The following is a 57,671-nucleotide window of genomic DNA, read 5'->3' as shown; positions in this document are numbered from 1 at the left end:
TTTAGACAATTAAAAAATGCTCATTAAGGTTAACTATAACCTTAATGAGCTTTCTTTTAATGATATGTTCTTTCTTTTGCTCCAGAATAAATAATAATTCCTAAAATCGCTGTGATAGCTACAGAACCTGCCATAAGCATTAACATAGCATAACCCTCCTAAACATTCATACTTCTATATTACTTTGATTTTTTCTCTTCGGTCAAGTTAGTTTTTTGAACAAAGGATGACGATTACAATTTTTCAATTGTTTTAAGTACAATTTCAGTGGAATGCTTTGCAGCAATAGGCAAGAATTCTTCAAAGCTAATGTTTGATTCTTTACCGGCAATATCCGATAATGCGCGAATCACAACAAATGGCGTTTTAAATTGGTAACATACTTGAGCAACAGCAGCGGCTTCCATCTCGACGGCTTTCATTTGCGGGAAATATTCTCTCACTTTTGCTACACGCTCTGGATCATTCATAAAAGAATCTCCAGAACAAATTAACCCTACACCATATTGATGCTCACCAATCTCTGAAACAGCTTTTTCAGCTAAGCTCAGCAAACGCTCATCAGCTTTGAAAGCAGCTGGTAATTGCGGCACTTGACCCATTTCATAATTAAAGATTGTAACATCCACATCGTGATGGCGGACTTCGTCGGAAATAACGACAGCACCCACCTCTAATGACGAATCATATCCACCAGCGGAACCTGTATTGATCACTACGTCCGGTTTGAACTCATAAAGTAATGCTGTAGTAGACATTGCAGCATTTACCTTTCCAATACCACTTTTCAGTAAGACAATCTCTTTGTCTTCGTATCTTCCTGTTGTATATTCACTATTTGCAATAGTAGTTACTTCAGTATCTGATAGAGCATTTCGTAGTAATTCTACTTCTTCTTCCATTGCTCCAATTACTGCAATTCTCATTCATATTCCTCCAATTCTTGACACACATATATTAAAGAATATATCCTTTACCGTCAAGGAGTGGGTTATCTTGTACCCACAGACTGATTTAGTTTCTCAACTTTCACAGGTTTCCAGCCTTCATTTTGTAACCATTCGATATATACACGATAATTTTCGGTTTTGTCGCTTGTTGAAACAACCGCTACCGAACTATCGGCACTTCCATTATTTTTAACAGACCAAAAAATAATATTATTTTCGTCTAATTGAACAGCTTGACGAAACGTTTCTAATTTTTCTTCATAATCTGGATGCCCTTTTTCGTATGCAGATACATGTTCGCCAACTTGTTTAGTTGGCGTTACTTTCCATTCCGGGTTAATCAAGACTTCTTCAACCATCGGATCGTTCGAAGCTTGAACAATAATTTCCGTATCCGAATTTGTTCCCTCTTGAGATTCTGACTCACCTGGCTCTAATTCTTCAGCTGATACCACATTTTTTTCAGCTTGCGTTTCTTCACTTTTAGTATCTTCTTTTACAGCGTTTTTATTTACATTTTGTTTTTCAACCGCTTCATTTGTGTTTTCTTTCTCACTCTCTTCATCATTGAAAATTGTGACTACATTTAAAACAATAAGTATTGAAACGATTGCAATAAGAATATTTAAGATTTTGTCCACTTTGTTTTTTTGTTTTCGCTGATCAAATCGTTTGTTTTCTGAACGCGTTAAAGATTCTTGTCCTTTAGACATAAATTGAATCCTCCTTTACCTCATTACCTTTATTGTATCAAGATTCCAAATGAAAGCCATTAATAAAGCACTTTTTAATAATCTTGTTATAATTTTAAAGTAAATGAAAAAGTCGACAAAATCTTTATATGATTTTGCCGACTTTGTTATTCAAGTATTATTAAAATTAGCACTTTCGATGTATGAATAAAGGAACCTTTTCATCATTGGAAGGAAATCAAATTCCTAACTTACAGGCTATGTATAAAGCCAAATGTAAAGGATACTAAGTAAGTTGTATTATTAATTAGCTGTTTTAATTGTGACAATACGTACTTCCATATCTCCACCTGGAGTTGTTAGTTTTACGATGTCATCTACTTTACGACCTAATAATGCTCTTGCAATTGGAGAATCATTTGAAATACGTCCTTCAAACGGATCTGCTTCAGCAGAACCCACGATTGTATATTCTTCTTCATCACCATCTGGAAGTTCAACAAAAGAAACTGTTTTACCTAGAGTAACAACGTCACTTGCACCAGATTCTTCTATAATTAATGCATTACGCAGCATTGACTCAATAGTCGTAATACGCCCTTCAACAAACCCTTGCTCTTCTTTCGCTGAATCATATTCAGAATTCTCCGATAAGTCTCCGAAGCTGCGAGCAATTTTAATGCGCTCTACTACTTCTTTGCGTTTCACTGTTTTTAAGTTTTCTAATTCTTCTTCTAATTTTTGTTTCCCCGCTAAGGTCATTGGGTATTGTTTTTCATTTGCCAAATTAGTTCACTCCTTAAATCTTCACGAAATTATACTTGAAACAATACTATACACACCTTGATAGAGAAAATGCAATCGTTTTCTCTGCAAGATGTAATAATAAAACCCGGTTAATAGTTAAGCATATGAGGTTTTGGGAATGATTAGAAGTCCCTATACCCACTTAACTAATAACCGAATTTGACTAGTAAACGTAATATTTGTATATACTAATTAATTCCAATACTCACTCATCATATTACACAATTGTTGTAGTTTCAAGAATTGTTTTAATTTTTGTTACCATTAAGTCAATCGCTACTTCATTTTCTCCACCTTCTGGGATAATGACATCTGCGTATCTTTTTGTTGGTTCAATAAATAAGTTATGCATTGGTCGAACGGCAGTTAGATATTGTTCGATTACAGAATCAATTGTTCTGCCTCGTTCTTTAATATCTCTTTCAATACGACGAATTATACGTAGATCTGAGTCGGTATCGACAAATAATTTAATATCCATTAAATCTCTTAACCGTTTGTCTTCCAAAACAAGGATACCTTCCAGGATAATTACATCCTTTGGATCCACGTGGATTACTTCATCGGCACGTGTATGATTTACATAATCATAGACTGGTTTATCGATAGCCTGTCTTTGTAATAATGTATTGATATGCTCCAATAATAAATCATTATCAAAAGCTAATGGATGGTCATAATTTGTTTTCAAACGTTCTTCAAATGTTAAATGACTTTGATTTTTATAATAGTAATCTTGTTCAATTACAACAACGGAATGCTCACGAAAGACATCATAGATGGCATGAGTCACGCTCGTTTTCCCTGAGCATGAACCGCCTGCAATCCCTATTACTAAAGGGCGCTTTTTGGACATTAAATATTCTCCTTTCGCATCATGTTGTAGCTGAACAACGGACGCGTACACTTAAATTTAATAATTTGCAATGGATGGTTGGCAACTTCCAGTTCATTCCCTTTTTCATCCCAAATTTGGCCAACTTCTAATTTAAAGGATTCTATATCAGGACCAAAAAATTCGACTGTATCACCTGGTTTAAAATAATTTCGCTGCTGTAAAGTAACCATCTGTGTTTCTTGGTCGTAATCAAGAACTAGACCTGCAAAATCCCATTTCAATTTAGAGGCATGCGTTCCGAACATTTGCTGTTCATAGCTTGGCTCTCCTTCAAAGAAACTTGATGCAGTGGCACGGTTTGCACAGCGATCTAATTCTTCAAGCCATTCTTTTTTAATCTGGAAATTCTCCGGGTCTGCACAATAAGCATCGATTACTTTACGGTAAACAGAAATAACAGTTGCTACATAATGAATTGATTTCATACGACCTTCAACTTTTAATGAATCGATACCAAGCTCAATCATATGGGGAATAGATTCGATCAGTTTCAAGTCTTTTGGACTCATGGCAAACGGTGCATCACCTTCGTTAAACATTGCTTTTTCCTCACCATCTACTTCTTCATACAAATCGTAATCCCAACGGCAAGACTGACAGCAACCACCACGGTTTGAATCACGAGCTGTCATGTGATTTGATAAAACACATCGACCTGAATAGGCAATACACATTGCTCCATGAACGAAGGCTTCAATTTCAATATCAACCTCTTGTTTCATTTTAAGCATTTCTTCTGCACCAACTTCACGGGCTAAAACGACACGATGAAGCCCTTCTTGCTTCCAATACTTCACAGCTTTCCAATTCGATAGTGACTGCTGTGTCGAAAGATGGATTTCAAGTTTCGGTGCCACGCGACGACAGGTCTCAATAATTAAAGGGTCCGCGACTATAATGCCTCTCACACCGACACCTTCAATTGCTTGTAGATATTCTTCTAATCCGGCCATATTTTCATTATGTGCAAAAATATTCGTTGTTACATAAATAACTGCACCATATTTCTTCGCAAACTCGACACCTTCGCGCATTTCTTCAATGGTAAAGTTACCCGCATTCGAACGCAGTCCAAATTCTTGACCACCAATAAATACAGCATCTGCACCATAGTGAACCGCTACCTTTAACTTCTCCAAGCTTCCAGCTGGTGCCAGCAACTCAGGTTTTTTAGTAATAACACGTTTACCATTTACAGTTTCGCGAATTTTTTCGTTTTCTATTAGTTGTAACAAGGCAAAGTACTCCTTTCTAATAAACTGTTTCTTTAAAGATAAATCCTGTATCTAATGGACGTAATTCTGGTTGGATTTCTTCAATTCTTCCTAATAGCTCATCCTTAATCTCTTCATACCCATTTTCGCCATTGTCGAAATATGCATCAATTGCTTGGCGATAGCACTCAGTTACCGTATTGATGTAATTTTCCGTATGTAGTACACCGTCAAATTTTAGTGAATCAATTCCCGCTTCAAAAAGCTCGGTTAATTCATCAATAAGACACATATCATTTGGAGAGAAAATATGTGTACCGTTTACATCTTCATAAATCGGGTATTTATTTTTACGTTCTTTGTCGTGTAAGAACATATTTTTATTAGCTTTACGATTTTCAATTTCCATTACTTTGTCACGATATAAGAAATAGTTCCCTAAAAGCGAGCGTTTGGACTGGAACATACATGTCATACCATGAATTTGTACTTCGATTTCAGGCTTAGCATTCTCTTTAATTTCAATAACTTCGTCTAATGAAAGTTCACGGGCAAGAACTGCTCGATTTGCTCCTCGTTCATTCCAATAATTTGCTTGGAACCAGTTCGTTGCAATTGTTTCCGGGCTCCAATGCAGCGGAATCGTTATTTCTAATTCACGAACTGCCACGACCACAGCTGGGTCACCAAAAATTAAAGCATCGACACCAATTCGTTGCATTTCTTTTAAATAGTTGTCTAGAGCATCTAAACGGTCATTATGGAAAATTGCATTTACTGCTACATACACTTTTTTCCCTGCTCCGTGGATTAGCTGTGTTGCTTCCTCCACATCTCCTACAGAAAATTCACCTGCTAGACGCAAACCAAATTGTTGTTCTCCAATAACAAAAGCATCTGCTCCCACTTTGATTAATGCCTTAATATGATCTACTGACTTTGGTGTCACTAATAATTCAGGTTTTTTCATTATTCGTCACCTCTTTAAACAAATTAATAAGCCATCACCGACCGGGAAAAATGTACTATCATAATCCGGGTGTGCCATTATCCAGTCAGCAAAAGTTTTCAAGTTGCGAATCATTGTTCTTTTACGCCTTGGCACTTCTTTTATATCTAAATCAGATAATCCATGCATGTACATATTATCGATATATAAAATACCGCCTGAAGGAACCAATGGTGAGTATTTTTCAAAAAAGCGCATATATTGGCCTTTCGCCGCATCAATAAAAACAGCATCAAAAGTAGATTGTATACTTTCCACATCCACTTCTAACGCATCGCCTTCAATCACTGTAATTCGATTACCTGCTTCAGAACGTGCAATAAATTGCTTTGCAAGATTTACTCGTTCTGTATCCCTTTCAACAGTAACAATTGTACACTCTGGTAAAGTACTAGCCATTCGTAGAGCGGAATAACCAATAGCTGTCCCTATTTCTAATATTCTAGATGGATTTTGAATTCGAAGCAGCTGATTTAGCACATCTATCGCTGACAATTGCATAATCGGGACATGATGTTCTTTTGCATACTTCTCCATTTCCAATAATAACCCGTTTCTTGGCTGTATAAAGGATTCTATGTAAGAGTTAGAAATTTCCATTATGTGAACCCCTTTAAAATTGATTTTATACTTTTTTAAAGAAAAAATTTGATTAAATAGTAGGAAAGTATTAGAATTTCTATCTTCTCTGTCAAAAAAATCACAACTTATAATATCATGAAAAGAGAAGGAAAGCGAATAAATCTTCATTATTCTAAGAGTGAAAAGTCTCGTTTCGAAACTATTTCGTAAAATAATAAATCTACTCGTTTCCTTCTGGAATATTCCGGTTATTGTTCTAAAAATTCGTCGATATTTAGTAAATGCTCTTCATAGGTTTTAGCAAAGTGATTATTGCCCTCAGGATCAGCTAAGAAATATAAATATTCTGTATCTGTAGGATTAAGGGCTGCTTCAATTGAAATTTTACCGGCATTTGCTATCGGCCCTGGAGGTAACCCTTGAATGACATAAGTATTATACGGATTTTCCACCTCTAAATCTTCATATAAGACCCGGTCTTTATGCGAGCCTAACGCATACAAAACAGTAGGATCGGTTTGCAACGGCATGTCAATTTCCAAACGATTATAAAATACGCTAGCTATCGTTTCTCGATCTGTCTGAGCAGTTGCTTCCTCTTCAAGCAAAGAGGCAAAAGTCAGAAGTTGATGTGGTGTCATTTGTTTCTCTTCAAGCAAGCTATCATATTGCGTGACAACATCATTTGTTAACGAAATCATCATAGAAACGATTTCTTGTAATGACGGACTCTCTTCATAGAAAGCATATGTTGAAGGATATAAATAACCTTCTAATGCATATCGAATATTAGCATTTGAAACTTCCTCAGTGATTAAATCCGGATAAGTAGCCATCATATTTTGAATAAACTCTTTGCTCGTAACTAATTCCATGAATTGTTCAGCTGTGTATTCCGTATGCTTAGCTACAATTTCCGAAATTTGCTCCAAGGTTAACCCTTCAGGAACAGTAACAGAAAATACTGGTTCATGATAAACTTTACCTGTTTTTAAGCTTTCGATAATTTCATCAAGTGTCATGGACTGTGTCATAATGTAATCACCAGCTTGGAAGTTCGATTCATTTTTAAACTTTGTGTAATATTTAAAAATACGTGCATTTTTAATAATACCGTTTTCTTCTAAAATCGACGAAATTGTCGAGATACCAGAACCCATTGGTATTTCTACTGGTATTTCAGCTGTAGCTTCCGGATTGATGGGTTGAAGAGCGGATTTTACATAGAAATAACCACTCACTCCTACAATTCCGATGATTAATAAAATAACTAACGTCACGATTGTCACAATGCGACGTACAACTCGTCCTTCTTTTTTACGTATTTTCATTTTTTCTATCATCTCTTGTTTTTTAGATTCATTATTATCCATCAGGTACCCCCTTACATCTCCTAATATGATACAAGAAAATACAAATGGTGACAACAAAACCCGTCACATCCCACGGATGTGACGGGTTTTGTCTGCACCGAAAGCGTTAGCGACAGGTGCAATATTCTTAAACGAAAACTTTGCAGAGTATGGACACTCTTCATCTGCGCCGGAAGCGACAGCGACAGGCGCAATATTCTTAAACGAAAACTTTGCAGAGTATGGACACTCTTCATCTGCGCCGGAAGCGACAGCGACAGGCGCAATATTCTTAAACGAAAACTTTGCAGAGTATGGACACTCTTCATCTGTGACGAAAGCGCAGCGACAGAAGCAATGACTTTGATAAGCATAGGCACTTATTACAGAAACAACTCTGTTTCGATATGTGACGGGTTTTGTCTGCACCGAAAGCGCAGCGACAGGAGCAATGATGTCTCAGTGCCCCGTACTGCCATAAATAGTAGGATTAGGCTTCGAGAGGCTGCCTCAGTTCCCGATGTTGCTATATACTAGCGGAATCGGGGTTCGAGACACAGTCTCAGTTCCCGATGCTACTATAAACTAGCGGAATTGGGCTTCGACACACAGTCTCAGTGACCGATGCTACTATAATCTAGCGGAATCGGGGTTCTAGACACAGTCTCAGTTCCCGATGCTACTATAAACTAGCGGAATCGGGGTTCTAGACATAGTCTCAGTGACCGATGTTGCCATAAACAAGTGGAATCGGGCAGCGAAGTCCAATCTCGGTTCCCAGTACAACAAAAAAGTCATGACAATGGACTTGGAGAAAACATCCTCAGTCCTCTAAGTTATCTGAAATCCGATAGAGCAACCATTTTACATTTCGTAACAAAACCATAAAAAAGGATAATCCAATGTGTTAAGCAACACATTGGATTATTCCTAACTCGTAATTATTTTATTTTTGATTCAATGACTGAAGCTCTTGTTCAACTTTTTCCCATTCTTCATCAGTTTCTATTGGCAGCAGGTCTTGTACTTCCCCTTTTTCACCAGCAATATAGCATGCTGCGAAAATTTCGCCAACTTCTTCTTGATCCGCAAATGTATAGAGAATGTAGGATTTATTAAACTCTTCTAATTCAAAACGATGGATTACTTCACATACCACGTCTTCATCATTTTCATCTGAAATTGTAAAAAAATCTTCTTCTCCGTCACCGAATTCAGCTATTAGCGTATTAAGAACCTCATCAACCATTTCCCACTCTGCTTCTGTTTCTAGAGAAGTAAAATCGGTCATTTCCCCGTTCTCATCGAGTTCAAAACGAAGTGCAGAAACTTCCTCGCTGTCATTTCCATTTTCATCAACTATTGAATATAACACATAAGAATGTTCTTCACTGTCAAACGTCATAATTGCTCTACATTGCTGTTCAGTACCATCCTCTAATTGAATTTTAAAATATTGCTCGTCCATTTTAGGCACCTCCAAATAGTGTTGTAAATCCCACTTACGCAAAATAAAGTAGTAAGTTGAAATTATAATTTCCTTAGATTACTTCTTTATCAGTAGAAAAAAGGTAGGCAAATTTACGCCTACCTTTTCATTTTAAATCTTATTCTTCTTCTTCATCCAACTGATCTTCAAGTTGATTTAAAACTTCTTCGATTAAATCCCACTCTGCTTCAGTTTCAATCGGTTCTAACTCACCGTCTTCACCGTTTTCAGATGGTGTGAATGCAGATGCGAAAATTTCAATTTGACCTTCATCATCTTCTTCTGCGCCTACTAAAGAATAAAGAACATACGATTTACCAAATTCCTCAGAATCGAAAGTATGGATTACTTCGCATAATTGTTCATTTCCGTTTTCGTCGACAATCGTAATATTACGTTGTTCGTGATCGTGTTCTTGTACCATTATTGGTCACCTCTTCATTAAATTTCAAACCTGCTACACTTGAAGTGCGAAGGTTTCTATTTTTCGCCTCTTTTACAGTTTCTCGAGGCAAAGAGTTTCTATACCCTTTTTGCTACTATATCAAATCAGAAAGCTTTTTGCCTTCTTCGAAGCTTTTGAGGCAGAACGTTTCAATTTCACAAACGCCCTCTTTTACCCCTGTCACTTTGCATTCGGGGGAGAGAATTAACATTCGCCTTGGCGAATGTTAATTCTTACTATCTAAATACCCCTGTAGAATCATTACAGCCGCCATTTTATCAATTACTTGTTTGCGTTTTTTTCGGCTAACATCGGCATCGATCAGCATTCGCTCTGCGGCCATTGTTGTTAGGCGTTCGTCCCACAGTTTGACAGGTAAATGGAAGGTTTCTTCTAATAAAGTTTTATAATCTTTAGAAGCTTCGCCACGCGGACCGACTGTATTATTCATATTTTTAGGAAAGCCTACCACAAATTCGGTAACAGCATATTCCTTTACAAGCTCTTTTATACGTTCAATTCCAAAATCGCCTGCTTCTTCGTTAATTTTTACAGTCTCAATACCTTGCGCTGTCCATCCTAACGCATCGCTGATAGCAACGCCGACTGTTTTTGAACCTACATCTAAACCCATAATTCTCATATTTACTATTATGCCTCATTATTCTTCTTAATATAAAACTTTACCAGCTCTTCAAGTATTTCATCACGCTCAAGCTTACGTATTAAATTTCTTGCATCCTGATGGCGAGGGATGTATGCCGGATCACCAGATAAAAGATACCCTACAATTTGGTTTGTAGGATTATACCCCTTCTCCTCTAGTGAAGAGTACACCTTCAGCATCACTTGCTTTACTTCTTGTTCCATTGATTCTTCCGGGAAACTAAATTTCATTGTTTTATCAAACGAACTCAAGACCAGCACCTCGCTTTCAGAAATTAGGAGATGTAAAGACGGTCTACATCCCCATTTTCTTTATTATAACTTATTCTTGCTATCAATCAAATATTGGAATGGTATTCTCACCATATTTTGTTACCTATTGTAAATTTGTAATACGAGAATTTCTCTCTACTAGCATAAATATTAAATTGATTTAACGTAATCATACACAGAAACTAATGCTTCTTCAAGTTTCGAAGCATCTTTTGCACCAGCCATCGCCATATCTGGACGACCGCCGCCTTTACCTCCGCATGCTTCTGCTACAGTTTTCACGATATTCCCTGCATGGTAATTCCCACCAACTAGCTCCTTCGATACACCAGCACATAACATAACTTTCTCACCATCAACAGCGCCAAGTACGATGACTGCTTTTTCTAACTTACCTTTTAGATCGTCCATCATTTGTCGCAGTTGATTGTTATCTTTTGCATCAACTTTGGTTGCTAATACTGTTACATCCCCAATTTTTTGAGCGGCATCCAATACTGCACTTGCTTGGGAATTGGCCATTTTTTGTGATAATGCATCATTTTCGCGTTGTTGCTCTTTTAATTCTTGTTGCAGGTTTTCAACACGTGCAACTAAATCTTTTGGATTTGCTTTTAATAGGTTAGCTGATTCTTCCAGGATACGTTGTTCTTCTTTTACAGCTTCATAAGCTGCTTTACCGGTAACAGCTTCAATACGGCGAGTACCTGCCCCAATACCAGCTTCAGAAACAATTTTAAATAAACCAATTTCGGATGAACGTTTTACATGAATGCCGCCGCAAAGTTCAACTGAATAGTCACTTACTTGAACAACACGAACAAGATCGCCATATTTTTCACCAAATAATGCCATTGCTCCCATTTCTTTTGCTTCTGCAATTGGCATTTCTTCAATAACTACTTCAATATCATCCCAAATTTTTTCATTAACAATACGTTCAATTTTTTCAATTTCTTCTTTTGTGGCTGGACCAAAGTGAGAGAAGTCAAAGCGTAATCGATCTGGCCCAACATAAGAACCCGCTTGGTTAACGTGGTCACCTAAGACATCTTTTAAAGCACGTTGCATAATATGTGTTGCTGTATGGTTCTTGACAACTAGATTACGTTCATCACGATCAACTTTTGCTTCAACATTATCATTTAAGCTCATTTCACCAGATTCAACCACAACAGTATGAAGTGTTTGACCATTTGGAGCTTTTTGTACATCTTTTACAAAAGCTTTGAATGTTTCATTTTCAATTGTCCCATGGTCTGCAACCTGGCCACCCATTTCAGCGTAGAAAGGAGTTTCAGCTAGAATTACGAGAACCTCTTCTCCTTCTGAAGCCACCTCGACAATGTTACCATTTGCTACCATGGCCACAATTTTTGTTTCCGTGTATAGAGTATCATAGCCAACAAAATTAGATTCTTGCTTCAAGTTCGCTAAAACTTCTGATTGAACTTGCATTGAATCCACATCGGCACGCGCTGCACGAGCACGTTCACGCTGTTCTTCCATCGCCGATTCAAAGCCTTCGTGGTCGACAGTCATTCCAGCTTCTTCAGCATATTCTTCTGTTAGTTCTACTGGGAAGCCATACGTATCATAAAGACGGAATGCATCGTTACCAGGAATGACATTTAATCCTGCAGCTTTCTCTTTTTTAATAACCTCTGAAAGAATTGCTAATCCACCATCAAGTGTTTCGTGGAAGCGGTTTTCTTCGTTTTTGATCACTCGTTGAATGAATTCCGTTTTTTCTTTCACTTCAGGGTAGAAGTCTTGCATAATTTCACCAACTGTTGGAACTAGTTCAAACATGAATGGTTTTTCGATTCCGATTTGTTTTGCATAACGAACAGCACGGCGTAATAGTCGGCGTAATACATAGCCCCGTCCCTCATTTGAAGGAAGTGCACCATCCCCAATAGCAAATGCGACAGTACGAATATGGTCAGCAATCACTTTGAATGGTGTATTAATATCTTCTTCACTACCGAAAATTTCTTTTAAATCGATTTCACCCGGACGTTTGTATGGACGATTTGCAAAGTATTCAATTTTCTCGATAATTGGCATGAATAAGTCCGTGTCGAAGTTCGTTGGTACATTTTGAACAACAGATGCCATCCGTTCAAGACCCATACCCGTATCAATATTTTGTTTTGGAAGCGGCGTATAAGTACCATCTGGGTTATGGTTGAATTGTGAGAATACTAAATTCCAAATTTCAAGGTAACGTTCGTTTTCTCCCCCTGGATATAATTCAGGATCATTTTCATCGTTCCCATATTCAGGTCCACGGTCATAGAAAATCTCAGAGTTTGGACCAGATGGACCTTCCCCGATATCCCAGAAATTCCCTTCAATTCGAATTAATCGTTCTTCTGGAATTCCGATTTCATTTTTCCAAATATCATATGCTTCTTTATCTTCCGGATGAATCGTAATTGATAATAACTCTGGATTGAATCCCATCCATTTTGAATCCGTCAAGAACTCCCACGCAAAGTGAATCGCTTCTTTTTTAAAGTAATCTCCTATCGAGAAGTTTCCTAACATTTCAAAAAATGTATGATGGCGAGCTGTTTTCCCTACGTTTTCAATATCGTTTGTACGAATTGATTTTTGTGCATTTGTGATACGAGGATTGTCAGGAATAACACGTCCATCAAAATATTTCTTTAATGTTGCAACACCTGAGTTAATCCAAAGTAATGAAGCGTCATTAATTGGTACTAGTGGTGCTGATGGTTCTTGAGCATGTCCTTTTTCAATAAAAAAGTCTAAATATTTGCGACGAATATCTGATGTTTTCATCTTAATACTACCTCCAAAATTAAGTTAAGTTTGTTTATACATGATGGTGTTAAGTTTTAGATTTTAAGAATTTTTCCCCCACTTTGGAATTAAAATCCTCCTGTACAATGGAAATATCCGAGACTATCACAGTTTCCCCAACAAAAATGCTAGCTAATTCCGCCAATTCATATTTTCAGCAAAATAAAAAGCCTTCATCCCCGGTAAAGGGACGAAGACTATAGTTTCGCGGTACCACCCTAATTTATAAGGTCGGCTAAAGTCAATCGCTTTCATTCTTCGTTGTTCCTCGTTAAATAATCCTCATGACCCTTTATGGTCACTCCGGTTATTTAAGTCGTCACGCCTTGACTGGCAAGCGATTTCTTTTTAGCCTCCATCTCTAAAGGCTAAAGTAATCAACCAAACTTATATCTCAAGCACTGTAACGTAAGTGAACGGCAGGGATTAGCTGCACTCAGGAGTAGCTTTCGGTTAATGCTTTACGTAAGATCCTTTCAGCCTGAGGAATCTCTTTCTGTACGAACTGCATAAACTTACTTTTTCCATCATTGTTTTAATTATTTTACACTACTGATTTAAATACTGCCTTCTTTAAAAATCAGTATACGAAAATCCATATATAGAATAAATTCGTATTTTCTAATAAATTATATGAAATGGATTAGATTGTGTCAATTATAACTATTTTACATGATCCATTACTCATAGCGATACATATTCCAAAATCCGATATCAACAAATCCCAAACGCTTATAAATTTTTCCAGCTTCTGGATTATCATAGAATAAACAAAGCTCTTTTCCTTCAGCTAAAAGGTCCTTACATAGTTTAATCATACAATCTGTAGCAAGTCCTTGCCGTTTGAATTTCTCTTTTGTAGCAACAGCAATAATCATCGCAGAAGAGCTATTTTCGGCTGTTGTAGAGGCAGTTGTCGCCATTTCACCATCCGCACGAATAAAGTATGTACGTCCTGTTTTATTTTCGATCATACGTTTCTTTGATTCCACAGTAATATTGCTGGTCTGAAATTCAGGTACTTCCTTTAGAAGTTCAACATTCTCTTCGATTTCATCTAAAGTTAGCTTTTCAACTCTCACTAACTCCTCGTCCCTCTTATTTTCTAACAACCTTTGACATTTCGCATAGTAAAATGAATTGCTGCTTCGTTTTTTCTTTGGAATGAGAGGCTCAAGCTTTTCTACTACTTCTTTTAATCCCGATAATTCGCGCATATTCGAATCACTATTGATGATTTTTGCGAAGCCTTCTATATCATATTCCCCTGGAGCATATGGTATATAGTTACTTTCATATTTTAAAAGTACAGCAATAAGCTCCCCTGCTTCTCCAAAATGGCCCCAGAGCGTTTGAAACTCATGATCAAAACCAAATGCCTCAACATCACCGATAATGAATAAGTTCTCGGCTGGCTTTTGGCAAACAAACTCCATCAATTGCTTTCGATTTGCTTCAGTAAGCTTTTTTATCATATCCATCCCCCATAACTACAATAAAATTATTAAAGAAATTACCACAAATTTCATAAAATATCAATAGCAGGAGAAAACACCCTTTTTACGTCTTAAAAAGGGACAAGGTTCATATATTGATTGATAAGTGGACGAACATTGCTAAAAAAGATTGGAGCGAAAATGTAGTGGAAATATTGTCTGGTGAATTTCTATCTGCCTTAATCACTATAATTTTTATCGATTTAATTCTTGCTGGTGATAATGCTTTACTGATCGGTCTAGTTGCAAAAAATTTGCCGAAGAGTCAGCAAAAGTCCGTTATTTTTTGGGGAACTTTTTGTGCCATTTTAGTTCGTATTCTACTAACACTAGTTGCTGTTAAACTACTTCAGTATGACGGTCTCCTATTAGTAGGCGGTATTTTACTATTGTATATTTCGTACAAACTTCTACTGACAGAAGAAGACCTTAATGTGAAACCTAGCAAAAAGAACTTTTGGGGTGCAATCGGCACAATTCTATTAGCAGATGTATTAATGGGTGTTGATAATATTATCGCTGTAGCTGGTGCGGCACATGGCAGTATCCTGCTCGTCATCATCGGTCTCATCGTCTCCATTCCAATTGTTGTTTGGGGCAGTGCATTTGTAACAAAATTAATGGAAAAATTCCCGTTCATTATCGTATTAGGGTCCGCACTATTAACATGGACAGCATCGAAAATGATTGTAAAGGACAGCTATATCTCCCCTTTTTTCACAACCCAAGAAGCTATATATCGATTTGAGTTAATTGTCGTAAGTGTCGTTATGATCATTGGTTTATCAGTAAAATACTTAGTAAAACGTAGAGAAGTCGCCCCGAACTAGGGACGACTTCTTCTAGTATTGATAGCTCTTTTTCGTTAAGAGAATAATTATTATGGCCGGAACAGTGACAACAATCATTCCTAAAAAAGCCAGGCCAGGTTCTATTTTATATAGGAATCCTCCAAACAAGGTCAGAACAGCCGCACTTAAACTTGTTGCTAAGGCAGAATATAATCCTTGTGCATTGGATAATTGCTGTTTTGGCAAATTACGTGTTATGTATTGAACAAATGCATAATGGGACATCGCAAATGCAAGTGCATGCAAGACTTGCGATAATATAAACAGCCACACATTTGGAAATGCGAAAATCATCACCCATCTTAAAGTGGAACCAGAACCTGCAAGAAGCAACAATGAAGAAGTTTTCCATTTAGAAAAAAGATGATCGACCTTCAAAAAGAATAAAATTTCAAATAGTACTGCAACGTTCAGAATCATCCCGATATAAAAAGTATTTACTTCCAAATATTTCTGTAAATACAAATAGCTATAATTGTAATATGAGGCAAGCGATCCCTGCAGCAGGATAATAATTACCATCACAACCGGGAAACCTTTTATTTTCCACAAGCTTCCCATCGAAAATTTTTGTGAGCGGTCTTCTACTGACGGTTTCATGCTTAATACTTCTGGAGCTGGCATCGCTTGCAAACCTAACATAATGACTAAATAGCCAATCATACACCATAAGATTACATTCTCGCCTAAGTATCCAATAATAATACTAAGGATAAAAACAGAAATTACAAAACTGATTGATCCATAGGAACGACTTTTTCCGTAGTGGACATTCCCTTTCTGTACAAGCGTGGATGCACTGCTTTCTATAGCAGGTAATAACGAAGGATAAAATAAACTAAATATCATCGTTACAATGAACAACGGGACAAAGTTATTAAAAGGGATATACAGAATTGCAGAAATCAATGCACTTATTACTAAAAATTGCGTTAATTTTTTATCGCTTAAATATTTCGAAGCCAATGGGAAAACAAACATCGTCGAGATGGCTCGTGCTACTAAACCAAAGCCCATAATGAGACTTACTTGTGATACCGATAATCCTTTTGCTTCACTCAGCCAACCTGACCAATACTGCAAATATACGCCCCAGGTAAAGAAGAAGATAAAGAAATTTTGGGACAACCAACGTTGATCGTTCATAATTGCAATTCAACCTCCAATATAATTTGAATCATAGCATATTTCATATTTGAAAAAATAGATAAAAATGTAAAAAGCCGCTATAAGCTTTTGACTTATAGCGACTACTTTAATTTTAAGAATATCTTGATATTACTTGTTTTAACTGTTCTCCCAATGTATGTAAATCTTGTTGAGTTACAGTCATTTTAACGTGTGTTTCATCATTATCTAACGCTTCGGCTAAAAATCCTCCGAAGCCTCTTGCTTTTCGATCGACTTGCATTAGTAATTCTGCTTGGCTTTGAGATTGAGAAAGGAAGACAATTTCCAACTCATCTAGTCGACCCCTAAAAGCACCACTCGTTGGTACAAATTCGAATTCCTGAATAAATGGGTAATTGCTTCTATATTTGTATGATGCTTGTTGGCATTCTACTTGACGCAAATTAAACCCTAATTGTTGTACTTCGTCCAGTACCCTAGATGCAATTTTTGATGGTCGTATATCAATGTAATCCTTATCTCCTGAATCCACGCCACTTTGAATATCTAATTCAGTAGCAACCCACACTTTTGTTTTTCCTATTGTAATCGGAACATCCAGTGGGATGGCAAATGAAAATGGAATGGTTTTTGTTTCGTTCGCATTAATAAGAAATGGATCACTAACTTTAAACTTCTGAATCGGTGCATTAGCAGTATACTTATTGTCATCAACTTCTTTAATGTAAGTTGTATATAAAGTTAAATAGATGGCATTAATCTGTTGTTCAACCTTTCCTCCATAAATCTCAACTTCACCCTTTATTTGTTCACCTGCTTCATAAGAGGAATTTTCTAATTTTGTATCAACCTTCGCAGAACCAATCCCAATACTAGCTCCTAATTTTTTAAAAAAAGCCATTTAAAGCACTCCCATCAAATTGTATTCTCTTCTTTTTACGCTATATTCTTATAAAAGTTTCAATTTTAAGGATACATTTTCTTTAAAAATACGATTGATTTTTTGATTAGCTCTTTTAATACTTCTTCGTCAACGTCTGCTAGTTTATTTATATACACACAAGCCTTTCCGGACGTATGTTTTCCAAAACTTTCGAGTAGTTTTTCCCTTTCTGTATCACCTGTAGCAAAATATAAACTAATTTTAGCTTTTCTTGGAGAAAATCCTACAAGTGGTGCATCCCCTTCATGTCCTGTCTCATACTTATAATGATAAGAACCAAATCCGATAATACTTGGTCCCCACAATTTTGCTTCAAAACCCGACGTTTCTTCGAAAATTCTCAGTAGTTTATATGCATCTTCTCTTTTTTTCGAGCTTTCCACCGTTTCTATAAATTCAACGACACTTTGATCTGTTTCTTTCGTTTTTTGTTCGTATTTAGCCATAGTGATCTCCTTCTTCGTTTCAATTATTCATCTTCTCTATTATTATCTTGATACATATATTGTGAACTTCATTCAATTTAAAGATTGATCAATAATGCTTTCGATATTTGATGCATTATTCCCTCTCGCAAAAAAGAGAACTTACAAAATAAGTTCTCTCAGACTTTTGACCAACACTTTCATCGGTGTGTTGGTTACCTCGCTCATCCCCTCATGAACATTTGTTCCATCTGGGTCAATGCTTCGGCGGACCGCCTTATCACCTTAAAAATCGTGTAGACAAAGTCGAATAATTGACTTTGTCTACACGTTTTATTTGTTAGTAGATTCTCTATGCTCTAGAATTGATATTTAACCTTTAGAGTTGCTTCCACCGAAATCATACCCTGTTCAATAGGTGTCTCCAAATTGCTTTGAGCAGCGGCAACGGATTTATATAATATCGGGCCGCCTGTAGTTTCTTCAGTAATCTCTATTGGAACTGGCATATAAGTAAGCCTTAGTGACGAGGCGATCGCATTTGCTTTTTCATTGGCATTTTGAAGGGCTAATTGTAATGCCTTTTGATAATAGGCTGCATCGTTCTCTAGTTTAAACTCCAATTGGGTAATGCGGTTTGCACCGTTTTGTATTGCTGTATCAATAACAATACCTACTTCATTTAGTTCATGAACCTCGACATTGATCGCGTTTGTTACCTCGTAACCCCTAAATACTTGTCTTCCCTCTATATAATCATAACCTGGAAAAACATTGAAAAATGCGGTTTGAATATCGTTTCTGTCAATATTCAAGGCTAATAAAGATTGAATGACCTGATTCATTTTAAGCGCATTTTCTCTTTGTGCTTCACTTAAATCTTTCGATTGCGTAATTACTTCTACTTGTAATGTTGCATAATCCGGTTTCACTTCAAATTTACTATTGCCTTCTACAGTGATGACACGAATTTTGTGAGATGGGTGTTGATTTCCACCAATATAATCCACAAATATCACCTTCCCTTTTTCCATAAAACTACTATATGCTAGGAAAGTATGATATTTGCATTCTTTTTTGGCTGGTTAATTCAAGGGAAGCTGCCAAGAAACCCAGTACGCTTCTTGAACCTAGCGAAAACTTGAGTTAGCTTTATTATTTTAGACTCTCCTGCTCATTTTCTAAAAAGTCATAGGGTGATACACCATTCATCCCTACCAACGGGTGGATATACGGTGCAGTTTCTGTATTTAATACCGGGGCCAGCACTTCGCCTTTTACATAAAATCCTTCCTGTTGCTCTTCTACTTCCTGTGGTTCAATACCTGAATTTGATTCTTCTGTTGGTTCCGCCTGGGCCTCTTTTTCTTCATCAATCAACATTGGATTTAATCTAGCTTTTAAGCTCGTTAGGCGCAATAAATCATCTGTTTTGGAAAGTCCAGCAGTAAAAACATCCGGTTCGCCGCAAAGAATTAAAAAGTTTTTCGCTCGTGTGATCCCTGTGTATAGAAGGTTGCGTCGAAGCATCTTTGAATACCCTCGGACAATCGGCATAATAACCGTTGGGAATTCACTTCCCTGCGACTTATGAATTGAACAACAATAGGCAAGTGTAATTTGATTTAAATCTCCCCGCTGGTAGGTAACCTCATTGCCATCATAAGAAACAACAAGTAAATCCTGCTTCTCAATATTTTCCTTCGCTCGAATAATTGCAATAACCTCGCCCATATCACCATTGAAAATATTACTTTCAGGTTGATTGACAAGCTGCAAGACTTTATCCCCAATTCGATAGGTTACATCACCAAAGACAAACTCTTTTCTCTTCCCGTCATCATTAGGGTTTACTAGCTCCTGAATCCTTTTATTCAGCATATCGATTCCAGCTGGACCTTTATACATAGGAGCCAGCACTTGAATATCGCGTATCGATTGCCCCTTTGATACCGCACTTTTGACAACCTGAGTCACTACGCTTGCAATTTGATCGGCTGAAGCTTTAATGAAGGAACGATCACTCGTTTTGTTTTCAACTGAATGAGGAATATTTCCTTTTTTGATTTGGTGGGCTAATTCGATAATTGTTGAACCTTCAGCTTGACGGTAAACATCCGTTAATTCAACAGTCGGTACTTTTTGGGATGCCAACAAATCCTTTAATACTTGGCCTGGTCCAACTGGAGGCAATTGATCTTGGTCTCCTACAAAAACGACTTGTACGCCTTCACTTATACTTTTAAGCAGCTGATGAGCAAGCCATGTATCGACCATCGACATCTCATCAATAATAATGAGCCGCCCTTCGATTTCCCGTTCTGTCTCTTCTTCTTTTTCTTGACCATTAAATCCAAGTAATCGATGGATCGTCATTGCAGGAAGCTCGGTAGATTCAGCTAATCTTTTTGCTGCTCTTCCGGTAGGTGCCGCTAAAACAATTGGGAACGGCTCTTCTTTTTGTGCATATTCCTTTGGATTTAGAGACAACCCATGGAGCTCTGCATACACTTCAACGAAACCACGAATCACTGTCGTTTTTCCTGTACCTGGACCGCCAGTTAGAATCATGAGTGAAGAATTTAGTGCACACTCAATAGCCTTTGCTTGTGTTTCGGCGTATGAAACATCTAATCGCTCTTCAACTTCTCCAATAGCCTTTCGAATTTCATCTTTTGAAAATCGTTGTTTTGCATTTTGATTTAAAAGCTCTAATATTTTTGAGGCAATCCCAACTTCACTATAGTAAAGAGAAGGCAAATAAAGTCGTGTCTCTTCTCCGCAAATTTTACTTTCCTCTCTCATTTCAATGATTGCTTTTGAAATATTCTCATAAGGAATTTCCTGCGGTTGCCGTTGTTCCAGCATCGATTTTACTTCCGGCAAAACATGCTCTGCGTCCAGATAAACATGTCCATCCGAAAGGGACGCATTTGTTAGCACATGCAAAACTGCTGCTTTTATGCGGTCCGGATGTGCTCCAGTTATTCCCAACTTACTGCCAAGTTCATCAGCTCTTCCAAAGCCGACGCCCTCTACATCTTCTATTAGTCGAAATGGATTTTCAGTGAGGAGTGTAATCGTTTCTTCACGATAAGTTTGATAGATTTTCATCCCTAATTGTGGACCAAAACCCCATTCATTTAGCTTGATCATGACTTTTTCAAGACCAAGATTTTGTTCCAGTGTCTGGCGAATATTCGCTTTCTTCTCTTCATTCAACCGCGGAACACTGTCTAGAGCATAGGGATCCTCCATAATTATACGAATCGCATCTACGCCTAATTTCTCAACGATCATTTCTGCCGTTTTCCGACCAATTCCTGAAAACAAATCACTTGATAAATAATGAATGATGCCTTGTTCTGTAGCTGGTACCTCTTTTACGAATGTATCCACTTGAAATTGTTGTCCATACTTTGGATGAGTTTTTAGGGTACCTGTAAATCGATACAATTCTTCTTCGTTTAATTTTGGAAAATAGCCTACTACGATAATCTCCTTGTCGTCATATTGTAAATTTGTTTCTTGTATTTTTACTCGAACAATTGAATACATATTTGTCGCATTATGAAAAATGGACACAATTGGACGGCCAAGAATAAACAATTTATTCACTTCAAATAAATTCAGATTTTCTGCCATCCTTACTACCCCTTCTCTTGCCATAATACTTTTGATTTTACCATATGAACGAATAACTGTCTTATAATGAAAAAAGATAGCGCGCCTCGATTTTTTATATACAGAATGCTATGATAATTATGAAGATATTTGTATTTAAATACACAGTGGAAATCAGAAAGGATTTGTGAAGAAGAGTGGAATTAAGACCTTGTATTGATTTGCATGATGGGAAAGTTAAACAAATTGTCGGCAGCACATTAGGCCATCAAGACAAATTCGTAGTTGAGAACTTTATATCAGATAAAGATGCAGCCTATTATGCAGAAATGTTTAAAAAAGACGGTTTAACCGGCGGACATGTCATTATGCTCGGCGCAGGTAACGAGGATGCAGCATTTCTCGCATTACAAACTTATCCAGACGGTTTACAAATCGGGGGTGGAATAACTTCTGAAAATGCGAAAAAATATATTGATGCCGGTGCAACTCACATAATTGTTACTTCTTTTATTTTTCATGACGGAAAATTAGATATGGAAAGACTAGAAAAGCTTGTGCAAGAAGTAGGAAAAGAACATATCGTCATCGATTTAAGCTGCAGAAAACGAGATGGTAAATGGTTTGTTGTAACAGATAAATGGACAAAGTTTAGTGATTTTGAAGTAAACGAAGCATCTATTTCTGACATTGAACAATATTGTGATGAGTTACTGATTCATGCAGTAGATGTTGAAGGAAAACGAAGTGGTATGCAAGAAGAGCTTGTCCAAGATTTAGCACTTTGGACAACTATTCCAACTACATATGCAGGTGGCGTAAGTTCACTAGAGGACCTAGAAAAATTCAGAGACCTTACGAAAGGTAGACTTCATGTTACAATTGGAAGTTCCCTAGATATTTTCGGAGGAGATTTAAGTTATCGCGAAGTTGTTGAGTTTTGCAAAAAGAAATAACCGTTAATACTTGTTTTAATAAAAAAAGGAGAATAACAATACGTTTTTCTCCTTCTAATACCCAATAAATTATTCATCTGACAACCGCTTTACAAATTTAGAAAACCTATTTTCACTAATAATCAATAGACAAGGGAAATAGTATGAGCAGTTTTTAATTTTATTCCCTCAATAAACCTGAAGAAACTAAATTTCTTCCATTAGTATCCTTTTTCATAGTGAAATCACTCTATAAATTTTGTAAAGTAAAAAACTTGCCGACCCACAATGGGCCGACAAGTTAATTAAATCTCTGACTAATCATATCGTAAATATATTTTGCTTGATCGAAGTTTGAATCAAGTGTGTATGCTTCCTTTAAATGTTGCCTTGCTCGCTCTGTTTCTTCTGTTGAAACTGCATATAGGACACCTAGGTTATAATGTGCATCTGCATTTTTAGGATCATTTTCCAGAACAAATTCAAGCTCGCCTTTGGCCACATCGAACATTTCTAATGTACAAAGCAAAATCCCGAACGATAAACGAATCTGTAGGTCATCCGGTGCAAGTTCAGCGGCTCTTTGCATGTATGGTAGAGCCAACTTTACTTTTTCATCACGTTCGAAGGATTTAGCCAACATATAATAAGCATCTGCCCCTTGAATTCCATGCTCGATTGCTTTTTGATAGAGCTTTGCTGCTTCAATATAACGTTCTGCATTGTAGTATAGATTCGCTAATCCATAGTAAGCAGTGGCTGTAGTTTCATCAATTGTAATAGCTTTTTGAAAAAATCGTTCTGCTCGTTCATTATCGTTCATTGATGCTAACAAATTCCCGAAATTCACATAGCCAATGGCATCATTAGGATTATTTTCAATCGCTTCTGTAAATGCCTTTGCCGCATCTTCATATCTTTTTTCTTGGAATGCACGTATTCCTATTTCATTATAATCCATTTTTTCACCTCTACACTTGGAGCTTATCATAGTTTTTTGAATCGATAAGCCATATGCAAAATTTGGACCGTTCCTTGTTTCCTGTAATTGAAAGCAGTCCTAACTCACTTTTTAATTTTAGCCAACATAGGTTAATTTCTCACTATTTTTGAATACTTCATCTATCGTTCCGCCACCTAAGCATTCCTCTCCATCGTATAGAACAACAGCTTGTCCAGGTGTGATGGCACGAACAGGTGCTTCAAAAGTAATAAGGGCCGTTCCATCTTCTAAAAGCTCTACCTCGACAGGTGTATCCTCTTGTCGATAACGGAATTTAGCAGTACAGCTGAATTTAGAAGGTTTTTCCTCGTTAGATGTAAAAGCCATTTTGACTGCTTTTAAAGAAGTGGAATATAATGCATCATGGTGGAAGCCTTGTTCAACATATAATACATTTCGTTCCAGGTCTTTTCCAACTACAAACCATGGATCTCCGTCTCCACCAATTCCTAAGCCATGGCGTTGACCAATTGTATAATACATTAAACCGTCATGTGTACCCATTACTCGTCCATCAAAAGTCTCCATTTCCCCTGGCTGTGCTGGTAGATATTGACTTAAGAACTCTTTGAAGTTACGCTCTCCGATAAAACAAATTCCAGTTGAGTCTTTTTTCTTTGCCGTCGCAAGACCTGCTTCTTCAGCAATTTTGCGAACCTCTGGCTTTGCAATATCGCCAATTGGGAACAGGACATGCTTTAATTGGTCTTGTGATAACTGATTCAGGAAATAGGTTTGGTCTTTATTATTATCAACACCGCGCAACATTGCCACCTCACCGTCACGTTCTTCCACACGTGCATAGTGACCAGTAGCTAAATAGTCGGCTCCCAGTTTCATGGCATGATCAAGAAATGCTTTAAATTTGATTTCTTTATTACACATAACATCCGGGTTAGGTGTGCGACCTGCTTTATATTCTTCGAGGAAATAAGTAAATACTTTATCCCAATATTGTTTTTCAAAGTTCACTGCATAATAAGGGATGCCGATTTGATTACATACTTTAATTACATCATCATAATCTTCTGTAGCTGTACATACACCAAATTCGTCTGTATCATCCCAGTTTTTCATAAATATTCCGATGACGTCATAGCCTTGTTTTTTTAGTAAGTAGGCTGCAACTGACGAATCGACCCCACCAGACATACCGACAACAACACGGATTTGTGATGGGTCTCTTGTTTCTACCATTGTCGTTCACCTTTTCTCTATTAATTCGCAAGCCTTTTGACAATTTTTGCCGTGCGCAAGGCTGCTTCTTTTATCAAATCTTCCGTGTTTCCTAACCCAAAACTAAAACGAATCGAGTTACGAAGCTCCTCACGATCCGTTCCAAACATTGCTACAAGCACATGGGACGGATCAATTGAACCAGCTGTACAAGCTGAGCCACTTGAAGCATAGACACCTGACATATCCAAGTTTACTAAGAATGATTCTACATCCATTCCTTTAAAGCTAAGATTTAAAACATGTGGTAATGTGTGCTCGGCATTGCCATTTATTTTGTAATCAATCTTTTCGTTATCCAGTACAGTTACGAAAATACTTCGAAACTGTTCATATTGTGCTTGCTTGGTCTCCATTTCGTTTTGCGCTATTTCAACCGCCTTGGCAAAACCAACTGCAGCTGGAACATTTTCAGTGCCTGCTCTTCTTTTCTTCTCTTGAGAACCACCTACAAATGTTGCACTTAAAGATGTTCCTGTTCTTTGATATAAAAAGCCGATACCTTTTGGACCATTTAATTTATGACTAGAGACACTTAATAAATCGACGTGAAGCTCATCTACATTTAACTTTTCTAAACCAAATGCCTGTACTGCATCTGTATGAAAAACCGCTTGATGGTTCTTCAAGATCTCCCCAATTTCAGAAATTGGTTGAACAGTACCTACTTCATTATTCCCATACATAATCGTTACAAGAATTGTGTCTTCTCGTAGTGCTTTTTCGAAGGATTCCAAGGAAATACGCCCACTTTTATCCACTGGTAAATAAGTGACCTCGTATCCTTCTTTTTCAAGCTTTTCACATGTATTTAATACGGCATGATGTTCTATTTGAGTCGTAATAATATGTTTCCCTTTCGATTTCAGGGCATTTATTACGCCAAAAATCGCTGTATTATCTGCTTCTGTTCCACCGCTCGTGATGATAATTTCCGTATCTTTTGCACCAATCGCACGAGCTAACTTAGTGCGGGCATCATCTAAAACCTTTCGCGCCTGTCTACCCGCACTATGAATACTGGAAGGATTGCCGAAAGTGTGCTCAAAAGCTTCAGTCATCACTGCAATCACCTCAGGATGGATCGGTGAAGTTGCGGCATGGTCTAGATAGATTGTTTCCATAGTAAATCAAAAGCTCCTTTAAAAACTGTATGAATAGTTAATAGTATATAAAAAGTTCAGTTACACGTTAACTCTATGATTAAATATAGAACATGTAGCCATCTACATCGGTTTCGTCAGTATAATTAGCTAAATCTTCAATTGATGTTGTATCAAGTACATTTTTAACTGCATCACGAATTCTCATCCATAATTGCTGTTGCGGTACTTCTTCATTTTCAATTCCTTCGACTGGTTGAATTGGTCCTTCCAATACTTTAATAACATCGGCAGCTGAGATTTTGCTAGGAGGCAACGCCAACAGATATCCACCATATGCACCACGGACACTTTTGACTAAGCCAGCAATCCGCAGTGGAGAAACAAGTTGCTCTAAATAGGCTTCGGATAATTCTTTTTCCGCAGCAATCTGACGCAATGGAATCGGCCCGTCTCCATAATGTTTTGCTAATTCAATCATAATCGTTAATCCGTATCTACCCTTTGTAGAAATTTTCATTATAACACCTCTATTTTTCTTGTCCATTCTTTAGCTCAAGTATATCATAAATCCTTTAATTCCACTTGGAAAAGCACTAATATAGAAGGAGAGAACATACGATTGGAGGCTAAAGACATGCACAATGAACCATTAGCATACCGGATGCGCCCGCGAAACTTAAACGAGGTAATCGGGCAACAACATATAATCGGAAAAGATACAGCACTGTATAAAATGATCCATAATGGTCATGTCCCTTCAATGCTTCTATATGGAGAACCTGGAATTGGGAAAACATCCATTGCCTATGCAATTGCGGGTAGCTCCAAACTCCCCTTTTTCGCCTTGAATGCAACACATGCCGGAAAAAAAGACGTGGAACAAATTGTTTCGGAAGCGAGAATTGCAGGGAAAGTCTTATTATTTTTAGATGAAATTCATCGTTTCAATAAATTGCAGCAGGACACTCTATTACCACATGTGGAAAACGGGTCAATTGTATTAATAGGAGCAACGACAGAAAACCCTTTCCATGATGTAAATCCAGCGATTCGTTCGCGTTGTGGAGAAATACTTCAGCTCAAACGGCACACTTTGGAAGATATTGCACAATTAGTGTCCACTGCCCTAACTGAAGCTGAGCGTGGGCTCGGCAAAGAAAGCATCAAGATTAGCGACGAGCAGATTAACAAGATCGCCCTTGCGGCAAATGGAGATGCAAGAAAAGGTTTGACATTATTGGAATCTATCTTTTATGCTTCCGATGAAATTGATGGACAAGCAATCGTTGAAGACCATATAATTGAACACCTGTCTAAAAGAATCGGAGTCTATGGAGACAAGGGTGGTTCACACTTTTATAATCTATTGTCTGCACTCCAAAAATCTGTGCGGGGCAGTGACACTAATGCTGCTATTTATTATTTGGCACATTTGCTTGAAAACGGAGATTTAATTGCGGTTTGTAGAAGATTGCTCGTTATGGCATATGAAGATGTGGGACTGGCTAATCCAGCGGTGGGTGCCCATGTGTATGCAGCTACTGAATCAGCCAAAACTTTAGGTTTGCCGGAAGCACGAATTCCCTTAGCCAATGCAGTAATCGAAATGTGCTTATCTCCTAAATCAAATTCGGCATACTCTGCCCTAGATGCTGCAACTGCTGCAATTCATGAAGGAAAAACCGGGGAAATCCCGCCACACCTTCGCGATGCTCATTATGCAGGAGCACAAGTGTTGGGCCATGTTGGGTATCAATATCCTCATGACTTTCCAATAGGAACCTTTGGAGGCTGGGTCAATCAAGAATACTTACCTGAAAAACTTGCAAATGAAGAATTTTATAAGCCTGTTTTAGCAGGCGAAGAAAAAAGAATGGCTGGCATCTATGATAAATTAAAAACCTTTAAAAGTAAGAACTAAAGAAAGGAGTTGTCCCTAGCCTTAGGACAACTCCTTTAAATAATGATTGAAAAATTCACAGCATCAACTACGAAAAACTTTCAAAAAAGGTTGTGATTTGACTTTACAAACTCCCTTTTAATAATTGTGTATCAAAACAAGTCAGTTCATTTATTGGAGCCTTTTTCCTCGATGTTTTGAGGAAATTCCTTTTCAAGCAATTCAAAAAATGTTGGAATCCTTTGAAATTTTTTAGTCTTTAATCCCTCCAAAATTTTAAGTATAATTTCATTTTCTAAATCGTCACGATTTTTGGGATCAGTTTGATTTAATTCCTTTTTAATTTTTGGCTTCAGAAGCTCTATCAACTCTAAAGGAGAAATATACTCTTTAATGGGGATCACTCCTTGTTTTTTGTTAAATTCATTTCAATTCGTAAAGCTTGAATCGATTGTTCAAGAACTTCAATCTTTTTTTCGAACCTCAGCAATAGGTAAATTGAAATGACAATCGGAAAACCATTGTTACTAATTAGGTTAATGAGTTGTTCATCAAGCATTTATCAATCGCCTCACTTTCGCCAAAGCTTTATTTTTGGATTTTGATATTGCTTGTTGTGTCACATTTAACTTTTTACTGATCTCTGTATCAGATATATTACTAACATAGGACAGATATAATATTTGCTGTTGTCTTTTATTTAATGATTGAATGGCTTTATACAAGATAGGATGTTGAATATATTGCTCTAAATCATGATTCATCCATTCGTGAATTTGTATAGACGCAGACTCATCTACAATCATTTCCTTTAACGTACTAATACAGTCATTTTTATTTCCATTACTACCAGAACTATCAAGAGTTAATACGTACCGTTTTTCATATTTTCGACTTTCCATATCAAAATGACGAGCCGTGAAATATATTATTTTAGAAAAATATGCAATTGCCCGAATTCGAATATAAAATTGTATAAATCGTTCATCAATCAATTTCCTTAACCATTCATTTGGCGTACTGCAATATTGGTGATAAAGCTCCAAATGTTCATGTTCCTCTAAAAACGTTTTTAATAACGGGTTCTTAAATTGAGTATCCACCATTTTCATACCCCCTTAAAAGAACATTTGTTTCATTATAGTAATAATCACAAATCCCCAAAAGAGTAAATATACCAAATTACTGAAAATTTTTTTAATAAAAAATCCTATACTTTCGACTAATTTTTTAAAAAAGTACTCGTATTATACTGTAAAACTAAGGGCTTAGGGAATTAGTTAGTTAAAACATTTGAAAACTGCCTTCTTTTGTCATCATTTAGATTCCATTTGTATCAAGTTAGCATCTATGTATTATATAAAGGACAATCTTACTTTCAAATAACAACCTTTTTGTCACGATATACTTCAAAATGAGGAATATGGATTATGTAAAAAAAAGGCAAAATCGCAGTGATGCGATTCTACCTTTTGATTAATTTATTTTAACAATAGATTCTTAGCTTTCGAAAATGTATCGAAGCAATCAACTATACTGCTATTTCGCTCTAAATTTAACTTCTCGAATTCCTGTTGCTTTCCTTGTATATTCGAGATTTCTTCAAAGCTTGCGGCAATTTCTTGTAAATATGCTATATGATTTTCTTTATTAACATCTGGAATACAATTAGCAGCTAGCGTCAATAACTCCAAAACTCGTTCTTTGACCACTTCTTGATTCGTTTCTTTCAAATGATAAAACGAAATCGTATGAAAATAGATTAACTTGTATGATACATTTAAAAATAAAACGGCTGTTGTATTTTCCTTAGGCTTGTCCCCATTTGCCTCCATGTAGCTATCATAGTAAGCGGTAACATTTTCTAGTAGTGAATCTAATTTAGAATAAGCTACTTCCCATTTTTGAGATGTATCGATGTAATTAAATACAATCTCGTCTAATTGCTCTTTCAGCTGAAGCAAGTCCTTCAAAGGCACTTTTGTCGACATATATAAATCCCTCCCCTTAGCTACCTTAAAAAAAGGTAACATTACTATAACAAGATTGGAGGGAAAACATTTCGGAATTTAAAAAATGACCAAAATAATGCGATATAAATGTAAAAAAGTCTCTTTTTTGAAGATAATTTCACTTCTATATTCAGAATCTTTTAACGCAAGATTTCTCGAATTAAATTATATAAGAAAAACAAAATCATTTATAAGACTCTCATAACATATTTGTTATATAAATGATGTATTTCGTTTAGATCTTCATCTATACACTCTTCTTTCGAAATCTCGATAATGTCCACCCCATAATATTTTATGATGGATTTTTTTGATCCGTAAAACAACCATGTCTTTTCACTTATCCATTGTTCTACTGTTTGACTTGCTGATTCAAAGAATTGCTTTTCATATAATACGTTTGCCATTCTATAAAAACCATCACTCATTACATACTTTTTTAAAGAGAAGCTATATTCAGGCTCAACTACATCATTTGTATCATAGATATGGAATGCATTATGTACAGGATCTAGGGCGACTTCCACAGTACTAATTTCATCTATTATATTCAAACCTCTATATTCAAACTCAAAGACTCCATTCATGTCCTTCCTCCTTTCAAGCAGTTTGTATCCTCTTTTCTTCCTTTAAAATTAGTTTAGCTTTCTATCTATTATTATAGTGACAAAAGCGAGAAATTCATGTATAAATTAATCAAATATACTTATTTTTCTACATATCGAATTAGGACTAAAAGGGGGGGCGAATCATGAATATGGATCAAATAAAAAAAGATGGCCTATTAGAAAAAAATACAATTTTGATGCTTGTATACGGGATTGCTGCATTACTGGGAGGCATCGCTCAATTTGTCATTGGACGTCCGATAGGAGTTGCCTTCTCCGTTTTGCTGCCTGTGATTTTTATTTTCATCTATTTTTTATTCCAACGAAGGTGGGAAATACTCCGTTCAGCTTTTCCCTATCTGACTATAATAGCAGTAGTGCTTACTGTCTACGGAACCATCATTACTAATAAAGTTACATTAGCCACAATTGTATTAAGCTTCTTCGCTTTAATTATTGGTAGTATTCACAATCAATATAAAGTGTTTGTACTTGGTTACATGGGATCACTTTTATGCTTGATCTTAAACTTCGCATTAGATACAGATGGATTTGCCGTTGATCCTGCAAACGTTTTCGTGGTGCATACATTAATGGCTTTAGCTGTATTTCTTCAAGTTCGCCAAAATAAAAAAATGTTCCAAAATATTGAAGGATTAATTATTGAAGCAAATGAAAAAGCTATCTACGAACAAAATTTGCACAACCATTTAGACAAAGCTGTTCAAAAAATCACATCCAAACTAGAAACTATTACAAAAAGTATGGCGAGTGCATCACTTGCACAAAACAATATGATCTCTTCCATCCAGGAAGTTAGTTCAGGCTCTCAACGTCAAGCTAGTCATGTTTTTGAAATTGTTCATAGCACAGAAGCAACTACTGAAGAAATATCAAAGATTCAAGACCAATTGAGTATCATTGTTGGTAATGCAGAAATCGCAAGCAAAAGTGCCATTACAGGAGCAAATGCAATGAACGAGTTATCAAATGAAATCGATTCATTCAAAGCCTTCTTTACCCAATTAAATGAGACGTTCCATATTCTTTCGAAAAAGATAAATGAAACAAATCAATTTGCTTTAGCGATTCAAGGAATTACAAACCAAACAAATTTACTGGCGCTTAATGCATCTATAGAAGCTGCACGTGCCGGTGAACACGGAAAAGGTTTTGCAGTCGTAGCCGATGAAATCCGAAAATTAGCAGGTACGACTGATCAAACACTCATTAAAATTGATCAAAATCTATCTGAGGTAAATGCTTATAACCAGGACGCTTTAATAAAACTTGAAGACGGCTTACAGCATATCACAAATCAAATCGGGAAGGCCGAACGATCAAATAAAACATTTACTGAGTTATTTGAGTCCATGGACTCTCTAAAGATTGACCTAAACCAATTTGTAAACGCTGTGGATATGATTGGAAAGAATAGTAAAGCTATTCAAGAAACGACAACAGATTTTGCAGCAATCATAGAAGAATCAACTGCTGCGGTAGACCAGCTAAGCTCTATACTGACTTCAGTAAATCATGAACAGCAACAGGTTTCTGAACATATAGAAGAAACGTATCAGGAAACATTAACTATTCGCCAATAAAGAAAGGAGGTGTCATTGCAGGCGACACCTCCTTCAACTTATTCATTGACTCTTGTGATTTTTACATCTTTTAAAATTTGGTTGATTACCCAGCTTGCAGCAATTAGCCCTGCAACAGAAGGTACAAATGCATTTGATGAAGGAGGCATTTTGGCTTTTCGAATTTGGGCATTTGGATTTCCTACTTCCTCCACTACATCAGGACGAACTACTATAGGTGATTCATCTGAAAAGACCACCATAACTCCTTTTGTGATTCCCTCTTTACGAAGCTTTGTACGAATTACTTTTGCTAATGGGTCTGTATGTGTTTTAGAAATATCCGCAATTTGGAATTTAGTTGGATCCATTTTGTTCGCAGCACCCATACTGGAAATAATCGGGATCTCTCTTTTTAGACATTCTTTCATTAAATGGATTTTATACATGACCGTATCAGATGCATCAATAACAAAATCGATATCTTGGGCGAAGAAACCTTCATATGTTTCTTCAGTGTAGAACATATGCATATCGATTACTTCACACTCAGGATTTATATCAGCAATGCGTTCTTTCATAACAGCTGATTTTGACTTCCCAACTGTTGAAAGATAAGCTACTAATTGACGATTAACATTTGTAATATCTACATTATCCTTGTCCACTAGAATAATACGTCCGACACCACTGCGAGCACATGCTTCTGCCGCAAAGGACCCAACTCCGCCGACGCCTAAAATAGCTACTGTCGTATTTTTTAATAGCTCAAGTCCTTCGCTTCCAATCGCTAGTTCATTTCTTGAAAACTGATGTAACATAATTGTATGCCTCTCAATCTATATTATACTACTCGGAATTATAACATAAGGAACCCTTACTGTAAATTTGAATCCAAATCGAAGAAAGTATACCTTTGGAAAAATTAAAAACCCTCCTACACTTGCAGGAGAGTTTTGGCATGACGAATCCCAAATATGCCGTTAGCATGGAAAGCATCGTTTTGAACCCGCTTATTCACAGGTGGGTACTCTCTTTACTTCTTTAAACTTCCCTCGTCCATTGCAGGGCTTGTTCGCCAAAGCAAAATATGAATTCCCAACGATTTATTGTTCGGTCAAAACAGTAATATAAGCTTCACAAACACTTTAGGATTCGTGTTAAATCTATAATAACATTAATTATCTGAATTTTCAATATGTATATATAAAAATATTAAATTTTTTTCTTTATAAACAGAATCCAATAGCGAATAGTAGATTTGTCTCATTTTAAAGTTTAAGTATTTGATGATGAGTTCTAGTTAAAGTTGAAATTTCAATATTTTAGTAAAATTATAACGCCCGCCCACTTACCTTAAAAACCAGCAAAAAATAACGCAAACAGCTGGAAACTTTAAACAGCCATTTGCGTTACCCTATATAAATGAAATTAGTCTTCTTTTTTCTTTCTAACAGCTAAGCTTAATTCTTGTAATTGTGCATCCGATACTTCGCTTGGAGCGGAAGTGAGTAAACAGCTTGCTGTGGCTGTTTTCGGGAATGCAATTGTGTCACGCAGGTTTGTGCGGCCTGCAAGCAGCATTACAAAACGATCTAATCCAAATGCAAGTCCTCCGTGTGGCGGAACCCCATAATCAAACGCTTCTAATAAGAATCCGAATTGTTCTTTCGCTTCTTCTTGTGTGAAACCTAATAATTTGAACATCTTTTCTTGTAAATCGCGTTCGTAAATACGTAAAGATCCCCCGCCTAATTCGTAACCATTTAATACGATATCGTAAGCTTGCGCTCGTACTTCTGCTGGATTTGTTTCCATTTTATCGATATCTTCTTCAAACGGGCGCGTAAATGGATGGTGGGCAGCTGTGTAGCGGCCTGCTTCTGCATCGTACTCAAGCAATGGCCAATCCGTAATCCATAGGAAAGCATAAACAGATTCATCTATTAATTGCAGTTCTTTCCCTAATTTATTACGTAAAGCACCTAAGCTCGCTGCAACAACATCTGATGAGTCCGCTACGAACAACAATAAGTCTCCGCTTTCTGCATTTGTTGCTTTGATTAAGTTCTCAGCAACCTCACCTTCAAAGAATTTCGCGATTGGGCCGTTTAATCCTTCCTCGGTTACTTTTAACCAAGCTAAACCTTTTGCACCATAAATCTTAACAAACTCAGTTAATGCATCGATATCTTTACGTGAATATTTGTCTGCATTCCCTTTTACATTGATTGCTTTCACTTCTCCACCAGTCTCAACAGCCTGCGCAAATACTTTAAATGCAGAATCACGGACTATCTCTGAAAGCTGGGCAAGTTCAAGGCCAAAGCGAACGTCAGGTTTATCTGAACCATAGCGATCCATTGCTTCTTTATAAGACATACGCTGGAATGGAAGCTGCACGTCAACACCCTTAGCTTCCTTCATAACCGTTTGGATTAAACGCTCGTTCATGCCAATAATTTCTTCCATCGACATAAATGAAGTTTCGATATCAACTTGCGTAAATTCTGGTTGACGGTCTGCACGTAAATCTTCATCACGGAAGCAACGAGCAATCTGGAAGTACTTCTCAAATCCTGAAACCATTAATAATTGCTTAAATAATTGCGGAGATTGCGGTAGTGCATAAAATTCGCCTTCATGTACACGAGATGGTACTAAATAGTCACGTGCACCTTCTGGCGTTGATTTAGTTAAAATTGGCGTCTCTACTTCCAAGAAACCTTCGTTTTGCAAAAAGTTGCGAATTGAACGTGTAATATCTGAGCGCAATTTGAATGTATCGAACATTACTGGACGACGTAAGTCTAAATAGCGATATTTCAAACGAATATCTTCAGATACTTCAACTTTATCATCAATTGCAAAAGGTGGTGTTTTTGCTTCATTGATAATGTTGATGGAAGTGGCAATCACTTCAATTTTCCCCGATTTGATGTTCGGATTGAATTGACTTTCATCACGAAGAACGACTGTCCCTTCAATTTCCACTACATACTCGTTACGAATTTTCTCTGCAATTGCTAATGCGTCTTTTGCTTCGTCTCCAAATACGACTTGCACGATTCCGCTACGGTCACGTACATCTACGAAGATTAGCCCACCCAAGTCACGGCGTTTTTGTACCCATCCTTTTAAAACTACCTTTTCATCTTGCTGTTCTTCACTTAATTGCGCACATGCATGTGTTCTCTGAGCCATTTTCTTTCCTCCAATTTGCTTACAAATATTTATTTATGTTCTAAAACGTAATTCACCAATTCAGAGAATGGAACTTTTTCTTGATTTCCAGTTGCCAATTCTTTTACGTTGACACTCATTTCTTCAAGCTCTGATTCACCAATAACAAGTACAAATTTTGCACCTAGTCGGTCGGCAGACTTCATTTGCGCTTTCATTTTTCGATCTATATAATCCATATCAGCTGATATTCCCTTTGCACGGAAAGAGCTAATTAATTCAGCAGATTTTAATTTCGCCTCATCACCCATAGCGACAAGATAGATATCTAAACGATCCTGCACATCCAACTCTACACCTTCAGCTTCCAGAGCAAGGAGTAAACGTTCAATCGACATTGCAAAACCGATGCCTGGTACATCCGGTCCGCCAATATCTTCAACTAAACCGTTGTAGCGCCCGCCCCCACAAAGCGTTGTAATAGCTCCAAAACCTTCAGAAGTACTCATAATCTCAAATGCAGTATGATTATAGTAATCCAGACCTCGAACCAGGTTTGGATCGACTACATAACTAATGCCTAATACATCCAAGTATTTTTTAACTTGGTCGAAATAATGAGCTGATGATTCTGTTAGATAGTCCGTTAATGCTGGGGCATTCTTCATTAATGGGTGGTCATGATCCTTTTTACAATCTAGAATACGTAAAGGATTTTTAGCCAGACGATTTTGACAGTCGGAACAAAATTCCCCGATACTAGGTTCAAAATGTTGTATTAAAGCTGTTCTGTGTGCCTCCCTTGTTTCTATATCTCCAAGAGAATTTATGACCAATTTTAAATCTTTTAAACCAACACTTTGATAAATGTCCATCGCAAGTGAAATAACTTCTGCATCAATTGCAGGATCACTGCTCCCTATGGCCTCTACTCCAAATTGTACAAATTGACGATAACGACCTGCTTGCTGGCGTTCATAACGGAACATAGGGCCCATATAAGAAAGCTTCACGGGTTGATCTGGATAACCAAACATTTTATGTTCCACATAGGCACGAACACTGGATGCTGTACCCTCTGGGCGTAGAGTTAATGAACGTCCTCCACGATCCTCAAATGTATACATTTCTTTTTGGACGATATCTGTTGTATCACCCACTCCGCGCTGGAATAATTCTGTTTGCTCAAAAATAGGTGTGCGAATTTCTTTATAACGGTAAACATGAGTTAACTCTCTTAGAATTGATTCAACCTTTTGCCAATTAGGAGTTTGTTCCGGCAAAATATCCTGAGTTCCTCTTGGTACTTTAAAATTCATTAATATGCTCCTCTCATTCTTAATTGATTTGCGGACTTATTTGGAAAAAACAAAAAAGCTCCCGCCCCTTGCGAATCGCAAGGGACGAAAGCTTGTAGTTACTTCCGCGGTTCCACCCTAGTTGATGTACAAACATACATCCTCTCATAAACGGATAACGGCCGTTTTCCGTCTTTCCCTACTAAACAGTTTGTTTTTCGAAAAAGAGCCTCTCAAGTGTTGTTCGTCACTACATGCAGCAGGAAAGATTTCAGCCTAGTCTTCCCCTCTCTTGTCTACAGAGGTAATTTCTACTTGCTTGGTCAATGGCATTCATTGCGCTATATAATATATCCTATCTTAATTGTGCCATGGCAGATTTGTCAACTATTTTCAAAAAAGTGTAGATTTTATTGCATATTTGAATTTAAAATAATAACAGTATATATCGAGTTAACGTCACATAATTAGAATTTCTAAGAGAGGAGATAATGAATGCATCATAAACCGTTAAAATACTTGATCACGCTAATCTTACTTTGTTCACTGCTGTCTCCGTATACATATGAAACAAATTCGGCCTATGCATCTAATGAGAAGTCAGATTTAGTTGTTTCTGCAGATATACTGTATCTACGGGAAGGTCCAGGGTTATCCTATCCGATTATCGAAACCTTGAAAGAGGGACAAGAACTTTCATTTATTGAGAAGCAGGATGACTGGTATCATGTAAAAGTAAAGGATATGGAAGGCTGGGTAGCTTCATGGTTAACATCAGCTGTAAAGCCTAATGAATCTCCAAAAAACCATTCTACCGAGGTAAGTTCCATCATTTCACAAGTGGACCATTTAAATTTGCGTGCAGAACCATCTGTTTCATCGCCTGTTTTGAGTCAATTAAACACTGGTGACGAAGCAGAAGTGCTACAGAGCGAGGCAAATTGGATTCAAATATCATTTAATGGCAGCCAAGGATGGGTTTCTGCAGATTATGTAACCATTAAGAAAAATGAAGAGCAAGAAACAAGCAATACTTCCGAGGAAGAATTGACAGATCCCATTGAAACGGGAGACAGAACCACTAAAATTGACCCGAATTTATTTACTATTTCCGTAGATGCAGTAAATATACGAAAAAAAGCTGATTTATCCTCCAAAAAGCTTGGAACAGCAAATAAAGGTGAACAATACGATGTTCTTGAACGAGATAATAATTGGGTAAAAATCCAATATGGTAAAAAAGAGGGCTGGGTCTATAGTTTTTACGGGACATTTCAAGTAAATGAAAAAATCCCAACTTCTGTTGATTCGGATAAAACAGAAGAAACCGATAGCTCTTATGTGACGATTATCTATAATGGTACAAACCTTCGTGAGGAGCCATCAACTTCTTCCGATGTAGTCATTCATGCAAATGCAGGCGAAAAATATAAGCTCCTTTCAACCGAGGATGAATGGTACAAAATTGAAGTTGATAAAAACACAACTGCTTATGTGGCAGATTGGGTCGTTTCAAAGGATTTTGACAGCGACGACACTAAATTGAATAGTAAAGAAGAACCTCAAAAGAAGGAAGAGCGCAAAAAAGGAACTTTAAAGGGATTAACCCTTGTTATTGACCCAGGTCATGGTGGGAATGACAAAGGAACAACTGGTGTTCGTGGAACGAATGAAAAGGAGATTAACTTAAAAACCGTTGAGTTATTAAAATCTAAATTACGCTCAGCTGGTGCTGAAGTGATATTGACACGTGAATCTGATGTTTATGTCGATCTTCGAAAAAGGGTGTCCATTTCACATCAATATGCTGCCGATGCATTTATAAGTATTCACTATGATGCAACCGAAGATAGTTCCATATCTGGATTTACCACCTACTACACCAATAGTTATCAACAGGAGTTAGCGGAATATGTCCATGCCGGGCTTTCTGAAAAGGTGACAATTCGAGATCGTGGTGTCCAACCAGGCAATTACTTAGTAACCCGTGAAAACAAACAAGCTGCAATATTAATCGAGCTGGGTTATTTAAGCAACCCTGGTGAGGAGAGTGTTGTGACCACTGATTTTTATCGTGAGCAGGCAACTTTAGGGATTTATCAAGGGATATTAAATTACTTTGATGGACAACTAGAATAATATTTGAGATGAAAAGAGGCTAACCCAAACCATGTGTGACTGGGGTTAGCCTCTTTATTAGTTCTTATACTGCCTTTCAATTTTTAAGTCAAAATAAAAAGAGGCTGATGCTAAAGAGTTGTTGTTCAAACGCCACTTTAGTCAACCTCACAAGCATATTATTTAGGTTTAGACTCGACAATGATTGTTACAGGACCATCATTGATTAATGATACATCCATCATTGCTCCAAAAACACCTGTCTCTACTTGTAATCCATGAGAATTTCTTAACTCATCGTTAAATGCCTCCCATAAGGGAAGTGCAGTTTCGGGTCTTGCCGCATCAATAAAATTCGGTCTTCTTCCCTTTATTGTATTGGCATATAAAGTAAATTGCGATACAGAGAGAATTGCACCACCGTGTTCTACAATGGAATGATTCATCTTTCCTGCTTCATCTTCCCAAATCCTGAGTTCTGCAACCTTCTTTGCCACATATTGTACATCGTCAAGTGTGTCGTCATGAGTCAATCCTACTAATAAGACGTATCCTGAATCAATTGCACCTGTTACTAGACCATCAACTGTAACAGATGCTTGTTTACTTCTTTGAATTACTACTCGCATTAGTTTACCTCGGGTTTATTAATATTAATTAATTACACGTTGAACTGAATAAATATCCGGCAGTTGTTTTATTCTTTCCACCACTTTATGCAAAGCGGAAATATTCGAAATGGAGATCGTTAAATGAATAGTGGCAATCTTATCCTGATCAGCACGTCCTGTTACGGCTAGAATATTGGTTTTCGCTTCACTTACTGCATGCATCACATCATTTAAAATACCAGGACGATCAAATGCTGAAACTTCAATATCAACTGGATATTCTTTTCGAATAGGCGTTTCACTATGTTCCCATTCCACTTCAATTAAACGATCTGCATTTTCGCCTTCTTGAATGTTCGGACAATCAGCTCGATGGACAGATACACCACGGCCTTTTGTAATAAATCCGACAATTTCATCTCCAGGTACAGGCGTACAGCAACGCGATAATCGGATAAGCAAATTCTCGATGCCCTTTACGATGACACCAGATTCTGTACGGCTTTTTCTTGCTTGATTATTTTGCATTTCTTTTACAATTTTTTCTAGGGCAACTTCTTGTTCGCGCTCTTTTCTTTTCTTCTCAGCTAAACGGTTTACAATCTGTTGGGCAGTAATGCCGCCTACACCAACTGCAGCATATAAATCTTCTTCGTTCGTATAATTTAGCTTATCTAATACTCGTTTTATATTTTCTGCTGAAAGAACTTCTTTTGCATCGAAGTCTTGAGACTTAATTTCCTTCTCAATTAAATCTTTGCCTTTTACAACATTTTCATCACGCAAATGCTTCTTAAAAAATTGTTTAATTTTATTTTTCGCTTGAGAACTTTGCGCCAATTTCAGCCAATCCCGACTTGGACCAAAGGATTGTTTTGAAGTTAAAATTTCAATGATATCACCAGTCTTTAAAGGCGTATCCAACGGGACCATCTTCCCATTTACTTTCGCACCAATTGTCCGATTTCCCACTTCTGAATGGACACGATAAGCAAAGTCAATTGGAACCGAGCCTGCCGGCAATTCAATCACTTCTCCTTTTGGTGTAAACACATAAACCATATCAGAGAATAAGTCGAATTTTAATGATTCCATAAATTCTTCTGCATTAGAAGATTCATTTTGGAATTCTAAAATTTCCCGGAACCATGTTAATTTTTGATCGATTGTTTCTTTCTCACCGTTAACAGATTTACCTTCTTTATATGCCCAATGTGCCGCAATCCCGTATTCAGCAATCTGATGCATATCTCGCGTACGGATCTGTACCTCCAAAGGATCGCCATATGGTCCGATGACAGTTGTATGAAGCGATTGATATAAGTTTTGTTTCGGCATCGCTATATAATCCTTAAAGCGACCAGGCATTGGCTTCCATAATGTATGTACAATTCCTAGGACAGCGTAACAATCTTTAATGCTATCTACTAGCACACGTACGGCTAATAAATCATAGATCTCGTTGAATTGTTTATTTTGTAAGACCATTTTTCGATAAATGCTATAAATATGCTTTGGTCGTCCTGAAATATCTGCATGAATTTCAACATCTCCCAATTGAGACTTGACTTCATCCATTACATTATCTAAATACGCTTCACGTTCAACACGTTTTCTTTTCATTAAACTAACAATTCGATAATATTGTTGAGGATTTAAATAACGTAATGCCGTATCTTCTAACTCCCATTTAACTTTCGATATTCCAAGGCGATGAGCAAGTGGTGCAAAAATTTCTAAGGTTTCAGTCGAAATACGTCTTTGTTTTTCAGCAGATAGGTGTTTTAACGTACGCATATTATGAAGACGGTCAGCAAGTTTAATCAAAATAACGCGGATATCCTGTGCCATGGCAACAAACATTTTTCGATGGGTTTCTGCTTGTTGTTCCTTTTTAGATAAATACTTAATTTTCTCGAGTTTTGTTACCCCGTCAACTAACATTGCGACTTCTTCACTAAATTCTTTTACTAAATCTTCTCGTGTAACAGTCGTATCCTCCACTACATCATGAAGAAAACCGGCAGCAACGGTATCAGGATCCATTTGTAATTCCGCTAAAATACCGGCAACTTGAATAGGATGTATGATATATGGTTCCCCTGAACTGCGTAACTGTTCTTTATGTGCTTCATTTGCTACTTCGTAAGCTTTCTTTACAAAGGCAACATGTTCATCGTTCATATATGCTTTGACTAGCGCGAATACGTCTTCGGGCGTCAATATTTGCTCTTTCGCCATTTGTTGTCCACCTTGTTAAAAATTTTCCGATTAGGATATATAGCTTTAATTGTATAAAATATTTGTACAAGATGTAAAGGCACGTCGACAAATACTTTATAAAAAATGGCTCATTTTGACCTTATTTGTAGAAATACTGTGAAATTATTATTACTTATGTACAAAAAAAAGGTTGTCTCGCTTCAATTTGAGACAACCTCTTTTCTAATTACTAATTACCATTAGTTTGTTAACAAACAATTTACTGAACTTCATCGATAGACTTAACAACAGTGTGTGGTATTTGCTTCCACTCCACTTCTTTAAATAAGGCTACGATTGAAATGGGAATGTAGGTCATCATAAAGAATGGAAATGTAAAAGAATAGGCAATTTTCTTCCATCCTGTACAATGTATCCTCTTCCATTCTGTTATTGTTGTCATTAAAGCCATAAAAAACATCACGGAATAGTACATTCCGATTGATTGCAATATAAGGAGTGTTGTATTAACCACGCTTACTTCTTCAAATATATTAAATAATACTGCCAGATAAAACAACCCGTTGACTAAAATTGAGACATTTGTAAGAATCATTGCCGGCATTATGGTCATCGTCATATCATAGGACGAAAAACTATTATGATTCCGTTTGAAAATACAACGCACTAAATCTATACCATATTTTGAAAATACTTGGTAGAATCCTTTCGCCCAACGTAATCTCTGTCTCCAAGATTGTCTGAATGTGATTGGTTGCTCATCATAAAAAACAGCATCCTGACAATACCCAATTTTTTCACCCTTTAGAATTTGAGAAATTGAGAATTCAATATCTTCTGTAAGGAGATGATGAATCCATCCACCGTTCTTTTTGATTAAGTCCGAGTGTACTAGAAAACCGGTACCTGAAATGGCACAGCTGGTATTTAAAGTCATTCTTGGCAGGTTCAAATATTCTGCTTCATGTAAAAACCAGATGGCATAGCCAGCAGTGATCCAGTTTTGATCGAAATTTTTAGAATTGCGATAGCTTGTTACAACCCGGTATCCTTGATTGAACGTGCGATTCATTTCAACAATATAGTTCTCGTCAAGCAGATTGTCAGCGTCAAATATAAAATATCCATCATATTTTTTCGAACTGTATTCATTACTAATAACTTTGAACATAAAATCAAGAGCATAGCCTTTGCCTATCTTATTCTTATTGAATCTTTCCCGCACAATTGCCCCTGCCTGTTTAGCTACTTTAGCTGTTTGATCCGTACAATTATCCGCTATAACAAAGATATCAATATTTTCTTGGGAATAGCTTTGTTTTCGAATGCTTTTGATTAATTCCACTATTACTAATTCTTCATTTCTAGCTGCGATAATTACCGCATATTTGTTAAGGCGATTATCATTGGCCACATTCTTTTTATGTCGTTTACTCCTTAAAGCAACGAGCATATAGACAAACTGATATGAGTAAAACAGTAAAAAAACAAGAAACGTGACGAAATTAAAGTGTTGAAGAAACGAAGAAACAAAAGAAACCAAAATGCAACCTCCATGACATCAATAATGGTTAATAGTATTTTTCCTATTGAAAATGTTAATTATATCTAATCTTACTAATTTAAGATAAAGGCCATATTAACTTTACGTTAATATTTTGTAATTGTGGTACAGTTACCCAAGGTTAAAAATGTGAAAATAAAAAACTGTTTAAAAGTTTTTTCACTTTTAAACAGCCTTAACATTTATTTAGATTTAGTACTGGATTAATGTTTTAACAGGGTAATTCCCGATTTTACTGCGTCCATCCAAGTCGTTTAATTCTATAATAAACGCACAACCTGCAACAATACCGCCTAATTTTTCAATTAACTGCACTGTTGCATCTACAGTTCCGCCAGTTGCCAATAAGTCATCAACAATCAATACTTTTTGTCCTGGTTTGATTGCGTCTTGATGCATTGTTAATACGTCTTGTCCATATTCTAAACCGTATTCTACACGAACAACCTCACGAGGCAGTTTCCCCTCTTTACGTACAGGTGCGAAGCCGATTTCCAGGGCATAAGCTACTGGGCATCCAATGATGAACCCACGAGCTTCAGGACCCACGATAATATCAGCCTCTACTTCTTTTGCGAATTCTACGATTTTGTCAACAGCATACTTAAAAGCAGGGCCATTATCCATAATCGTCGTAATATCTTTGAAGCTAATGCCATCTTTTGGCCAGTTTTCTACCGTTGTTACATATTGTGTTAAATCCATTACTAATTTGTCCTCCTTAGGAATAGTTATATTCCCTCATTCGTTCGTTAAACCATTGTTTTAGTTCTATATATGGTGCATACAAAAGCTGTTGTTCCAATTCAATCTGTTCCACTCTTTGTTTATAAACATTAGCTTCCGAGAGCGATCGTTTTGGCACATTACTATTTACTGTTGTCAGACCATTTTCTATTGTAACAAAACCTAGCTCAAAAAACACGTTCGTCATAAATTTTATGACTTCTATATTTAAGCCAATATGTTGAGCTAATTGTTGTATATGCATCTGTAGATTGAAATTTGGGCGTTTTTTCAAAAAGCTATAATACCAACCGAAATGTTCCCTAGTGGGCATTCCATTAAAGTATTTGGACTCTGGTGTATAGAATACGGCATAAACTCGCTGAGGCTTGGCCAGAACAATCAACCTCTCTAAAGTTTGTGCACTTTTTGGCAGATCCAATAATACAATATTAGGCGAAAAATTTTGAACAGAATTCTCATCCGTCATAAGATGTATTCTATTAGTTATTTGACCTTCAAAGAATTGTAGAGTTGTTTGTTGAAAAGCAATAAAATCACACTCTTCTTGAGGTAATGTCTGAATCCATTTTTGAACCTGGTTTTTGCCTCTGTAATCATAAAGCTGCCATTCGTTTGTTTGAACATCCGATATCATTAACTGAGTTTTTTTCTTCCCTTGCCATTCATTAATTTGTAAATCACCGACAAAGGAAAGATTTACACCATAGGTAATATCATCATACAAATATCCTTTACTAAATCCAATTGCATCGATGAAGCCATGTGCGTCCTCTAGCTCGAGTTTCAAATGGTTCTCACCAGCTCCTATTTTTCTCATGGAGCGTACCTGAACGTTTTGTAAAGCGTAAATTGGCTTTGTAAATCCAGTCCCAAATGGTCCAAGTTTTTTGATTTCCTCAATTGCTTCCACTGTTACTTCGCTAATCTCTACCGGTACATCTATTGTAAGCTTCTGTGTCAACATTTCTTCTGTTAGACATTCTGATGCTTGTTGATGAAGACGGCTTCGCAGCTCATCCACATGCTCCGCTGCAAAGGTCATTCCTGCAGCCATTGGGTGTCCGCCAAAATGAGGCAGGATTTCGCGATTTTTTGCGAGTTCATTATATAGATGGAAGCCTTCAATACTACGTCCAGATCCTTTTGCCGTGCCTTTGTCCGGGTCAAGCGAAAGTACTATTGTAGGGCGATAATATTTCTCGACCAAACGTGAAGCAACAATCCCAATAACACCAGGGTTCCACCCTTCCTTCGCAATGACTAAAACAAGTGAATCTGAAATTGCCGGATCACTCTCAATCATTTCGATAGCTTGCTCAGTAATTGAACTTACAATTTCTTTTCGTTCAACATTTTTTTGGTTTAGAAGTTTTGCACCTGTTGCTGCTTCCACATTGTTTTCACTCATTAAAAAGGCTACACCGGGGTCAGCGTCACCTAGTCTTCCAATGGCATTTAATCGAGGAGCAAAATAGAAACCGATTGCCTCTTCATCAATTTCATGTTGTTTCACACTTGTGACTTCACATAGTGCACGGACCCATGGGTTGTCAGAAGATTTCAAGCGCTTAAGTCCTTGTTGTACAATATAGCGATTTTCTCCAACAAGTGGAACTAAATCCGCAATGGTACCAATTGCAGCAAACTCAAATAAATGGTCAGGGACCTCACCATATAATGCATGAGCTAATTTAAAAGCAACCCCGACTCCCGCTAATTCTCCAAATGGATATTGTCCTTCCGGTACTCTGGGGTGGATAATTACATCAGCTGGCGGTAATTCATCACCAGCTTCATGGTGATCAGTTACAATGACATCCATCCCAAGTTCTTTTGCTACTCGGATAGGTACAATTCCACTAATCCCATTATCGACAGTAATAATTAGTTGCACACCCTTTTTGTTTGCTTCACGAAATAATTCTTCATGGGGTCCATAACCGTGTGTAAATCGATTCGGGATACAATAATCAACATCTGCCCCTAAATCGAGGAGTACATTCATCATTACTGTCGTACTAGTAATTCCATCTGCATCATAATCACCATAGATTAAAATTTTCTCGCCATTGTTTAAAGCTTCTTCAATACGCTCAACCGCTTCTTTCATGCCATTTAATAAATACGGGTCATGTAAGTTTGTTTCATCCATAATGAGTATATCTTTAGCTTGGTCGACAGATGTATAGCCTCTCGCAGATAATATTTTGGCTGCTAGGGATGATATATTTAATTCGCTTTGTAGTTGTTTAATCGTGTTTTCAATAGGCTGTTCGACAACCCACTTTTTTGTTGATTGTATCATAGACTCACTTCCTCAAGTTTTCATTATACCGAAAAAACATGCAAACTACTAACCTATAAAAATAGATGAATTGATAAAAACAGGAACAAAAGGGTTAATTCTATTTGATATGTACCCATCTTTTAACTTTGCAAAATGCCCTAAATAAAAAAAGACAAAGTGTAGGTAAGTCTTCACACTTTGTCTTTCTAAATTTAGGCTGGAAGTTTATTAAACAACAGGCTCGTCTGAACCCCATTGTTTTTTCTCTTTGCTCTCTACAGCAGTACCTTTTTTATCCATTTCACGAGATTTTAAAGTATACCAAATTTGAGCAGCAATACAAATTGATGAATACATTCCTGTTAATAAACCAATAAGTAAAGCAATTGAGAAGTTTTGAATTGCTGGAGCACCAAATAGTAATAAGGCAACTACTACAATGATTACTGTTAATACAGTATTCACTGAACGCCCCATTGTTTGGCGAAGTGATTTATTCACAATGTCAGCCAGTTCTTCTTTTGTAGTAATTTTTCCTTTTCGATTAACGTTTTCTCGAATACGGTCAAACGTAACAATTGTATCGTTAATAGAGTAACCAACGATTGTCAAAATAGCTGCTATGAAGGTAATATCCACTTCTAGTCGGAAGAAGCTGAAGATAGCTACCATAAAGAATACATCATGCAATAATGAAGCAATTGCCCCAACACCCATACGCCATTCAAAACGGAATGCCACATAGATTATTATTCCTAAAGCAGCAATCGCTAATGCATAAATGGCATTTTTCACTAACTCTTGTCCTACTGTTGGTGAAACTGTACTTACACTTGGTTCATGACCATAATCTTTAAGTACTGCTGCTTTATAATCAAGAATTTGTTGTTGAGTTAAATCTTCTTTATAAGTAACTACTGCCGAATTTTGATCTTCCCCAGAAATAATCACTTTTTCAGAAGGGAATCCAATTTCGTCAATATACTCCGTTACTTCTTCTTGAGAGATTTGCTCATCTGAAAGAATTTCTACACGTGTACCACTCGAGAAGTCAATTCCTAAATTCAACTTGAAGATACCAATAATTACAGCCCCAACTATGAGGATACCAATTGAAATAGAATAGAATTTTTTACGGTTTTTAACAAAGTCCAGACGATCAAAGTTTGTTGATAGATCCAAGGTTTCGATTCCTTCAGATGCATCATGTATTTTTGATTTACGAACTCCGTATAGTGAAGGGCTGTTAAAATACCCACTGTTTACTAGTAAACCTAATAAAATTCTCGATAACCACAGAGCAGTTACGAAACTTAGTACAATTGTAATCATCAATGTTGTCGCGAACCCTTTTACTGAGCTAGTACCAAAGAAGAATAGTACTGCTGCAGCTAGCAAGGTTGTCAACTGTGCATCAATAATAGCAGACAAGGATTGTTTCGAACCATACTGGTAAGCCTCTTTTGCAGACTTGCCGACACGCAATTCCTCACGTATACGTTCAGCAGTTAAAATGTTGGCATCTACTGCCATCCCAATACCCAGCACTAGTGCCGCAATACCCGGCAATGTTAATACCGCATTTATTGCATTGAATACAATCAGGACTAAATACGTAAATACCGATAGAGTGATAATGGATACAAAGCCCGGTAAACGGTAGTAAAAGAGCATAAAGATGAAAATTAAAATAACCCCGACTACACTGGCAAACACTGTACTGTTCAATGCTTCTGCACCAAATTGTGCACCTACAGAGGTAGAATAAATTTCAGTTAATTTTACAGGTAAAGCCCCTGCATTTAAGACACTGGCAAAGTCCTTTGTCTCTTGAACAGTAAAGTTCCCGCTAATCATGACATCAGTCGTATTTAATACTTGATCGACCCCTGCTGCAGATATAAATTTCGGATCTGCTTTTTGTGCTTCTGCAGCGTACGAATCTACGCCTTCTTCAAAATCCAGCCAAACAACTAAAAGATTCTGGCCAGGTCCCATTTGTGAGACATTCTTAGTAACCTCTGCAAACTTGGCAGCATCTTTTAAAGTAAGTGTTACAATCGGACGATTTTGCTGATCAAATGAAGCGGCTGCTCCACCTTCTTTTAAATCCGTACCATCTAATAAGATATTGTCATTTACATCCCGGAATGTTAAATTCGCCGTACTTGATAATAATTCACGAGCGGAAGACTGATCATCGATTCCTGCTAATTGCACACGAATTCGATCTTCACCTTCGACTTGTATGCTCGGCTCACTTACTCCGAATTGGTTAGTACGGTTTGTGAGTGCCGTCGTCGTGTCAGTCAAAATATCCTGTGTAATTTTTTGACCATCAACTAGTGATTCTACTTTATATAAAACCTCAAAACCACCTTGTAAATCAAGCCCGAGTTTTACGTCCTTCAAAACTCCTTGTACTGTTGCACCCATTGCAGCAAATAGCACTACTGCCACTAGTACAAAAGTAAAAATACGGCTTTTTAGCTTCATCTGTAAATCCTCCTCAAATTTTGTGTATACCTCTTGATGTATACACAATAGAAAAACTCGATTTACCGCTACTGTGCGCTAAATCGATCTTGTAAGTTCTAATATAGAATCTAAAAAGCAATTATTAATATTAGAAACATACATTTAGCGTTTTCTATCAAAATTTCATTTTTCGTTTAGTCTAATCCATCAAACTAAACAAGCCTTGTTTATGTACAAAACTCATTATGAGACACGATTCGCTAGCTGTCAAACCAATGGACATGGATTTATTTAACATTTTCTATAATTTTGGCTTGAATAACACTTGTAAATCACCCTGACTTATGTCTCCAAACCAATCTTCAGTCCGAAATTGCTGAATCTGGAAGTAGCTAACAATTTCCGAGGGCTTTACAGAATAGATTGTCTCCACAATCTCATATAAACGGAGATCTTCCACATTTTTCTTTCTCCATTTTTTTTTAATGCAAAAATTCCAAATATCTTCTAATTTGATTCCATCGTATTCATAATAATTTATTTCATCCATTTTGCTTTGTAATACTGGTAAAACCTCATTGTATAGCTGTTCGAACTGAATCATTACAATCCCCCCAACCAATAGTTTTAACTCACTACATTCAAGCATACAAATATTGTATCTGAAATTTCTTGAAATGAGAAGGGATTGAATGAATGAGTTCATTTGTAAAAGGAACTATTTTTTTAACGTTTGTTATTTTTTTATCTAAACTGTTCGGCTTCATATATAGAATGCAGTTTATGCGGGTCGCTGGCGAAGAAGCTGTAGGTATTTATATGACCGCCTATCCAGCGTTTATCTTCTTTGTATCACTATTACAGTTAGGCATACCCATTGCTGTAGCAAAAGTAATTGCAGAGCTCCATGCTAAACGGAGAGAGGGCCAACTCCCAGCTGTTATGAAAACAGCATCAAGATGGTCAATTGTTACGATTATTATTTTCACACCGTTATTGTTCTTGTTTATACCATACTTAGCTGGGACACTTTTACATAACGATGCCACAAGGTTAACGCTTTATATTGGTTTGGGAGCTGTCCCGATTGTAGTTTTTTCAGGACTCATAAGAGGATATTTACAAGGCATTGCAGTCATTTCCGCAACTGCTTGGTCACAAATGTTGGAGCAAGTTATTCGAATCGCATTAATAACACTGCTCTTGCCATTTTTAGTTACAGCAGATAACCCTGCATTAACAGCTGCGTATGCGATGGCAATAACAGCATTTGGAGAAGTTTTTTCATTTATTTATTTATACATTCACTATCAATATAAGAAAAAGAAAGCGAAGAAAAACGAGGCAACCAAAGCCTATCCAGCAATGCCCCTTTTAAGAATAGCGGTGCCATCTGCAGGTAGTCGATTATTTGGTACTTTTACTTGGTTTTTAGAACCAATTGTTTTCTTAAAGGCATTGACCGTTTCAGGGTTAACAGCCGTAGGAGCTACTACTTTGTACGGGATTATTTCTGGTGTCCACGTACCGCTGCTCTTGTTCCCGTCCTTTATTCCTAACGCACTGGCCATTGTACTGATCCCTGCAGTTAGTGATGCTGTAGCAAGAAGTAATATTCAATTATTAAACGAACGAATCGGCATTTCATTGCGTTTATCTTCTTTGGTTGGTTGTTATGCTGCAACTTACTTCTTCATCCATGGTGATGAACTTGCAATGAAGCTCTTCGATCTAGAAGAGAATCGAGGCTTTATGAAAATTTTGGCACCGATCTTTTATTTTTATTATATCCAAAGTCCGCTCCATTCCATTTTACAGGCAATCGATGAAGCACGCCCTGCTATGATGAATTCAATTTATGGTGGTCTTGGAAAGTTATTTGTGATGTTTGTACTAGCCTCACAACCATTTATACAAGAATATGGTGCAATCATTGCGATTGGCTTTGGCGTTTTAGTCACTTCATTTTTACACATGGCAACACTTCGCAATCATAAAATGATTGCTGCCGGTTTTAGATTCTTTGCTATTCCGTATGGTATTTTCATTATAACTTGTTTCATGCAGTCCTATCTTATTCCTATGGTCTCGTTTAATTTTTGGACAAATAGTGCTCTTACTTTAGCGATCCTAACACTTTTATTAATACTTACAAATCAAATTAAATGGAGCGACTTTAAAGTTTTACGCTCAGTTATTTCCCGTCGTCTTTAATTGAACGTGCAATTCATTGTTTTCATAGCAGCAGTAGAAAATATCATTTACCCTTTCGCTATAACCTATTTTCTGCAATTCATTCATAAGCCATGCTTTATCTTTGTTCATTATTTTTAAATGTTTATCAACGATATACCCATCCACGATAAGCGATAAGATAAGTGGATCGTCACTTTTTAAGAAGATTGATATTTTGCCTGATGGTTCTAAAAAGGCATAGTCTATCTGTTGTACAGATGGGATCCTTTCTTCACGCATTTGTTGAAATAAGTCATCTAAGTTGTAACGCTGTTTTCGCATTTCCTCTTGGTCAATCACACCGTCACGGACGATGAGGGAGGGATCTCCATCTATAATATCCCGTATTTTTTTACTCTTTAAAGTAATCAGGGAATTTATAAATTGGATGACCAGAAGTATGATAATCGGAAAGACATTCTGAAAAACAGGTTTATCTACATCTTCGAGTGCAAATGCTACACATTCAGCTATTAGAACAAAGACAACTAAGTCCATAATACTCAATTCGCCAACTTCTCTTTTACCCATTAGACGAAAAACAATTATTACAAAAATGTACAAAAATACAGTTCTCAAAAATATCTCAACATAAGTTTCCATATACCCACATCCTTCAATAGACATTTTGGGCATACGACTATCTAAGTATTCATTGAAAAGAATTCCTATTAAAAGAACAAAAGCGCGGGGCATCCTGCTTAACCCCGCGTCAACAAAAACGCTACATCGTTTGTGCAAGTCCCAAGCTGTTTATGGGACTTGACGACTGCGCTCGCACGTCGGAAGAGGCAGACCGCGACGTTGGGGACTGGGCTGCAGCACTTAGAGGTAGTAGAACTATTTTAGAAGGTTATCCACACAGCAAATTTTTATATTTCCTTAACATTGAAAAAAGCTTACTAACTCGGAGCTTGTCCGTTTTAGTAAGCTTTTGATTTTAATATTATTATTCTGTAATTACTCGACCGATAGCTTGGCGCTCGAATTTTAAACGAGTTTTACCATCAACAATAATGTAAATTGCTCCATCCTCAAGAGCATCAACTTCTCCATGTAGTCCACCGATTGTTACTACACGGTCTCCACGTTTAATGCTATTTTGCATTTGAACAGTTTGTTTTTGTTTCTTTTGTGCTGGACGGATTAAAATGAACCACATCGCAACGAACATAATAATAATTGGAAGTAAACCAACAATTGTATCCATAGTTTTATGTCCTCCTTTCTAACTCTCACTTCATTAGTATAGTATAAATTGAATGGAAAAAGCGATATGAAAAGACTATATTTATGAAAATAATCACACTTTTTCATATTCTTCAATTTTTCGCCATAAAAATAAGGTTGTTTTTAGAAATTTTTAGCATCTGGCTTATTAAAACCGTATTTTTCGAAGAATTCTTCGCGGAAATCACCAAGTCGATCTTCACGAATCGCTTGTCGAACTTGTTCCATTAACTTTAATAAGAAATGTAGATTATGATAAGTTGTTAAACGAATACCAAATGTTTCTTCTGTTCTGATTAAATGACGCACATAAGCACGTGTATAGTTTTTGCAAGTATAGCAATCGCAATTCGGATCAATTGGGCTGAAGTCGCGAGCGTATTTTGCATTTTTCACGACTAAACGGCCTTCTGAAGTCATTAATGTACCATTTCTCGCAATACGAGTTGGTAATACACAGTCAAACATATCCACACCACGGATTGCCCCATCGATTAATGAATCTGGAGATCCAACCCCCATTAAATAACGTGGTTTGTTATCAGGTAATAATGGCGTAGTAAATTCTAGTACACGGTTCATAATGTCCTTTGGTTCACCAACAGAAAGTCCACCAATGGCATAACCTGGGAAGTCAAGTTCCACTAAAGCTTCCGCGGAACGTTTACGCAGCTCTTCAAATTCTCCCCCTTGAACAATTCCGAATAAACCTTGATCTTCGGGACGGGAATGAGCTTCTTTACAGCGTTTTGCCCAACGTGTTGTACGGTCGACTGAATTTAACATATAATCATATGTTGCAGGATATGGTGGACATTCATCAAATGCCATCATAATGTCAGAACCTAAATCATTTTGAATTTCCATTGCTTTTTCTGGGCTTAAGAAAAGTTTGTCCCCGTTTAAATGATTACGGAAATGAACACCCTCTTCTTCAATTTTACGGAATTCGCTTAATGAAAATACTTGGAAACCGCCGGAATCTGTTAAAATTGGACGATCCCAGTTCATAAATTTATGAAGGCCGCCTGCTTCTTTTACAATATCATTACCGGGACGCAGCCATAGATGATATGTGTTAGATAGAATAATTCCAGCATCCATCTCTTTTAGCTCTTCAGGTGACATCGTTTTTACGGTTGCTTGTGTCCCAACCGGCATAAACGCGGGCGTTTCAAAAGAACCATGTGGAGTATGGACAATCCCAAGTCTTGCTCCTGTTTGTTTACATGTTTTAATTAATTCATATGTTACTGCTGGTTTAGTCATTCGAATATTTCCTCTCTTGTGATGTAAATACAGTACTTTGGGCCAACACGGATGTTGGTCCCGAAGACGTTGCCACATCATGTGGCGCTCTTAGTCTTCGATCATTTATTTTTAGGTTTCACCGATTTATGTTTGTATTAAGCGTAAACTCACTCAATATTATGAGCGAGTTGGTCGAATAAACATCGCGTCTCCAAAACTAAAGAAACGATATTTTTCCTCCACTGCATTATTATATGCATTTAAAATAATTTCTCTGGAAGTTAGCGCACTTACCAGCATTACTAGAGTAGATTTTGGCAAATGGAAGTTTGTTATTAACCCATCGATTGCTTTGTAATCAAAGCCAGGATAAATAAAGATGTTGGTCCAGCCTTGTTCTGCTCGAATTTCGCCATCATATTTTTGTGCTATTGTTTCAAGTGTACGTGTAGAAGTTGTACCAACTGCTACGACTTTTCCGCCATTTGCTTTTACACGATTAATTGTTTGTGCAGCAACTTCGGTCACACTATAAAACTCGGAATGCATATCATGGCTTTCTATGGAGTCTACACTTACGGGACGGAATGTTCCAAGTCCAACATGCAAGGTAATAAAGACAATCTCAACGCCTTTTTCTTTAATCTGATCTAAAATCTCATTGGTAAAATGCAACCCTGCTGTTGGTGCAGCAGCTGAACCAATTTCTTTCGAATAGACCGTTTGATAGCGTTCACGATTTTCTAATTTTTCATGGATATAAGGAGGAAGCGGCATTTCACCTAGCTGATCTAAAATCTCATAAAAGATTCCATCATAACTAAATTTGAATAGTCGCCCACCGTGGTCTAATTCACCTGTACAAGTCGCTTTAAGCAGACCATCCCCAAATGTAATTTCTGTTCCCGCTTTAACGCGTTTTGCTGGTTTAACTAACGTTTCCCACTCATCATCATTACCTTGTTTTAGTAATAATACTTCGATATGGGCACCGGTTTCTTCCTTTACGCCAAAAAGTCTTGCAGGCATAACTCGTGTATCATTTAAAACAAGACAATCCCCTTTTTGTAATTCATCGACAATATGAGGAAAATGACTATGTTCTATTTCTCCTGTTTGACGGTCTACAATCATTAATCGACTTGCTGTTCGATCTTCTAATGGAGTTTGAGCAATTAACTCTTCAGGTAAATGGAAATCGAAATCTTCTACTTTCATTTCTACAACTTCTTTCATTATGATTGTTCTGGATAAGTATAACCAAAATGGTCATATGCTAATTTTGTTGCTTCCCGACCTCTTGGTGTTCTTTGGATGAATCCGATTTGCATTAAATAGGGTTCATAAACATCCTCGATTGTCTGCCTTTCTTCACCAATCGATGCCGCGATTGTATCAAGGCCAACGGGGCCACCTCTGAAACGTTCTATCATACTAACCATTAATTTATGGTCAATATGATCAAGTCCTTGAGGGTCTACTTGCAGTAATTCAAGTGCTTGATTGGCTAAAGGATGTGAAATAGCTCCATCCCCGAGCACTTGCGCGTAATCCCGCACTCGCTTTAATAAGCGGTTGGCAATACGTGGCGTCCCTCTAGAACGGCGCGCAATTTCTCTTGCAGCCAAACTGTCTATTTCTACATTAAACAAATGGCTACTGCGTATAACGATTTCTACTAATGCCTCTTCATCGTAAAAATCAAGTCTTAACAGAACGCCAAACCGATCTCTTAATGGGGCGGATAACGCACCTGCTCTTGTGGTAGCACCGACCAATGTAAATGGCGGTAAATCCAATCGAATAGAGCGTGCTTCAGGCCCCTTTCCTACTACAATATCTAAACAAAAATCCTCCATTGCAGGATAAAGAACTTCTTCTATCGCTCGAGGAAGTCGGTGAATTTCATCTATAAATAAAACATCACCAGGTTCCAACGAGCTTACAATAGCCGCTAAATCCCCAGGTCGTTCAATTGCCGGTCCACTTGTCAATCGAATATTCACAGCCATTTCATTGGATATAACAGTTGCTAACGTGGTTTTTCCTAATCCAGGAGGTCCATATAATAACACGTGGTCAAGGCTTTCTTGCCGGAGCTTCGCAGCTTCAATGAAAATATTCAAGTTTTCTTTCACCTTGTGCTGACCGATATATTGTGAAAGTTTTTGCGGCCGGAGGGATAACTCAAATTGCTCATCAAAGTCATTTGATTCACTTGAAATAATTCGTTCGGACATGCTTCCTCCTCCTTACTTCATTTTTAGCAACAGCTGTAATGCATGTTTCATGTAACTTTCAGTAGTTGTGAGTTCCTCGTTGTCCTCCAAGGACGGTCTAATTTTCGTTAACTCTTTATCAGAGTATCCAAGGGCAAGTAAAGCTAAGATCGCTTCCTCTAATTCTTGCTTGTGCACATTTACTCCGAATAACGGCAATTCATCCTCCGAACTCGGTAATTCAATTTGTTCAACCAATGAACCAAGCTTCCCTTTTAAATCCAGGATCATTTGTCTTGCCGTCTTTTTTCCTACACCTGGAAACTTGACTAAAAAGGCTTCATCTTCCATTTCAATAGCAGAGATTACTTGCGAAGGATTACCACTAGCCAAAATAGCCAATGCACCTTTAGGTCCAATTCCCGAAACTTGAATAAGTTTGCGGAAAAGCTCTCTTTCATCAAGTGATTTAAAGCCAAATAACATTTGCGCATCTTCGCGAACATGCATATGTATAAAAATTTGTTGAAGATCTTCCCTGATACGAAATGCAAAAGGATTTGGCGTAAAAATTTGCCATCCCAGACCCTGTTGTTCCAAAACGACATATTCCGGTGTAATTCGTTTTATATGTCCTATTATATAATCATACATCTTAATCCCCCACATTCACTGCTATAGATTATAGCATATTGTTCGGATATACTCCGAACAAATTCAACTGACTATTCTTGCCTTCATGTCAAAATCAGATTCAAAAAAAACACAACTCAACCAAATTTGGCCGAGTTGATGTCTTTTCTTTTACTGATAACAAAGCCCTATACTTTCCAAAGTGCCTGAAAAAAGACCGTCTTATTTAGACGGCCGAATTGACGCTAAAACTATAAACGAATTAACTCTATTTTATCATGTTAGTTGATGTTAGTCGTATTTCGAATGTAATTTTTCAGTTTCCATGATTAATTCAGGCCAATGCCTTAACGCTTTTTCAGTAAATGGCATTAAATAGTCTAAGAATGCTTCTCGCTCATATTTTCCTAATTGCAGCACATATAGCCATTCTCTTAATAACTCATTCGGATATTGAAGGTAATTTATTTTTTGCAAACAAAGATTATATAAATATGGGTTTTCATTTAATAATTTTTCTAAATCATAATCAATTGTAGGTAACACGCGGTGCATCCAAAGAAGCATTTCTTCCGCTGAATCACCTACAACTGCTAAATCAAAATCGATTAACTTCATTTTACGGTCTTTACAAATTAAAAAATTATGATGTACTACATCGCCATGAAGCAATGTAAGTTTTCCATTTATTTTATGTTTCTGCTTACGCATCTGCTTTAAGACTCTACTTGCAAACAATGTAATATCATAATATGCATGCTGCAATAATGGAAGTAATTCTTTTTCATTAATTAAAAAACGCTCTAATCGTGCATTCCATTTTTGATAGAGTTGTTGTCTTGGAAAAATCACTTGATTTTTCCAGTCAATTTTATCACTCGTATCATGTAATGCTTTCAATATTTTGAAGCTTTGTTTTCGGTGAGAATCGTTCGAGAAATCCGCGCTAAAACTCCCATGTTGCCAATATTGAACAACTAAATCCGAATCCTTGCTTTTAACTAACGGGATAACATATGGAAACTTGATATCCCCTAGTTGACTATGAATCGCTTTAACTTTTTCTGCAACTTTTACATTATCATATTTTTTTATAAACAATGTCCCTTGAGCTGTCTCTTTCTTCCATATATTGCTTTTAATTTGCATTTTAATAATTCCAAGGTCTGTTTTGAGCTATATAAGGATTATTGGGATAACCCTGTTGGTTAGGTTGCATCATCTGTTGCGGCATCATCTGTTGTGGCATCATTTGTCGCATCGGACCAGGCATTCCTTGCTGCATGTCATATGGGCCATAGAAGTTTTGATTATATGGATTAGCGCCGTTTCCATAGTTGTATCCTTCTTGATAGTAGTTAGCTGCTTGCCCTTGATCTTCAACGCCATCAAATGGGGAATACTCTTCAAAATTTTGATGCCCTGCATTTGGGTCAAAATCTTGATCAACCATTTTTGTTTTCATTTCCGAAGAATCCAATAACCAATCTGGTAATCCATCATGATCTTCATCGTACCCTTCCATTGCC

The 57,671-nt window shown here is 37.0% G+C and carries 53 protein-coding genes, 1 other RNA gene and 1 other annotated feature (2 of these 55 running past the window's edge); of the genes, 8 read left to right on the top strand and 46 right to left on the bottom strand.

What is annotated here, in order from left to right; translation table 11 throughout:
* Window positions 1–13, top strand: partial view of an RNA polymerase sporulation sigma factor SigK gene (gene sigK / locus ACFQU5_RS01335; RefSeq protein ID WP_390283935.1) — the 3' portion only. Its footprint begins 734 nt before the window's first position; only the last 13 of its 747 coding nucleotides appear in the window; the start codon falls outside the window, past its left edge; the stop codon is at window positions 11–13.
* Window positions 14–233: 220 nt separating this feature from the next.
* On the opposite strand, the gene mtnN is transcribed toward sigK, so the two are convergent.
* From mtnN to mltG, 8 genes are all read right to left on the bottom strand, one after another.
* The gene (gene mtnN / locus ACFQU5_RS01330) at window positions 234–926 is read right to left on the bottom strand and encodes a 5'-methylthioadenosine/S-adenosylhomocysteine nucleosidase (protein ID WP_390283933.1); all 693 of its coding nucleotides are present in this window, start codon (window positions 924–926) and stop codon (window positions 234–236) included.
* A gap of 65 nt (window positions 927–991) precedes the next feature.
* The gene (locus ACFQU5_RS01325) at window positions 992–1,663 is read right to left on the bottom strand and encodes a YrrS family protein (RefSeq protein ID WP_390283931.1); all 672 of its coding nucleotides are present in this window, start codon (window positions 1,661–1,663) and stop codon (window positions 992–994) included.
* Between the two features lie 282 nt (window positions 1,664–1,945).
* Window positions 1,946–2,428 (bottom strand): transcription elongation factor GreA, encoded by a 483-nt coding sequence (gene greA / locus ACFQU5_RS01320; RefSeq protein ID WP_390283929.1) that lies wholly within the window; start codon window positions 2,426–2,428, stop codon window positions 1,946–1,948.
* 238 nt (window positions 2,429–2,666) lie between these two features.
* Window positions 2,667–3,305, bottom strand: a complete 639-nt coding sequence (udk, locus tag ACFQU5_RS01315; protein WP_036201769.1) for a uridine kinase — start codon at window positions 3,303–3,305, stop codon at window positions 2,667–2,669.
* Window positions 3,305–4,582, bottom strand: a complete 1,278-nt coding sequence (locus tag ACFQU5_RS01310; RefSeq protein ID WP_390283926.1) for a peptidase U32 family protein — start codon at window positions 4,580–4,582, stop codon at window positions 3,305–3,307. The genes udk and ACFQU5_RS01310 overlap by 1 nt, the downstream gene beginning before the upstream one ends.
* 16 nt (window positions 4,583–4,598) lie before the next feature.
* Window positions 4,599–5,531 carry a peptidase U32 family protein gene (locus ACFQU5_RS01305; RefSeq protein ID WP_390283924.1) on the bottom strand — a complete coding sequence of 311 codons (933 nt, stop codon included), beginning with the start codon at window positions 5,529–5,531 and terminating at the stop codon, window positions 4,599–4,601.
* Window positions 5,532–5,537: 6 nt separating this feature from the next.
* Window positions 5,538–6,170: an O-methyltransferase gene (locus ACFQU5_RS01300; RefSeq protein WP_390283922.1), complete on the bottom strand. Its 633-nt coding sequence runs from the start codon at window positions 6,168–6,170 to the stop codon at window positions 5,538–5,540.
* Between the two features lie 230 nt (window positions 6,171–6,400).
* Complete coding sequence (mltG, locus tag ACFQU5_RS01295; RefSeq protein WP_390283920.1) at window positions 6,401–7,525, bottom strand: endolytic transglycosylase MltG; 1,125 nt, start codon at window positions 7,523–7,525, stop codon at window positions 6,401–6,403.
* 88 nt (window positions 7,526–7,613) lie between these two features.
* Here mltG and ACFQU5_RS01290 point away from each other — a divergent pair, with 88 nt between their 5' ends.
* Window positions 7,614–7,865 (top strand): hypothetical protein, encoded by a 252-nt coding sequence (locus ACFQU5_RS01290; protein ID WP_390283918.1) that lies wholly within the window; start codon window positions 7,614–7,616, stop codon window positions 7,863–7,865.
* 585 nt (window positions 7,866–8,450) lie between these two features.
* Here ACFQU5_RS01290 and ACFQU5_RS01285 read toward each other — a convergent pair.
* The 6 genes from ACFQU5_RS01285 to ACFQU5_RS01260 form a co-directional block, all read right to left on the bottom strand.
* Window positions 8,451–8,972, bottom strand: coding sequence for a DUF1292 domain-containing protein (locus ACFQU5_RS01285; protein WP_390283916.1), 522 nt, complete (start codon window positions 8,970–8,972; stop codon window positions 8,451–8,453).
* A 139-nt stretch (window positions 8,973–9,111) separates the two neighbouring features.
* A complete protein-coding gene (locus tag ACFQU5_RS01280; protein ID WP_390283914.1) occupies window positions 9,112–9,417 on the bottom strand; it encodes a DUF1292 domain-containing protein in 306 nt (101 codons plus the stop codon).
* Between the two features lie 247 nt (window positions 9,418–9,664).
* Entirely contained in the window at window positions 9,665–10,081 is a 417-nt protein-coding gene (ruvX, locus tag ACFQU5_RS01275) for a Holliday junction resolvase RuvX (RefSeq protein ID WP_390283912.1), read from the bottom strand.
* 8 nt (window positions 10,082–10,089) lie between these two features.
* On the bottom strand, window positions 10,090–10,356 hold the full coding sequence (locus ACFQU5_RS01270; RefSeq protein ID WP_036201762.1) for an IreB family regulatory phosphoprotein: 267 nt from the start codon (window positions 10,354–10,356) through the stop codon (window positions 10,090–10,092).
* Window positions 10,357–10,527: 171 nt separating this feature from the next.
* Complete coding sequence (gene alaS, locus ACFQU5_RS01265; RefSeq protein ID WP_390283910.1) at window positions 10,528–13,188, bottom strand: alanine--tRNA ligase; 2,661 nt, start codon at window positions 13,186–13,188, stop codon at window positions 10,528–10,530.
* Between the two features lie 701 nt (window positions 13,189–13,889).
* Window positions 13,890–14,684 carry a GNAT family N-acetyltransferase gene (locus ACFQU5_RS01260; RefSeq protein WP_390283908.1) on the bottom strand — a complete coding sequence of 265 codons (795 nt, stop codon included), beginning with the start codon at window positions 14,682–14,684 and terminating at the stop codon, window positions 13,890–13,892.
* A gap of 167 nt (window positions 14,685–14,851) precedes the next feature.
* Here ACFQU5_RS01260 and ACFQU5_RS01255 point away from each other — a divergent pair, with 167 nt between their 5' ends.
* Window positions 14,852–15,535: a TerC family protein gene (locus ACFQU5_RS01255; protein ID WP_390283906.1), complete on the top strand. Its 684-nt coding sequence runs from the start codon at window positions 14,852–14,854 to the stop codon at window positions 15,533–15,535.
* Window positions 15,536–15,547: 12 nt separating this feature from the next.
* On the opposite strand, the gene ACFQU5_RS01250 is transcribed toward ACFQU5_RS01255, so the two are convergent.
* The 5 genes from ACFQU5_RS01250 to recD2 all read right to left on the bottom strand — a co-directional run bounded on the left by ACFQU5_RS01250 (window position 15,548) and on the right by recD2 (window position 21,700).
* Window positions 15,548–16,702, bottom strand: coding sequence for an MFS transporter (locus tag ACFQU5_RS01250; RefSeq protein WP_390283904.1), 1,155 nt, complete (start codon window positions 16,700–16,702; stop codon window positions 15,548–15,550).
* A 115-nt stretch (window positions 16,703–16,817) separates the two neighbouring features.
* Window positions 16,818–17,588, bottom strand: a complete 771-nt coding sequence (locus ACFQU5_RS01245) for a sporulation protein (RefSeq protein ID WP_390283902.1) — start codon at window positions 17,586–17,588, stop codon at window positions 16,818–16,820.
* Between the two features lie 65 nt (window positions 17,589–17,653).
* A complete protein-coding gene (locus tag ACFQU5_RS01240; RefSeq protein ID WP_390283900.1) occupies window positions 17,654–18,076 on the bottom strand; it encodes a DUF1801 domain-containing protein in 423 nt (140 codons plus the stop codon).
* A 338-nt stretch (window positions 18,077–18,414) separates the two neighbouring features.
* A complete protein-coding gene (locus ACFQU5_RS01235) occupies window positions 18,415–19,065 on the bottom strand; it encodes an SIMPL domain-containing protein (protein ID WP_390283898.1) in 651 nt (216 codons plus the stop codon).
* Between the two features lie 145 nt (window positions 19,066–19,210).
* On the bottom strand, window positions 19,211–21,700 hold the full coding sequence (gene recD2 / locus ACFQU5_RS01230) for an SF1B family DNA helicase RecD2 (RefSeq protein WP_390283896.1): 2,490 nt from the start codon (window positions 21,698–21,700) through the stop codon (window positions 19,211–19,213).
* A 176-nt stretch (window positions 21,701–21,876) separates the two neighbouring features.
* Here recD2 and hisA point away from each other — a divergent pair, with 176 nt between their 5' ends.
* The gene (gene hisA, locus ACFQU5_RS01225) at window positions 21,877–22,635 is read left to right on the top strand and encodes a phosphoribosylformimino-5-aminoimidazole carboxamide ribotide isomerase (RefSeq protein WP_390283894.1); all 759 of its coding nucleotides are present in this window, start codon (window positions 21,877–21,879) and stop codon (window positions 22,633–22,635) included.
* 280 nt (window positions 22,636–22,915) lie between these two features.
* Here the strand turns inward: hisA and ACFQU5_RS01220 are convergent, their stop codons facing one another.
* From ACFQU5_RS01220 to cymR, 4 genes are all read right to left on the bottom strand, one after another.
* Complete coding sequence (locus ACFQU5_RS01220) at window positions 22,916–23,575, bottom strand: tetratricopeptide repeat protein (protein ID WP_390283892.1); 660 nt, start codon at window positions 23,573–23,575, stop codon at window positions 22,916–22,918.
* Window positions 23,576–23,692: 117 nt separating this feature from the next.
* The gene (mnmA, locus tag ACFQU5_RS01215; RefSeq protein ID WP_390283890.1) at window positions 23,693–24,814 is read right to left on the bottom strand and encodes a tRNA 2-thiouridine(34) synthase MnmA; all 1,122 of its coding nucleotides are present in this window, start codon (window positions 24,812–24,814) and stop codon (window positions 23,693–23,695) included.
* A gap of 20 nt (window positions 24,815–24,834) precedes the next feature.
* Window positions 24,835–25,977, bottom strand: coding sequence for a cysteine desulfurase family protein (locus ACFQU5_RS01210; RefSeq protein ID WP_390283888.1), 1,143 nt, complete (start codon window positions 25,975–25,977; stop codon window positions 24,835–24,837).
* A gap of 79 nt (window positions 25,978–26,056) precedes the next feature.
* On the bottom strand, window positions 26,057–26,476 hold the full coding sequence (cymR, locus tag ACFQU5_RS01205) for a cysteine metabolism transcriptional regulator CymR (RefSeq protein ID WP_390283886.1): 420 nt from the start codon (window positions 26,474–26,476) through the stop codon (window positions 26,057–26,059).
* 117 nt (window positions 26,477–26,593) lie between these two features.
* Here cymR and ACFQU5_RS01200 point away from each other — a divergent pair, with 117 nt between their 5' ends.
* Window positions 26,594–27,880: a replication-associated recombination protein A gene (locus ACFQU5_RS01200; protein ID WP_390283884.1), complete on the top strand. Its 1,287-nt coding sequence runs from the start codon at window positions 26,594–26,596 to the stop codon at window positions 27,878–27,880.
* A gap of 379 nt (window positions 27,881–28,259) precedes the next feature.
* On the opposite strand, the gene ACFQU5_RS01195 is transcribed toward ACFQU5_RS01200, so the two are convergent.
* The 4 genes from ACFQU5_RS01195 to ACFQU5_RS01180 all read right to left on the bottom strand — a co-directional run bounded on the left by ACFQU5_RS01195 (window position 28,260) and on the right by ACFQU5_RS01180 (window position 30,458).
* Window positions 28,260–28,418 carry a YvrJ family protein gene (locus ACFQU5_RS01195; protein ID WP_390283882.1) on the bottom strand — a complete coding sequence of 53 codons (159 nt, stop codon included), beginning with the start codon at window positions 28,416–28,418 and terminating at the stop codon, window positions 28,260–28,262.
* Entirely contained in the window at window positions 28,411–28,965 is a 555-nt protein-coding gene (locus ACFQU5_RS01190) for a sigma-70 family RNA polymerase sigma factor (protein ID WP_390283880.1), read from the bottom strand. Before ACFQU5_RS01190 ends, ACFQU5_RS01195 begins: the two co-directional genes overlap by 8 nt.
* Before the next feature lie 375 nt (window positions 28,966–29,340).
* Window positions 29,341–29,850, bottom strand: coding sequence for a hypothetical protein (locus ACFQU5_RS01185; protein WP_390283878.1), 510 nt, complete (start codon window positions 29,848–29,850; stop codon window positions 29,341–29,343).
* 209 nt (window positions 29,851–30,059) lie between these two features.
* The gene (locus ACFQU5_RS01180) at window positions 30,060–30,458 is read right to left on the bottom strand and encodes an aminopeptidase (protein WP_390283876.1); all 399 of its coding nucleotides are present in this window, start codon (window positions 30,456–30,458) and stop codon (window positions 30,060–30,062) included.
* A 164-nt stretch (window positions 30,459–30,622) separates the two neighbouring features.
* Between ACFQU5_RS01180 and ACFQU5_RS01175 the strand changes: the two genes are divergently transcribed.
* Window positions 30,623–32,083, top strand: coding sequence for a methyl-accepting chemotaxis protein (locus ACFQU5_RS01175; RefSeq protein ID WP_390283874.1), 1,461 nt, complete (start codon window positions 30,623–30,625; stop codon window positions 32,081–32,083).
* Window positions 32,084–32,121: 38 nt separating this feature from the next.
* Here ACFQU5_RS01175 and ACFQU5_RS01170 read toward each other — a convergent pair whose 3' ends face one another.
* From ACFQU5_RS01170 to hisS, 4 genes are all read right to left on the bottom strand, one after another.
* Entirely contained in the window at window positions 32,122–32,883 is a 762-nt protein-coding gene (locus tag ACFQU5_RS01170; protein ID WP_390283872.1) for a tRNA threonylcarbamoyladenosine dehydratase, read from the bottom strand.
* Between the two features lie 143 nt (window positions 32,884–33,026).
* A non-coding RNA gene (gene ssrS, locus ACFQU5_RS01165) (6S RNA) lies at window positions 33,027–33,220 on the bottom strand.
* Window positions 33,221–33,493: 273 nt separating this feature from the next.
* Complete coding sequence (gene aspS, locus ACFQU5_RS01160) at window positions 33,494–35,266, bottom strand: aspartate--tRNA ligase (protein WP_390283870.1); 1,773 nt, start codon at window positions 35,264–35,266, stop codon at window positions 33,494–33,496.
* 29 nt (window positions 35,267–35,295) lie between these two features.
* Entirely contained in the window at window positions 35,296–36,564 is a 1,269-nt protein-coding gene (gene hisS / locus ACFQU5_RS01155) for a histidine--tRNA ligase (RefSeq protein ID WP_390283868.1), read from the bottom strand.
* Between the two features lie 77 nt (window positions 36,565–36,641).
* Window positions 36,642–36,879: a binding site (T-box leader), on the bottom strand.
* A gap of 159 nt (window positions 36,880–37,038) precedes the next feature.
* Between hisS and ACFQU5_RS01150 the strand changes: the two genes are divergently transcribed.
* On the top strand, window positions 37,039–38,682 hold the full coding sequence (locus tag ACFQU5_RS01150) for an N-acetylmuramoyl-L-alanine amidase family protein (RefSeq protein WP_390283866.1): 1,644 nt from the start codon (window positions 37,039–37,041) through the stop codon (window positions 38,680–38,682).
* Window positions 38,683–38,840: 158 nt separating this feature from the next.
* Here ACFQU5_RS01150 and dtd read toward each other — a convergent pair whose 3' ends face one another.
* From dtd to ACFQU5_RS01115, 7 genes are all read right to left on the bottom strand, one after another.
* Window positions 38,841–39,290 carry a D-aminoacyl-tRNA deacylase gene (gene dtd, locus ACFQU5_RS01145; protein ID WP_390283864.1) on the bottom strand — a complete coding sequence of 150 codons (450 nt, stop codon included), beginning with the start codon at window positions 39,288–39,290 and terminating at the stop codon, window positions 38,841–38,843.
* A gap of 24 nt (window positions 39,291–39,314) precedes the next feature.
* Window positions 39,315–41,513, bottom strand: coding sequence for a RelA/SpoT family protein (locus tag ACFQU5_RS01140; protein ID WP_390283862.1), 2,199 nt, complete (start codon window positions 41,511–41,513; stop codon window positions 39,315–39,317).
* A gap of 241 nt (window positions 41,514–41,754) precedes the next feature.
* Window positions 41,755–43,038, bottom strand: coding sequence for a glycosyltransferase family 2 protein (locus ACFQU5_RS01135; RefSeq protein WP_390283860.1), 1,284 nt, complete (start codon window positions 43,036–43,038; stop codon window positions 41,755–41,757).
* Window positions 43,039–43,251: 213 nt separating this feature from the next.
* Window positions 43,252–43,764: an adenine phosphoribosyltransferase gene (locus ACFQU5_RS01130; RefSeq protein ID WP_390283858.1), complete on the bottom strand. Its 513-nt coding sequence runs from the start codon at window positions 43,762–43,764 to the stop codon at window positions 43,252–43,254.
* A 16-nt stretch (window positions 43,765–43,780) separates the two neighbouring features.
* The gene (gene recJ, locus ACFQU5_RS01125) at window positions 43,781–46,114 is read right to left on the bottom strand and encodes a single-stranded-DNA-specific exonuclease RecJ (RefSeq protein WP_390283856.1); all 2,334 of its coding nucleotides are present in this window, start codon (window positions 46,112–46,114) and stop codon (window positions 43,781–43,783) included.
* Between the two features lie 210 nt (window positions 46,115–46,324).
* The gene (secDF, locus tag ACFQU5_RS01120) at window positions 46,325–48,592 is read right to left on the bottom strand and encodes a protein translocase subunit SecDF (RefSeq protein WP_390283854.1); all 2,268 of its coding nucleotides are present in this window, start codon (window positions 48,590–48,592) and stop codon (window positions 46,325–46,327) included.
* Between the two features lie 283 nt (window positions 48,593–48,875).
* Complete coding sequence (locus tag ACFQU5_RS01115; protein WP_390283852.1) at window positions 48,876–49,178, bottom strand: post-transcriptional regulator; 303 nt, start codon at window positions 49,176–49,178, stop codon at window positions 48,876–48,878.
* Window positions 49,179–49,270: 92 nt separating this feature from the next.
* Between ACFQU5_RS01115 and ACFQU5_RS01110 the strand changes: the two genes are divergently transcribed.
* Entirely contained in the window at window positions 49,271–50,788 is a 1,518-nt protein-coding gene (locus tag ACFQU5_RS01110) for a putative polysaccharide biosynthesis protein (RefSeq protein ID WP_390283850.1), read from the top strand.
* Here the strand turns inward: ACFQU5_RS01110 and ACFQU5_RS01105 are convergent.
* The 8 genes from ACFQU5_RS01105 to ACFQU5_RS01070 form a co-directional block, all read right to left on the bottom strand.
* A complete protein-coding gene (locus tag ACFQU5_RS01105) occupies window positions 50,765–51,412 on the bottom strand; it encodes a DUF421 domain-containing protein (RefSeq protein ID WP_390284686.1) in 648 nt (215 codons plus the stop codon). The genes ACFQU5_RS01110 and ACFQU5_RS01105 overlap by 24 nt on opposite strands.
* A gap of 346 nt (window positions 51,413–51,758) precedes the next feature.
* Window positions 51,759–52,019 carry a preprotein translocase subunit YajC gene (yajC, locus tag ACFQU5_RS01100; protein WP_390283848.1) on the bottom strand — a complete coding sequence of 87 codons (261 nt, stop codon included), beginning with the start codon at window positions 52,017–52,019 and terminating at the stop codon, window positions 51,759–51,761.
* Window positions 52,020–52,162: 143 nt separating this feature from the next.
* Entirely contained in the window at window positions 52,163–53,308 is a 1,146-nt protein-coding gene (tgt, locus tag ACFQU5_RS01095; protein WP_390283846.1) for a tRNA guanosine(34) transglycosylase Tgt, read from the bottom strand.
* Between the two features lie 159 nt (window positions 53,309–53,467).
* Window positions 53,468–54,508 carry a tRNA preQ1(34) S-adenosylmethionine ribosyltransferase-isomerase QueA gene (gene queA, locus ACFQU5_RS01090; protein WP_390283844.1) on the bottom strand — a complete coding sequence of 347 codons (1,041 nt, stop codon included), beginning with the start codon at window positions 54,506–54,508 and terminating at the stop codon, window positions 53,468–53,470.
* A 17-nt stretch (window positions 54,509–54,525) separates the two neighbouring features.
* Window positions 54,526–55,530: a Holliday junction branch migration DNA helicase RuvB gene (gene ruvB, locus ACFQU5_RS01085; RefSeq protein WP_390283842.1), complete on the bottom strand. Its 1,005-nt coding sequence runs from the start codon at window positions 55,528–55,530 to the stop codon at window positions 54,526–54,528.
* A 12-nt stretch (window positions 55,531–55,542) separates the two neighbouring features.
* The gene (gene ruvA / locus ACFQU5_RS01080; protein WP_390283840.1) at window positions 55,543–56,163 is read right to left on the bottom strand and encodes a Holliday junction branch migration protein RuvA; all 621 of its coding nucleotides are present in this window, start codon (window positions 56,161–56,163) and stop codon (window positions 55,543–55,545) included.
* 270 nt (window positions 56,164–56,433) lie between these two features.
* Window positions 56,434–57,291, bottom strand: a complete 858-nt coding sequence (locus ACFQU5_RS01075) for a phosphotransferase (protein WP_390283838.1) — start codon at window positions 57,289–57,291, stop codon at window positions 56,434–56,436.
* A gap of 1 nt (window position 57,292) precedes the next feature.
* Window positions 57,293–57,671 carry the 3' portion of a LysM peptidoglycan-binding domain-containing protein gene (locus tag ACFQU5_RS01070; RefSeq protein WP_390283836.1) on the bottom strand. It continues 929 nt past the right edge of the window, so only the last 379 of its 1,308 coding nucleotides appear in the window; the start codon falls outside the window, past its right edge — the gene reads right to left on this strand; its stop codon occupies window positions 57,293–57,295.

The sequence above is a fragment of the Ureibacillus sp. GCM10028918 genome (assembly GCF_042666115.1).
Classification (GTDB): domain Bacteria; phylum Bacillota; class Bacilli; order Bacillales_A; family Planococcaceae; genus Ureibacillus.
Note: the sequence above shows the minus strand (reverse complement) of the source record. Positions and strands in the feature narration are given on the sequence as shown.

What these genes read in the sequence shown, in the direction of transcription:
- mtnN (WP_390283933.1), bottom strand. Translation starts at nt 926, where the DNA reads ATGAGAATTGCAGTAATTGGAGCAATGGAAGAAGAAGTAGAATTACTA.
- ACFQU5_RS01325 (WP_390283931.1), bottom strand. Translation starts at nt 1,663, where the DNA reads ATGTCTAAAGGACAAGAATCTTTAACGCGTTCAGAAAACAAACGATTT.
- udk (WP_036201769.1), bottom strand. Translation starts at nt 3,305, where the DNA reads ATGTCCAAAAAGCGCCCTTTAGTAATAGGGATTGCAGGCGGTTCATGC.
- ACFQU5_RS01305 (WP_390283924.1), bottom strand. Translation starts at nt 5,531, where the DNA reads ATGAAAAAACCTGAATTATTAGTGACACCAAAGTCAGTAGATCATATT.
- ACFQU5_RS01300 (WP_390283922.1), bottom strand. Translation starts at nt 6,170, where the DNA reads ATGGAAATTTCTAACTCTTACATAGAATCCTTTATACAGCCAAGAAAC.
- mltG (WP_390283920.1), bottom strand. Translation starts at nt 7,525, where the DNA reads ATGGATAATAATGAATCTAAAAAACAAGAGATGATAGAAAAAATGAAA.
- ACFQU5_RS01285 (WP_390283916.1), bottom strand. Translation starts at nt 8,972, where the DNA reads ATGGACGAGCAATATTTTAAAATTCAATTAGAGGATGGTACTGAACAG.
- ACFQU5_RS01280 (WP_390283914.1), bottom strand. Translation starts at nt 9,417, where the DNA reads ATGGTACAAGAACACGATCACGAACAACGTAATATTACGATTGTCGAC.
- ruvX (WP_390283912.1), bottom strand. Translation starts at nt 10,081, where the DNA reads ATGAGAATTATGGGTTTAGATGTAGGTTCAAAAACAGTCGGCGTTGCT.
- alaS (WP_390283910.1), bottom strand. Translation starts at nt 13,188, where the DNA reads ATGAAAACATCAGATATTCGTCGCAAATATTTAGACTTTTTTATTGAA.
- ACFQU5_RS01260 (WP_390283908.1), bottom strand. Translation starts at nt 14,684, where the DNA reads ATGATAAAAAAGCTTACTGAAGCAAATCGAAAGCAATTGATGGAGTTT.
- ACFQU5_RS01250 (WP_390283904.1), bottom strand. Translation starts at nt 16,702, where the DNA reads ATGAACGATCAACGTTGGTTGTCCCAAAATTTCTTTATCTTCTTCTTT.
- ACFQU5_RS01245 (WP_390283902.1), bottom strand. Translation starts at nt 17,588, where the DNA reads ATGGCTTTTTTTAAAAAATTAGGAGCTAGTATTGGGATTGGTTCTGCG.
- ACFQU5_RS01240 (WP_390283900.1), bottom strand. Translation starts at nt 18,076, where the DNA reads ATGGCTAAATACGAACAAAAAACGAAAGAAACAGATCAAAGTGTCGTT.
- recD2 (WP_390283896.1), bottom strand. Translation starts at nt 21,700, where the DNA reads ATGGCAGAAAATCTGAATTTATTTGAAGTGAATAAATTGTTTATTCTT.
- ACFQU5_RS01220 (WP_390283892.1), bottom strand. Translation starts at nt 23,575, where the DNA reads ATGGATTATAATGAAATAGGAATACGTGCATTCCAAGAAAAAAGATAT.
- mnmA (WP_390283890.1), bottom strand. Translation starts at nt 24,814, where the DNA reads ATGGTAGAAACAAGAGACCCATCACAAATCCGTGTTGTTGTCGGTATG.
- ACFQU5_RS01210 (WP_390283888.1), bottom strand. Translation starts at nt 25,977, where the DNA reads ATGGAAACAATCTATCTAGACCATGCCGCAACTTCACCGATCCATCCT.
- cymR (WP_390283886.1), bottom strand. Translation starts at nt 26,476, where the DNA reads ATGAAAATTTCTACAAAGGGTAGATACGGATTAACGATTATGATTGAA.
- ACFQU5_RS01200 (WP_390283884.1), top strand. Translation starts at nt 26,594, where the DNA reads ATGCACAATGAACCATTAGCATACCGGATGCGCCCGCGAAACTTAAAC.
- ACFQU5_RS01195 (WP_390283882.1), bottom strand. Translation starts at nt 28,418, where the DNA reads ATGCTTGATGAACAACTCATTAACCTAATTAGTAACAATGGTTTTCCG.
- ACFQU5_RS01190 (WP_390283880.1), bottom strand. Translation starts at nt 28,965, where the DNA reads ATGGTGGATACTCAATTTAAGAACCCGTTATTAAAAACGTTTTTAGAG.
- ACFQU5_RS01185 (WP_390283878.1), bottom strand. Translation starts at nt 29,850, where the DNA reads ATGTCGACAAAAGTGCCTTTGAAGGACTTGCTTCAGCTGAAAGAGCAA.
- ACFQU5_RS01180 (WP_390283876.1), bottom strand. Translation starts at nt 30,458, where the DNA reads ATGAATGGAGTCTTTGAGTTTGAATATAGAGGTTTGAATATAATAGAT.
- ACFQU5_RS01175 (WP_390283874.1), top strand. Translation starts at nt 30,623, where the DNA reads ATGAATATGGATCAAATAAAAAAAGATGGCCTATTAGAAAAAAATACA.
- ACFQU5_RS01170 (WP_390283872.1), bottom strand. Translation starts at nt 32,883, where the DNA reads ATGTTACATCAGTTTTCAAGAAATGAACTAGCGATTGGAAGCGAAGGA.
- aspS (WP_390283870.1), bottom strand. Translation starts at nt 35,266, where the DNA reads ATGGCTCAGAGAACACATGCATGTGCGCAATTAAGTGAAGAACAGCAA.
- hisS (WP_390283868.1), bottom strand. Translation starts at nt 36,564, where the DNA reads ATGAATTTTAAAGTACCAAGAGGAACTCAGGATATTTTGCCGGAACAA.
- ACFQU5_RS01150 (WP_390283866.1), top strand. Translation starts at nt 37,039, where the DNA reads ATGCATCATAAACCGTTAAAATACTTGATCACGCTAATCTTACTTTGT.
- dtd (WP_390283864.1), bottom strand. Translation starts at nt 39,290, where the DNA reads ATGCGAGTAGTAATTCAAAGAAGTAAACAAGCATCTGTTACAGTTGAT.
- ACFQU5_RS01140 (WP_390283862.1), bottom strand. Translation starts at nt 41,513, where the DNA reads ATGGCGAAAGAGCAAATATTGACGCCCGAAGACGTATTCGCGCTAGTC.
- ACFQU5_RS01130 (WP_390283858.1), bottom strand. Translation starts at nt 43,764, where the DNA reads ATGGATTTAACACAATATGTAACAACGGTAGAAAACTGGCCAAAAGAT.
- recJ (WP_390283856.1), bottom strand. Translation starts at nt 46,114, where the DNA reads ATGATACAATCAACAAAAAAGTGGGTTGTCGAACAGCCTATTGAAAAC.
- secDF (WP_390283854.1), bottom strand. Translation starts at nt 48,592, where the DNA reads ATGAAGCTAAAAAGCCGTATTTTTACTTTTGTACTAGTGGCAGTAGTG.
- ACFQU5_RS01115 (WP_390283852.1), bottom strand. Translation starts at nt 49,178, where the DNA reads ATGATTCAGTTCGAACAGCTATACAATGAGGTTTTACCAGTATTACAA.
- ACFQU5_RS01110 (WP_390283850.1), top strand. Translation starts at nt 49,271, where the DNA reads ATGAGTTCATTTGTAAAAGGAACTATTTTTTTAACGTTTGTTATTTTT.
- ACFQU5_RS01105 (WP_390284686.1), bottom strand. Translation starts at nt 51,412, where the DNA reads ATGGAAACTTATGTTGAGATATTTTTGAGAACTGTATTTTTGTACATT.
- yajC (WP_390283848.1), bottom strand. Translation starts at nt 52,019, where the DNA reads ATGGATACAATTGTTGGTTTACTTCCAATTATTATTATGTTCGTTGCG.
- tgt (WP_390283846.1), bottom strand. Translation starts at nt 53,308, where the DNA reads ATGACTAAACCAGCAGTAACATATGAATTAATTAAAACATGTAAACAA.
- queA (WP_390283844.1), bottom strand. Translation starts at nt 54,508, where the DNA reads ATGAAAGTAGAAGATTTCGATTTCCATTTACCTGAAGAGTTAATTGCT.
- ruvB (WP_390283842.1), bottom strand. Translation starts at nt 55,530, where the DNA reads ATGTCCGAACGAATTATTTCAAGTGAATCAAATGACTTTGATGAGCAA.
- ruvA (WP_390283840.1), bottom strand. Translation starts at nt 56,163, where the DNA reads ATGTATGATTATATAATAGGACATATAAAACGAATTACACCGGAATAT.
- ACFQU5_RS01075 (WP_390283838.1), bottom strand. Translation starts at nt 57,291, where the DNA reads ATGCAAATTAAAAGCAATATATGGAAGAAAGAGACAGCTCAAGGGACA.